This window comes from Asticcacaulis sp. YBE204 (genome assembly GCF_000495855.1).
In the GTDB taxonomy this organism is placed as follows: domain Bacteria; phylum Pseudomonadota; class Alphaproteobacteria; order Caulobacterales; family Caulobacteraceae; genus Asticcacaulis.
In genome coordinates, this window is the sequence record NZ_AWGF01000001.1 from 57,672 (window position 1) to 115,342 (window position 57,671).

Annotated in this window: 50 protein-coding genes and 1 tRNA gene (2 of these 51 cut by a window edge); 28 read left to right on the top strand and 23 right to left on the bottom strand. The window is 60.2% G+C overall.

Going from position 1 to position 57,671, the window contains the following annotated elements; all coding sequences use genetic code 11:
- The 4 genes from AEYBE204_RS21230 to rpoD all read left to right on the top strand — a co-directional run.
- Positions 1–257 carry the 3' end of a class I SAM-dependent methyltransferase gene (locus AEYBE204_RS21230; RefSeq protein ID WP_023460368.1) on the top strand. 523 nt of this gene lie to the left of the window's left edge, so only the last 257 of its 780 coding nucleotides appear in the window; the start codon falls outside the window, past its left edge; the stop codon is at positions 255–257.
- Positions 258–406: 149 nt separating this feature from the next.
- The gene (locus AEYBE204_RS21235; protein ID WP_023460369.1) at positions 407–1,180 is read left to right on the top strand and encodes a class I SAM-dependent methyltransferase; all 774 of its coding nucleotides are present in this window, start codon (positions 407–409) and stop codon (positions 1,178–1,180) included.
- 40 nt (positions 1,181–1,220) lie between these two features.
- A complete protein-coding gene (dnaG, locus tag AEYBE204_RS21240) occupies positions 1,221–3,104 on the top strand; it encodes a DNA primase (protein WP_023460370.1) in 1,884 nt (627 codons plus the stop codon).
- A gap of 103 nt (positions 3,105–3,207) precedes the next feature.
- Positions 3,208–5,292 carry an RNA polymerase sigma factor RpoD gene (gene rpoD, locus AEYBE204_RS21245; RefSeq protein ID WP_023460371.1) on the top strand — a complete coding sequence of 695 codons (2,085 nt, stop codon included), beginning with the start codon at positions 3,208–3,210 and terminating at the stop codon, positions 5,290–5,292.
- Positions 5,293–5,443: 151 nt separating this feature from the next.
- On the opposite strand, the gene AEYBE204_RS0119715 is transcribed toward rpoD, so the two are convergent.
- The 10 genes from AEYBE204_RS0119715 to AEYBE204_RS21285 all read right to left on the bottom strand — a co-directional run bounded on the left by AEYBE204_RS0119715 (position 5,444) and on the right by AEYBE204_RS21285 (position 19,194).
- Entirely contained in the window at positions 5,444–6,016 is a 573-nt protein-coding gene (locus AEYBE204_RS0119715; RefSeq protein WP_023460372.1) for an NUDIX domain-containing protein, read from the bottom strand.
- Positions 6,017–6,632: 616 nt separating this feature from the next.
- Positions 6,633–9,089 (bottom strand): DNA topoisomerase (ATP-hydrolyzing) subunit B, encoded by a 2,457-nt coding sequence (gene gyrB / locus AEYBE204_RS21250; protein ID WP_023460373.1) that lies wholly within the window; start codon positions 9,087–9,089, stop codon positions 6,633–6,635.
- A 2-nt stretch (positions 9,090–9,091) separates the two neighbouring features.
- On the bottom strand, positions 9,092–10,228 hold the full coding sequence (recF, locus tag AEYBE204_RS21255) for a DNA replication/repair protein RecF (RefSeq protein WP_023460374.1): 1,137 nt from the start codon (positions 10,226–10,228) through the stop codon (positions 9,092–9,094).
- Between the two features lie 317 nt (positions 10,229–10,545).
- Positions 10,546–11,076, bottom strand: coding sequence for a GIY-YIG nuclease family protein (locus AEYBE204_RS39790; RefSeq protein ID WP_081724551.1), 531 nt, complete (start codon positions 11,074–11,076; stop codon positions 10,546–10,548).
- 72 nt (positions 11,077–11,148) lie between these two features.
- Positions 11,149–12,270 (bottom strand): DNA polymerase III subunit beta, encoded by a 1,122-nt coding sequence (gene dnaN, locus AEYBE204_RS21260; protein WP_023460375.1) that lies wholly within the window; start codon positions 12,268–12,270, stop codon positions 11,149–11,151.
- A gap of 138 nt (positions 12,271–12,408) precedes the next feature.
- Positions 12,409–13,842, bottom strand: a complete 1,434-nt coding sequence (gene dnaA, locus AEYBE204_RS21265) for a chromosomal replication initiator protein DnaA (RefSeq protein WP_031229474.1) — start codon at positions 13,840–13,842, stop codon at positions 12,409–12,411.
- Between the two features lie 633 nt (positions 13,843–14,475).
- The gene (rpsT, locus tag AEYBE204_RS21270; RefSeq protein WP_023460377.1) at positions 14,476–14,751 is read right to left on the bottom strand and encodes a 30S ribosomal protein S20; all 276 of its coding nucleotides are present in this window, start codon (positions 14,749–14,751) and stop codon (positions 14,476–14,478) included.
- A gap of 193 nt (positions 14,752–14,944) precedes the next feature.
- Complete coding sequence (mutM, locus tag AEYBE204_RS21275) at positions 14,945–15,823, bottom strand: bifunctional DNA-formamidopyrimidine glycosylase/DNA-(apurinic or apyrimidinic site) lyase (protein ID WP_023460378.1); 879 nt, start codon at positions 15,821–15,823, stop codon at positions 14,945–14,947.
- A gap of 171 nt (positions 15,824–15,994) precedes the next feature.
- The gene (locus AEYBE204_RS21280; RefSeq protein ID WP_023460379.1) at positions 15,995–17,014 is read right to left on the bottom strand and encodes an aldo/keto reductase; all 1,020 of its coding nucleotides are present in this window, start codon (positions 17,012–17,014) and stop codon (positions 15,995–15,997) included.
- Positions 17,015–17,190: 176 nt separating this feature from the next.
- The gene (locus AEYBE204_RS21285; RefSeq protein ID WP_023460380.1) at positions 17,191–19,194 is read right to left on the bottom strand and encodes a transglycosylase domain-containing protein; all 2,004 of its coding nucleotides are present in this window, start codon (positions 19,192–19,194) and stop codon (positions 17,191–17,193) included.
- A gap of 250 nt (positions 19,195–19,444) precedes the next feature.
- Between AEYBE204_RS21285 and AEYBE204_RS21290 the strand changes: the two genes are divergently transcribed.
- The 3 genes from AEYBE204_RS21290 to AEYBE204_RS21300 all read left to right on the top strand — a co-directional run bounded on the left by AEYBE204_RS21290 (position 19,445) and on the right by AEYBE204_RS21300 (position 23,261).
- Positions 19,445–21,043: an ATP-dependent DNA helicase RecQ gene (locus AEYBE204_RS21290; protein WP_023460381.1), complete on the top strand. Its 1,599-nt coding sequence runs from the start codon at positions 19,445–19,447 to the stop codon at positions 21,041–21,043.
- A 117-nt stretch (positions 21,044–21,160) separates the two neighbouring features.
- On the top strand, positions 21,161–22,390 hold the full coding sequence (locus AEYBE204_RS21295) for a multidrug effflux MFS transporter (protein ID WP_023460382.1): 1,230 nt from the start codon (positions 21,161–21,163) through the stop codon (positions 22,388–22,390).
- Entirely contained in the window at positions 22,380–23,261 is an 882-nt protein-coding gene (locus AEYBE204_RS21300; RefSeq protein WP_023460383.1) for a DMT family transporter, read from the top strand. The genes AEYBE204_RS21295 and AEYBE204_RS21300 overlap by 11 nt, the downstream gene beginning before the upstream one ends.
- A gap of 2 nt (positions 23,262–23,263) precedes the next feature.
- On the opposite strand, the gene AEYBE204_RS21305 is transcribed toward AEYBE204_RS21300, so the two are convergent.
- The gene (locus tag AEYBE204_RS21305; RefSeq protein ID WP_023460384.1) at positions 23,264–23,926 is read right to left on the bottom strand and encodes a dienelactone hydrolase family protein; all 663 of its coding nucleotides are present in this window, start codon (positions 23,924–23,926) and stop codon (positions 23,264–23,266) included.
- Between the two features lie 159 nt (positions 23,927–24,085).
- On the opposite strand from AEYBE204_RS21305, the gene AEYBE204_RS21310 reads away from it, so the two are divergent.
- A complete protein-coding gene (locus AEYBE204_RS21310) occupies positions 24,086–25,114 on the top strand; it encodes an aldo/keto reductase (protein WP_023460385.1) in 1,029 nt (342 codons plus the stop codon).
- A gap of 223 nt (positions 25,115–25,337) precedes the next feature.
- Here the strand turns inward: AEYBE204_RS21310 and AEYBE204_RS21315 are convergent, their stop codons facing one another.
- Positions 25,338–28,208, bottom strand: coding sequence for a pitrilysin family protein (locus AEYBE204_RS21315; RefSeq protein WP_023460386.1), 2,871 nt, complete (start codon positions 28,206–28,208; stop codon positions 25,338–25,340).
- Between the two features lie 101 nt (positions 28,209–28,309).
- Here AEYBE204_RS21315 and AEYBE204_RS21320 point away from each other — a divergent pair, with 101 nt between their 5' ends.
- Positions 28,310–30,364 carry a TonB-dependent receptor gene (locus AEYBE204_RS21320; RefSeq protein ID WP_031229483.1) on the top strand — a complete coding sequence of 685 codons (2,055 nt, stop codon included), beginning with the start codon at positions 28,310–28,312 and terminating at the stop codon, positions 30,362–30,364.
- Here AEYBE204_RS21320 and AEYBE204_RS21325 read toward each other — a convergent pair.
- The 4 genes from AEYBE204_RS21325 to AEYBE204_RS21340 all read right to left on the bottom strand — a co-directional run bounded on the left by AEYBE204_RS21325 (position 30,361) and on the right by AEYBE204_RS21340 (position 32,422).
- On the bottom strand, positions 30,361–30,633 hold the full coding sequence (locus AEYBE204_RS21325) for a GNAT family N-acetyltransferase (protein WP_023460388.1): 273 nt from the start codon (positions 30,631–30,633) through the stop codon (positions 30,361–30,363). The genes AEYBE204_RS21320 and AEYBE204_RS21325 overlap by 4 nt on opposite strands.
- 97 nt (positions 30,634–30,730) lie before the next feature.
- Positions 30,731–31,363, bottom strand: coding sequence for a DUF4142 domain-containing protein (locus tag AEYBE204_RS21330; protein WP_081724552.1), 633 nt, complete (start codon positions 31,361–31,363; stop codon positions 30,731–30,733).
- A gap of 212 nt (positions 31,364–31,575) precedes the next feature.
- Positions 31,576–31,651: transfer RNA gene (locus tag AEYBE204_RS21335), tRNA-Ala, on the bottom strand.
- Positions 31,652–31,933: 282 nt separating this feature from the next.
- Entirely contained in the window at positions 31,934–32,422 is a 489-nt protein-coding gene (locus AEYBE204_RS21340) for a TIGR02300 family protein (RefSeq protein WP_023460390.1), read from the bottom strand.
- Between the two features lie 205 nt (positions 32,423–32,627).
- Between AEYBE204_RS21340 and AEYBE204_RS21345 the strand changes: the two genes are divergently transcribed.
- The 5 genes from AEYBE204_RS21345 to mscL all read left to right on the top strand — a co-directional run bounded on the left by AEYBE204_RS21345 (position 32,628) and on the right by mscL (position 36,717).
- Positions 32,628–33,059: a hypothetical protein gene (locus AEYBE204_RS21345; protein ID WP_023460391.1), complete on the top strand. Its 432-nt coding sequence runs from the start codon at positions 32,628–32,630 to the stop codon at positions 33,057–33,059.
- A gap of 38 nt (positions 33,060–33,097) precedes the next feature.
- Positions 33,098–33,742, top strand: a complete 645-nt coding sequence (gene cmk / locus AEYBE204_RS21350; protein ID WP_023460392.1) for a (d)CMP kinase — start codon at positions 33,098–33,100, stop codon at positions 33,740–33,742.
- Positions 33,743–33,940: 198 nt separating this feature from the next.
- The gene (gene rpsA, locus AEYBE204_RS21355) at positions 33,941–35,629 is read left to right on the top strand and encodes a 30S ribosomal protein S1 (RefSeq protein ID WP_023460393.1); all 1,689 of its coding nucleotides are present in this window, start codon (positions 33,941–33,943) and stop codon (positions 35,627–35,629) included.
- Positions 35,630–35,992: 363 nt separating this feature from the next.
- A complete protein-coding gene (locus AEYBE204_RS21360; protein WP_023460394.1) occupies positions 35,993–36,289 on the top strand; it encodes an integration host factor subunit beta in 297 nt (98 codons plus the stop codon).
- A gap of 23 nt (positions 36,290–36,312) precedes the next feature.
- Positions 36,313–36,717: a large-conductance mechanosensitive channel protein MscL gene (mscL, locus tag AEYBE204_RS21365; RefSeq protein ID WP_023460395.1), complete on the top strand. Its 405-nt coding sequence runs from the start codon at positions 36,313–36,315 to the stop codon at positions 36,715–36,717.
- Positions 36,718–36,845: 128 nt separating this feature from the next.
- Here the strand turns inward: mscL and AEYBE204_RS21370 are convergent, their stop codons facing one another.
- Positions 36,846–38,078 (bottom strand): argininosuccinate synthase, encoded by a 1,233-nt coding sequence (locus AEYBE204_RS21370; RefSeq protein ID WP_031229485.1) that lies wholly within the window; start codon positions 38,076–38,078, stop codon positions 36,846–36,848.
- Positions 38,079–38,219: 141 nt separating this feature from the next.
- The gene (locus AEYBE204_RS21375; protein WP_023460397.1) at positions 38,220–40,250 is read right to left on the bottom strand and encodes a potassium transporter Kup; all 2,031 of its coding nucleotides are present in this window, start codon (positions 40,248–40,250) and stop codon (positions 38,220–38,222) included.
- A 217-nt stretch (positions 40,251–40,467) separates the two neighbouring features.
- Between AEYBE204_RS21375 and AEYBE204_RS21380 the strand changes: the two genes are divergently transcribed.
- The 3 genes from AEYBE204_RS21380 to AEYBE204_RS40175 all read left to right on the top strand — a co-directional run bounded on the left by AEYBE204_RS21380 (position 40,468) and on the right by AEYBE204_RS40175 (position 42,340).
- On the top strand, positions 40,468–40,887 hold the full coding sequence (locus AEYBE204_RS21380) for an Rrf2 family transcriptional regulator (protein WP_023460398.1): 420 nt from the start codon (positions 40,468–40,470) through the stop codon (positions 40,885–40,887).
- Positions 40,884–41,681, top strand: coding sequence for an SDR family oxidoreductase (locus AEYBE204_RS21385; RefSeq protein WP_031229488.1), 798 nt, complete (start codon positions 40,884–40,886; stop codon positions 41,679–41,681). The genes AEYBE204_RS21380 and AEYBE204_RS21385 overlap by 4 nt, the downstream gene beginning before the upstream one ends.
- Positions 41,682–41,770: 89 nt before the next feature.
- Complete coding sequence (locus AEYBE204_RS40175; RefSeq protein ID WP_155908170.1) at positions 41,771–42,340, top strand: hypothetical protein; 570 nt, start codon at positions 41,771–41,773, stop codon at positions 42,338–42,340.
- 39 nt (positions 42,341–42,379) lie between these two features.
- On the opposite strand, the gene AEYBE204_RS21390 is transcribed toward AEYBE204_RS40175, so the two are convergent.
- Positions 42,380–43,096, bottom strand: a complete 717-nt coding sequence (locus AEYBE204_RS21390) for a MarC family protein (protein ID WP_023460400.1) — start codon at positions 43,094–43,096, stop codon at positions 42,380–42,382.
- Positions 43,097–43,184: 88 nt separating this feature from the next.
- Between AEYBE204_RS21390 and pyrF the strand changes: the two genes are divergently transcribed.
- Positions 43,185–43,865 carry an orotidine-5'-phosphate decarboxylase gene (pyrF, locus tag AEYBE204_RS21395; RefSeq protein ID WP_031229490.1) on the top strand — a complete coding sequence of 227 codons (681 nt, stop codon included), beginning with the start codon at positions 43,185–43,187 and terminating at the stop codon, positions 43,863–43,865.
- Between the two features lie 247 nt (positions 43,866–44,112).
- Here the strand turns inward: pyrF and AEYBE204_RS21400 are convergent, their stop codons facing one another.
- Complete coding sequence (locus tag AEYBE204_RS21400; protein WP_023460402.1) at positions 44,113–44,349, bottom strand: DUF1674 domain-containing protein; 237 nt, start codon at positions 44,347–44,349, stop codon at positions 44,113–44,115.
- A 96-nt stretch (positions 44,350–44,445) separates the two neighbouring features.
- On the opposite strand from AEYBE204_RS21400, the gene htpX reads away from it, so the two are divergent.
- The 4 genes from htpX to AEYBE204_RS21420 all read left to right on the top strand — a co-directional run bounded on the left by htpX (position 44,446) and on the right by AEYBE204_RS21420 (position 49,303).
- Positions 44,446–45,363: a zinc metalloprotease HtpX gene (htpX, locus tag AEYBE204_RS21405; protein WP_023460403.1), complete on the top strand. Its 918-nt coding sequence runs from the start codon at positions 44,446–44,448 to the stop codon at positions 45,361–45,363.
- 125 nt (positions 45,364–45,488) lie between these two features.
- Positions 45,489–46,895, top strand: coding sequence for an RsmB/NOP family class I SAM-dependent RNA methyltransferase (locus AEYBE204_RS21410; RefSeq protein ID WP_023460404.1), 1,407 nt, complete (start codon positions 45,489–45,491; stop codon positions 46,893–46,895).
- A 10-nt stretch (positions 46,896–46,905) separates the two neighbouring features.
- On the top strand, positions 46,906–47,565 hold the full coding sequence (gene rpe, locus AEYBE204_RS21415) for a ribulose-phosphate 3-epimerase (RefSeq protein WP_023460405.1): 660 nt from the start codon (positions 46,906–46,908) through the stop codon (positions 47,563–47,565).
- A 4-nt stretch (positions 47,566–47,569) separates the two neighbouring features.
- The gene (locus AEYBE204_RS21420) at positions 47,570–49,303 is read left to right on the top strand and encodes a heparinase II/III family protein (RefSeq protein WP_023460406.1); all 1,734 of its coding nucleotides are present in this window, start codon (positions 47,570–47,572) and stop codon (positions 49,301–49,303) included.
- A gap of 176 nt (positions 49,304–49,479) precedes the next feature.
- Here the strand turns inward: AEYBE204_RS21420 and AEYBE204_RS21425 are convergent, their stop codons facing one another.
- From AEYBE204_RS21425 to AEYBE204_RS21435, 3 genes are read right to left on the bottom strand one after another with little or no spacing between them, the layout of a single operon-like run.
- Positions 49,480–50,250 (bottom strand): metallophosphoesterase, encoded by a 771-nt coding sequence (locus AEYBE204_RS21425; RefSeq protein ID WP_023460407.1) that lies wholly within the window; start codon positions 50,248–50,250, stop codon positions 49,480–49,482.
- Positions 50,247–51,158 carry a diacylglycerol kinase family protein gene (locus AEYBE204_RS21430; protein ID WP_023460408.1) on the bottom strand — a complete coding sequence of 304 codons (912 nt, stop codon included), beginning with the start codon at positions 51,156–51,158 and terminating at the stop codon, positions 50,247–50,249. The genes AEYBE204_RS21425 and AEYBE204_RS21430 overlap by 4 nt, the downstream gene beginning before the upstream one ends.
- Before the next feature lie 52 nt (positions 51,159–51,210).
- On the bottom strand, positions 51,211–52,155 hold the full coding sequence (locus AEYBE204_RS21435; RefSeq protein WP_023460409.1) for a glucokinase: 945 nt from the start codon (positions 52,153–52,155) through the stop codon (positions 51,211–51,213).
- A gap of 222 nt (positions 52,156–52,377) precedes the next feature.
- Here AEYBE204_RS21435 and AEYBE204_RS21440 point away from each other — a divergent pair, with 222 nt between their 5' ends.
- From AEYBE204_RS21440 to AEYBE204_RS21465, 6 genes are all read left to right on the top strand, one after another.
- Positions 52,378–53,040, top strand: a complete 663-nt coding sequence (locus AEYBE204_RS21440; protein ID WP_023460410.1) for a phosphoribosylanthranilate isomerase — start codon at positions 52,378–52,380, stop codon at positions 53,038–53,040.
- A gap of 36 nt (positions 53,041–53,076) precedes the next feature.
- Positions 53,077–54,291: a tryptophan synthase subunit beta gene (gene trpB, locus AEYBE204_RS21445; protein ID WP_031229494.1), complete on the top strand. Its 1,215-nt coding sequence runs from the start codon at positions 53,077–53,079 to the stop codon at positions 54,289–54,291.
- Between the two features lie 3 nt (positions 54,292–54,294).
- Entirely contained in the window at positions 54,295–55,113 is an 819-nt protein-coding gene (gene trpA / locus AEYBE204_RS21450; RefSeq protein WP_023460412.1) for a tryptophan synthase subunit alpha, read from the top strand.
- 105 nt (positions 55,114–55,218) lie between these two features.
- Positions 55,219–56,154, top strand: a complete 936-nt coding sequence (locus tag AEYBE204_RS21455; protein WP_023460413.1) for an acetyl-CoA carboxylase carboxyltransferase subunit beta — start codon at positions 55,219–55,221, stop codon at positions 56,152–56,154.
- Positions 56,155–56,213: 59 nt separating this feature from the next.
- Complete coding sequence (locus AEYBE204_RS21460; protein WP_023460414.1) at positions 56,214–56,654, top strand: hypothetical protein; 441 nt, start codon at positions 56,214–56,216, stop codon at positions 56,652–56,654.
- Between the two features lie 146 nt (positions 56,655–56,800).
- A protein-coding gene (locus AEYBE204_RS21465) for a folylpolyglutamate synthase/dihydrofolate synthase family protein (protein WP_023460415.1) crosses the window boundary here: on the top strand, positions 56,801–57,671 show its 5' portion. 428 nt of this gene lie beyond the right edge of the window; only the first 871 of its 1,299 coding nucleotides appear in the window; its start codon is at positions 56,801–56,803; its stop codon lies beyond the right edge, outside the window.

Sequence of the window (57,671 nt, forward strand, 5' to 3'; positions counted from 1 at the left end):
CGTTCCACGCCGCGAATTTCGGCCAGACGCCCTCCAGCTTCCATGATCGCATACTGGCGGTCAAACGGGGCGTCCATCGTCTGCTGATGCGTCTTATGGGCCGTAAGGCGGCGACGGAGCCGGAAATGCAGATGAATATCTACGACCTGAACACTCTCTTCTTCATGCTGAAAACAGCCGGCGTCGGTGAAATTCACACCACCTTCGAGGATCACGGCGGTGAATGGAGCGCGTTCCTCTTTTTCCGCAAACCTTAAGGCCACTTTTATTCCTGCGGATGGGAAATATGTGCTGCTTGTGCGCTTACAAGAACGTCGTTTTATGATGTTTTTTAACCCTGATCTATCTCCGAAGACGAAGCCGATGATCCTGGCTGAATGCGGTGATGGGTTTGGGGGACATTTCAATGCTTTTATCGCGCAGCACAGATGCCGACTGGGAACAGTGGGGGCAACAAGACCCCTATTTCGCCGTTATTACCGATGACGCCCTGCGGCAGGATCGATTGACGCCTGAGGGGCTAAGTCAATTTTTCACCTCCGGCGAGCATCATATGCAGGATGTCTTCGCCCGCATCCGTCGTCATATCGACTCGGAATTTATGCCGAAGCGCGGACTGGATTTCGGCTGCGGCACCGGGCGACTGGTCCTGCCTATGTCGGCTCGGATGGATGATGTGACGGGGATGGACATTTCGTCAACCATGCTGGCGGAGACCCAGCGCAATGTCGAGGCACGTAGGCTGCGCAATGTGCGCTTCGCGAGATCCGACGATAACCTGTCGCAACTTGAAGGCAAATATGATTTTATCCATTCGTACATCGTTCTTCAGCACATCCCCGAAATACGGGGACGTGTCCTGTTCAAGCGCCTGATCGATCATATGGCATCGGGTGGCGTGGGGGCCTTGCATATTCTGTTCAACAATACGATTCACCCGGACCCCTTCGGCCAAACGTCGCCCAGTCTCATAGCGCGTATATGGATGCTCAAACGGCACATCCGTCGCCTTGTGCCGCGTCTTCTGGGACGAAAAGCAGATCCCGAAATGCAGATGAACAGCTATAATCTGAACTTCATTTTCGCCACCCTGCAAGCTGCGGGAATCCGTGAGATGCACACCAGCTTGCAGGACCACGGTAATGCACATAGCGCTGTCTTCTATTTCCGCAAGCCGTAAGGCCCCTTTCCTTCGCCGCCCAAGCGCGTATATGTAATCTGTGCGCTTCGATGACCGTTTTCTGGAAGAACTGAAATCCCGCTTGCGGCCGTCAGAGGTCATCGGCAAGGCGGTGAAGCTGCGCCGTAACGGCCGCGAATGGGTTGGCCTGTCGCCGTTTTCCAAGGAAAAAACGCCGTCCTTCTACGTCAATGACGAGAAAGGTTTTTTCCATGACTTTTCGTCGGGCAAGCACGGCGACATCATCTCGTTTTTGCAGGAAACCGAACGCCTGAGCTTCGTGGAAGCCATCGAAAAACTGGCTGCCGAAGCCGGCATGGCCCTGCCCGTCCAGACGCCGCAGGACGCTCAGGCGCAGATGAAGCGTCAGGGCCTGAGCGACTGGATGGACCTGGCCGCCAAATGGTTCGCCGCCCGCCTGCACGACAAGACGCCCGGCGCGCAGGCCGCGCGCGAATATCTCAAACGACGGGGCCTCAGCGATCAGGACGTCGCCGATTTCGGTCTGGGCTATGCGCCCAAGGACCACACGGCGCTGAAAGACGCGCTGGTGCAAAAAGGCGCCAAGGTCTCCGAGCTGGTCGAATGCGGGCTGCTGATCGAGGTGGAGGGGAAAGCCCCTTATGACCGTTTCCGCAACCGGCTGATGTTCCCCATCGAGGACGCGCGGTCGAAGATTGTTTCCTTCGGCGGGCGGGCGCTCGATCCGGACGAGAAGGCCAAATATCTCAATGGCCCGGAAACGCCGCTGTTCCACAAGGGATCGCTGCTGTTCGGTTTGTCCAAGGCGCTGAAAATCCTCGGTTCGGCGCAAACCGGCCCGGAGCTGGTCGTCGTCGAAGGCTATATGGACGTGCTGGCCTGTCAGCGGGCGCAGATCGCCGCCGTCGCGCCGTTGGGGACCGCCCTGACCGAGGAGCAGATCGAAATTCTGTGGCGGCGTCACCCGGAGCCGACGCTCTGTTTTGACGGTGACAAGGCCGGGATGCGCGCCGCCGACCGAGCGCTGGATCGCGCCTTGCCGAAACTCAAACCCGGCAAGTCGTTCAAGGTCTGTTTGATCACCGGCGGCAAAGACCCCGACGACGTGCTGCGCGAAAAAGGCCCGCTGGCCCTGCGCGAAGCTCTGACCATCACACAGCCCTTTGTGGAGGTTCTGTTCAAACGCGAACAGGATCTGGAGCCGCTCGATACGCCCGAACGCAAGGCGGGCCTCAAGAAACGCCTGCGTGCGCTGGCCGGGCAAATCGAGGACAAGGACCTCGCCGAGAGCTACCGTCAGGACCTGATGGATCGCTTCGACGCCCTATTCCGACGCGAACCGGCGCAGGGTTTTCAACGCGCGCCGTTCCAGCCTCGCGGCAGCTTCAAAAATGGTAAATATGTAGAGCCGCCGATCCAGATGACCCCCGAAGGCGGTCGCGCGGCGCAGGCCCTGTCAAAAGCGCTCGATCCGATGTCCGCCACCCTCGCGCAGGGCTTGCTCGACCATCCCGACTGGATGATGGATCAAGCCGAAGCGCTCGATGCCTACGGTCTGGGCGATCCGGCGCTGGAAAGACTGGCCAAAACGCTGGTGGGCTTAAGTTTTTCCACAAGCCCCCTTGACTCCGCCAGTGTGAACCGCCATCTGCAAAATCAAGGTTATGGCGCATTATTGAGCGAGATACAAAAGGCAGCCCTCAGAGCGGCATCGCCAATCCTCGCACAGGACATATCTCTCGCAGATGCCCATAGTCGCTGGCTCAAAGCGTTCAACGCGTTCGCGCGTTTGACGGCGTTGGATCGTGCATTAACGGCTGCGAAAAATGAGGCCTCGGCTTCTTTTGACGCAGAAATTTTTTCACGGACCAAGCTGGAACGCGACGCCTTGCGCAAAGCCTTGAAAAGCGGACAGATTTTTGAAGCGGATGCGGACGATTAATTAATCATTCGTTGAGCTTCTTCGTTAATATAAGCCATCTGCGGTAAAAATGCCGCACATGTTTAGAGTCTCACGCGGTGCGCACCGCTGGGCGGAGAAATAAATGAGCCAAGCTACGGACAAGCCTGAAGCCGACGCGTCCTCCGACGGTCCCCTTCTCGACCTTACCGACGCCGGGGTAAAGAAGTTCATCAAGCAGGCCAAGGCCCGCGGCTACGTCACGATGGACGAGCTGAACAAGGTCCTGCCGTCGGAGGAGTTTACCTCCGAGCAGATCGAAGACACGCTGGCCATGCTCACCGAAATGGGCGTGAACGTCGTCGATTCGGAAGAGGACGTCGCCGAAGGCGGTGAGGTCGCCGTGCGCGAAGAGGCCGGGGCCGTCATCGAGACGACCAAGACCTCGAACTACGACCGTACCGACGACCCCGTGCGCATGTATCTGCGCGAAATGGGCTCGGTCGAGCTGCTGTCGCGCGAAGGCGAAATCGCCATCGCCAAGCGGATCGAAGCCGGTCGTGACACCATGATCCGCGGTTTGTGCGAATCCGCCCTGACCTTTGAAGCCATCATGGTATGGCGCGAAGAACTGGGGTCGGGCCGCATCCTGCTGCGCGAAATCATCGACCTCGAAGGCACCTACGGCGGCGGCCCCGCCGAAGGCCCGCCTCCGGGCGCGCTTGGTGAAGAGGTCGACGAAGACGAAGGCGACGGCACGATTGCGCTGCGCGCTCCCGCGCCCGTCGTGAAAGCGCCGGAACCCGTCGCGCCGCCCAAGACCGAAATCGTCGAAGCCAAGCCCGTCGAGCCCAAGGCTCCTAAGGGTGATGGCGACGAAGACGACGACTACGTGCCGATGGACGAGGAAGAAAAGAAACCTCAGCCGGAAGAAGAAGACGAGGACGATTTCGACGACGGTGCCGGTCCGACCGTGTCGGCGATGGAATCCGAACTGCGCGAAGGCGTCATGGCCACGCTCGACGCCATTGCGGCGGAGTTCGAGACCTACCGCCGCACGCAGGAAAAGATGCTGACGGCGAAGCTGGAAGGCCTGCCGCTCGATCCCGCCGACCGCGCCGCCTATGACGAGGTGACGGCGACGATCACCCGCCACCTCAAGACGCTCAAGCTCAACAACCAGCGTATCGAAGCGCTGGTCGAACAGCTCTATACGATCAACAAGCGCCTGATGGGCCTTGAAGGCCGTCTGCTGCGTCTGGCCGACAGCTACGGCATCTCGCGTCAGGAATTCCTCCAGCACTACTATTCGCGCGAACTCGACCCGCAATGGGCCGACAAGGTCCGCGATCTGGGCGTGCGCTGGCAGAAGTTCGCCGATAACGAAGCCGGATCGATTGCCCGCATCCGGGGCGACATCATCGGTCTGGCCACCGACATGGGCGTGGCCGTCGACGACTACCGCCGCATCGTCCAGACGGTGCAGAAGGGCGAGCGCGAAGCCCGTCAGGCCAAGACCGAAATGGTCGAAGCCAACCTGCGTCTGGTTATCTCGATCGCCAAGAAGTACACCAATCGCGGCCTGCAATTCCTCGACCTCATTCAGGAAGGCAATATCGGCCTGATGAAGGCCGTCGATAAGTTCGAATATCGTCGCGGCTATAAGTTCTCGACCTATGCCACCTGGTGGATTCGTCAGGCGATCACGCGCTCGATCGCCGATCAGGCCCGCACCATCCGTATCCCGGTGCACATGATCGAGACGATCAACAAGATCGTGCGGACCTCGCGCCAGATGCTGCACGAAATCGGTCGCGAACCGACGCCGGAAGAACTGGCCGAAAAGCTCGCCATGCCGCTGGAAAAGGTGCGCAAGGTTCTGAAAATCGCCAAGGAGCCGATCTCGCTCGAAACCCCCATTGGCGACGAAGAGGATTCGCACCTCGGCGACTTCATCGAGGACAAAAACGCCGTCCTGCCGATCGACGCGGCGATCCAGTCGAACCTGCGTGAAACCACGACGCGGGTTCTGGCCTCGCTCACCCCACGTGAAGAACGCGTTCTGCGGATGCGCTTCGGCATCGGTATGAACACCGACCACACGCTGGAAGAAGTCGGTCAGCAGTTCTCGGTCACCCGTGAGCGTATCCGTCAGATCGAGGCCAAGGCGCTGCGCAAGCTGAAGCATCCGTCGCGGTCGCGTAAGCTGCGCTCGTTCCTCGACAGTTAAGGGGTTTGGGGCCTGCGGCCCCAAGTCTTCTAGTCAAAGAAAAAGCCCTGCTTTCTTTAAGCAGGGCTTTTTCTTTGATCAGGCTTCGTGGGGTCACGGACCCCACACCCCTTGACTGGGAACAGGACGGCTATGACCAATGCAAGTTCCTCTATTTCTTGAAGATATCAGGCTCAGGTTCGAGAGCATTCGGATTCGTTCGAAGCTCCTCCAGCCACTCCCTGACCTTACCGCCAGAAATGAAAATGCCTTTGTCAGCCTCAACTATCGCCTCTTTTATAGCGGCTCTATAAGCATGATCTTTTTCAACATACGCCAACCTTTGAGCTGCTATCGGCATAAGCTGAAGTTTCGACAAGGGTGCCAGCGGTAAGTCCGCGACATTGCTTGGATCGATCCAGCGGATTTGCTCGATTTCAGCCGCCGCAAAGACCGGTCTGTTTATCTCGACATAGAAGGCGTGGGAATGGACCTGATGCCCGGCCTCGTTCACCGCCTCGGCATGAAATTCGCCTAGATATTCAGCTTGTTCCTGCGTGATTTCCAGCCCAATTTCTTCGCGCAATTCGCGCTGCAAGGCGTCGAACGGCGTCTCTCCGGCATCGATCTTGCCACCCGCCTGCATGAAAAAGGCAGAGCCTCGTTTGCGTACAACAAGAGCCAGCCGCAGCTTTGGATCGACTATTAACGCGGTCGCAAGGACAATTATTGTACTGCTATTCATTAGATATCATCCAATACAGCAACGATTAGGAATGCAGATGCAGGATCCTGAGTCAATTTACTCAGTAGGGGATATTCTAAATTGTCGCCTGAACCCCATACCAGATGAACCAGGCATATACGCATTTTGGTGGATTGCGCCGAAAGCACAACTATTAAACAGCAATCGACATATTGTTTTAAAAGGGCCAAGCGGAAGACCCGTTGACGTAGAATATAGAGATTGGTGGCCAGAAGAATTAACGTACCCGTGCCTATATGTCGGCAAATCAACGAGTTTAAAGAAACGCTTCGGCTTGCACATAAAAAACGGGTCTGTTGGGCGATTGCACGGCAGACCTGAGAACAATATCAAATGCAAACCACTTACAACATCTTGTCAGTTGAGATTTGGAATTGAGCACATCTTTCCTAGAGAGCCCAACTCACTTAATCTCATAAAGAATTCTGTCGGCTTTTCTTGGGATACACACTTTCCCGATAATGCAATCGCAGAGCGCTTCTTTAGAGAAGATCTGCTCATTGGTAAGTGGCGGCCGTGGTTTAACATAGACTCCGAACGATAGCTTTCTCACCACGAAAAAGTACCCCGCTTGCGGGGCAACTTTTTCGTGAAATCAAGCATCCACCTCGGCGTTCAGCGCGTTGTCCTGAATGAACTCGCGGCGCGGTTCGACCAGATCGCCCATCAGCTTGACGAACAGATCGTCGGCCTCGTCGGTCATGTTGACGCGAACCTGCAACAGGGTGCGGGCGTCCTTGTCGAGCGTGGTTTCCCACAATTGCTCGGCATTCATTTCGCCCAGACCCTTATAGCGCTGGATGGTCATGCCCTTGCGACCGGCATCGAGCACCGCCGCCACGAGGTCGAGCGGCCCGCGGATGTCCGAAGCCTTTTCCTTGCGGCGGAAGACGGCAACCTCGGCGAACATGTCGCTCAGGCCTTCGACGCGCTCACCCAGGCGGCGGGCATCGAGCGAGTGCATCAGGCCGTCGTCGAGGACGATCTTTTCCGACACGCCACGGCGGACGCGGGTAAAGACGTAGCCGCCGTGGCTGGTCTCGCCGGCTTCGACCGACCACGGGCCGTCGCCGTCTTCGTTGAGGCGGTCGAGGCGCGTGGCGACATTGGCCAGAACCGCCGCGTCGGGCGCTTCGCCGAACAGGCCGCCGAGCGCCGCCTGTTCCAGCGCAAAGGCCGGGGCGCGCATGGCCAGACGATCGACCGTGGCCTTGAAGGTCTTGGCGGCGCGGACCTGCGCTTCGAGGTCGGGTCCGGCGATGCGTTCGCCATTGCGCAGTTCGAGGACGGCCTCGGTCGTGCCCTCCTCGATCAGGAAGGCGTCGAGTTCGTTATTATCTTTGAGGTAGCGCGACGACTTGCCCTTGGCGACCTTATACAGCGGTGGCTGGGCGATATAGAGGTAACCCTTCTCGATGATTTCCGGCATCTGACGATAGAAGAAGGTCAGGAGCAGGGTCCGGATGTGCGCACCGTCGACGTCGGCGTCGGTCATGATAATGATCTTGTGGTAGCGCAGCTTTTCGATATTGAACTCGTCGCGGCCGATCCCGGCGCCCAGCGCCATGATCAGGGTGCCGATCTGCTCGGATGACAGCATCTTGTCGAAACGCGCACGCTCGACGTTCAGCACCTTACCGCGCAGGGGCAGAATGGCCTGATTTTCGCGGTTACGACCTTGCTTGGCCGAACCACCGGCGGAGTCACCTTCGACGATGAAGACTTCGGACTTGGCCGGGTCGCGTTCCTGACAGTCGGCCAGCTTGCCCGGCAGGCTGGAGATATCGAGCGCCGACTTGCGGCGGGTCAGTTCGCGGGCCTTGCGCGCCGCTTCGCGGGCCGAGGCCGCTTCGATGATCTTGGTGACGATCTGCTTGGCTTCGACGGGGTTCTCCTCGAACCACTGCGACAGCTTGTCGTAAACGAGGCCTTCGACGGCGGGGCGCACTTCGGAAGAGACCAGCTTGTCCTTGGTCTGCGACGAGAACTTCGGGTCCGGCACCTTGACCGACAGGACGCAGGTCAGGCCTTCGCGGGCATCTTCGCCGGAAACCGAGACCTTCTCCTTCTTGGCGAGGCCGGATGATTCCATATAGGCCGTCATGACCCGTGTCAGCGCGCCGCGGAAGGCGGCCAGGTGGGTGCCGCCGTCGCGCTGAGGGATATTGTTGGTGAAGCACAGCATGGTCTCGTGGTACGAGTCGTTCCATTGCAGGGCCAGATCGATCTCGACCTTGTCACGGCCGCCGCGTACGTCGATCGGGGCCTTGATGATCGCCGTCTTCGACTTGTCGAGGTGCTTGACGAATTCGACGATACCGCCGTCATAGTGCAGAATGATGTCGTAAGGCTCGGCTTCGCGCAGGTCGGCGAAGCGGATATGAACGCCGGAATTGAGGAAGGCCAGTTCGCGCAGGCGGTGCTCCAGCGTCTTGCGGTCGAAGTCGATGAAGGTGAAGGTGCCGGTGTCGGGACCGGTCTTCAGCGACGGCAGGAAGGTGACGATGGTGCCGGTCAGCGGATTGCCGTTTTCACGGAGAGGCGCGTCACCGGTGATGACGGTCGAACTAACCGTCTCACCCAGTTCGAAGCGCGCCTCGTACTGCTTGCCGTTACGGAAAATCTTGAGTTCCACGTAATCCGACAGGGCGTTGACGACCGAAACGCCGACGCCGTGCAGACCGCCGGAGACCTTATAGGAGTTCTGGTCGAACTTACCCCCGGCGTGAAGCTGGGTCATGATGACCTCGGCGGCCGACACGCCTTCCTCGGCGTGGATATCGACCGGCATCCCGCGCCCGTCGTCGGACACCGAACACGACCCGTCGGCATTGAGGATCACCTCGACGCGGGTGGCGTGACCGGCCAAAGCTTCGTCGATGGCGTTATCGACGACTTCGTAGACCATGTGGTGCAGGCCCGACCCGTCGTCGGTGTCGCCGATATACATCCCCGGGCGCTTGCGCACCGCGTCCAGCCCCTTAAGGACCTTGATCGAATCCGCGCCGTAAGCGTTCGTTACGATTTCGGGATGTTCTTCGTTTTCGGCCATGCCTAGTTCCTAAATTCCGTCCATTGGCCTCCGTCGACACGAACGCCGAGCGCACGCCCGGACAGTCCGTCGAAGAGGTTTTCATCCGTGCCCGTAAACAGGGTTTGCAGGCCCAGATGATCGGTTTCGTCGAACAGCGCGCCCCGGCGAATCGGGTCGAGGTGCGCGGCGACTTCGTCAAGCAATACTACAGGATTCGGTGCGGTTTTGACACGCGAAAGTCGCGCGCCCTGCGCCAAAATCATGTTCAGAACAAGCGCTTTTTGCTCGCCCGTCGAACAATCCGCTGCCTGACGATCCTTGTCGCGGTGAAAGACGCTCAGGTCCGTGCGATGCGGCCCGAAAAGCGAGCGCCCGGCGGCCGAATCACGGGCTCTGGCGCGGGCAAAACCTTCGCGCAACCAGCCGTTCAGGGTGCGGTGATCGTAAACCGCCACGACGCCCGATTGCTCTTCGCCGGTCAGACCCAAATCGGCCTTGGGGAAGGCACCCTGATGGCTCTCTATCTCGGCCTGTAGCGCCTCCAGCGCCAGACGGCGGGCGACGATCATGCCGACCCCGGCATTGGCCAGCTGCTCCTCCAGCGCATCGAGCCACACGGCATCGGCAGGACCCTGAGTCAGTAGCCTCAAACGTTCGCGCAGGGCCTTCTCATAGGCCGCGACGGTCGAGGCATGGTGCGGGTCGGCGGCAAAGACCAGCCGGTCGAAAAAGCGCAGGCGCTCGGCGCGGGCCTCCAAGAAAATGCGGTCCTGCGCGGGGGTCAGCCAGACGAGCCTCAGATGGTCGAGCAAGCGCCCCGCGACGACGGTCTGCTGATCGATACGCACGGCGCGTTTGTCGAGGTTGCGCGGGTCGGAACCGGTGCCCAGCCGTACCTCTTCATCCTCGGTCTTGAGGATCGCCGACACGCCCCAGGCCCGGCCCTTGACTTCATGCGGCAACCGCCGCCCCAGATCGCCGACGGCGGCATTGCGCAGGCCGCGACCGGGATTGAGGACGCTGATCGCTTCGAGGAAGTTGGTCTTGCCCGCGCCATTCGCCCCGAACAGGTACAGCGACCGGCCTTGCAGATCGACATCGAGCCGCTCATAGCCGCGAAACTCGGTCAGGCTGAGGGTGTGCAGACGCGTTTTCATCGACTCGCCCTGAGTTCTGGGCTCGCTACAATGAAGGCTTGACCACGGAAAACACGGAAAGCACGGACGTCTTTGCGTGTCAGCACAGAGCCCGCAGGGCCTTTATACCGCTTGCTGGCCGCACGGATTATTTGCCGCTTCGCGCAGACGTCCGACCCAAAGGCATTTTCCGTGCTTTCCGTGTTTTCCGTGGTCAAAATCTTAAAAAGCCCGAAACGCGCTGGATCAGATGAGTTGACTTCGACCTACCATGCCCACCGACTCGCGCAAAGCCTGTTCGCACTTCGCTCTATAGCTCTACAATTTTGGTGGATATATTATCGTTCAGCATCGATATTGAACCAAGGACGCCACGATCCAATAAGCCGATCTTCCTCAAAAAAACGTTCTGCAATTGCATTAACCTTGAAACCGGAATTATACGAAAATCCGACATTACTTTTAATAATATCCAACGAAGATTCCAAATTAGGAAATATATGTTCTATTACAAATCGCAATTGGCATGTTGAATTATAAGATATTACCTTTCTAAAATTTTTATGCTTATCATGAAGCCTTCCATTTGGCTTGGTTTTTGGCATGATGTGTTGATTGAATCGTCTGTGTATATTTGTAGTTTTTCCAACATACAAACAAGGATAACTTAATTTTTTCGGCCACCAATCATGATATTCAACTTTTACCTCAATCCCACCCGGACCTTTGAGCCAAATTTCCCTATCCGCATGCAACAAAATTTCCCTAGGCCCAACCCACCAGTAAGCATAAATACCAGCATCCTGCGATAAGTTGTGCTTGGCACCTAGAATGTCGCGGACAAGCTGAATTGATTTTTTGTTGTGCACGTTATTACCCTAAAAAAACCCGCCGACATATGCCAGCGGGTTGAATTCAAAACGTAAAATCAGTGCTGATCGCTACACCCGCAGCGGCATCAGCACGTACTGGACGCCCTGATCGGCCGTGTCGAGTACAAGCGTCGGCGAGGCCGCGTCGTTCAGGCGCAGTTCAACCTGCTCACCGGCGATCTGACCCATGACATCAAGAATGTAGCGGGCGTTGAAGCCGATCTCCAGCGCGTCGGAATCGTACTCGATCTCGGCCTCCTCGACGGCCTGACCGGCTTCGATATTGCGCACGGTCAGGGTCAGACGACCCGGCTCGATCGACATCTTCACCGAACGGCTCTTTTCCGCCGAGATGGTCGAGACACGGTCCACGGCGCGGGCCAGAACGCCCGTGTCGACGATCATCGACTTGTCGTTGTTCTTGGGGATTACGCGGCCATAGTCCGGGAACGAGCCGTCGATGATCTTCGAGGTCAGAGACGCATTGCCCAGCGTAAAGCGGATCTTGGCGGGCGAGACGGTCATTTCGACATAACCCGCACCGTCGTCAAGCAGACGACGGGCCTGATCGATCGTCTTGCGCGGGATGATGACGCCCGCGCCGCCGACCGAACCCTCAGGGGCCGGCATTTCGGCGAGGGCCAGACGGTGACCGTCAGTTGCCACGGCGCGCAAGTAAGCGGAGCCGTCTTCGGTGATGGTGTGCAGGTAAAGGCCGTTCAGATAGTAGCGCGTCTCTTCGGTCGAGACGGCGAAACGTGTCTTGTCGATCAGGCGCTTCAGGTCTTCCTTGAGCAGCGAATAGGTGACGCCTTCGTGGTCGCCCGACATGACGGGGAAATCGCCGGCAGGCAGGACCGGCAGGGCGAAGCGCGAACGTCCGGCCTGCACCGTCAGACGCGGGTCTTCACCGGCCTGATAGCGCAGTTCGACATCGGCCCCGTCGGGCAGCTTGCGTACGATTTCATAGAGGGTGTGGGCGGGGGCGGTGATCTGGCCCGGCACCGAGACGATGGCCTCGGTGACATCGACGATTTCCATGTCGAGGTCGGTGGCCGAAAACGACACCTGCGACCCTTCGGCCGACAGCAGGACGTTCGACAAAATAGGGATGGTGTTCCGGCGTTCCACCACGTTCTGCACGTGGCTCAGGGCCTTCAAAAGCGCGCCACGTTCAATGATCAGCTGCATCTTAGCGTTCCAAATCGTAGATTGCCCGGAACCGTCTGTAGCGGTCCTGAGTGCAAAAGACCGGAGCTTTTGGGCTCCGGCGCTTCGCAAGACCTTAAAGGTTTCTTAAGCGGCGTCAACCGCTTGTTGAGGTCGAAATCAGCCGCGCAGTTTACGGGTGAGGGCCTCGACGTCCTTGGCGATCTGTTCGTCCGATTGCAGCAGTTCCTCGATCTTCTTGACGGCGTGCAGCACGGTCGTGTGGTCGCGACCGCCGAAGCGGCGACCGATGTCCGGATAGGAACGGGTGGTGTTCTGCTTGCACAACCACATAGCCACCTGACGCGGGCGGGCGACGCTGCGCGTGCGACGTTCCGACAAAAGATCCGCCTGCTTCAGGGCGAAGTGATCCGCCGTCAGCTTTTGAATCTCGTCGACCGTCACGCGGCGTTCCGCCGATACCTTCAGGTTGGGTTGCAGCAAGGCCATAGCTTCGTCCAAAGTCAAACTCCCCAGACGCGCACCGGCCGAAGCGGCCAGCGTGTTCACGGCCCCTTCCAGCTCACGGATGGAACCCGGTACGCGGTCTGCTAAAAATTGCAATACATCGTGGTGAGGCTTCTGGGCGGCGCCCAGTCGCATCGATAGCTGATCGAGCTTCCGCTCGACAATGCCCAGTCTCAGGCTTTGATCGGCGACGTCGAGGGCACAGACCAGTCCGGAAGACAGGTGCGACCTGAGACGCGCTTCGATTTCGTTGAGGTGCGACGGCGGGCGATCCGCCGTGAACACCACGCGCTTATTGGTTTCCAGAAGCGCGGTCAAGGTATGGAACAGCTCTTCCTGCGACGAGGTCTTGCCGCCGATGAAGTGGACATCGTCCACCAGCAGCAGGTCGGCCCCACGCAGTTCTTCTTTGAAAGCCGCCGTCGAACGGTCCTGGATCGCCTTGACGAAGGTCGAGGTGAACTTTTCCGCCGTCAGATAGACGATCTTCGCGTCCGGACGACGCGCCCGCGCCTCCCAGGCGATGGCGTTGAGCAGGTGCGTCTTTCCGTAGCCGTACGGGCCATGAAAAAACACCGGGTTGAAGTGCCCATCAGCCCAGCTCGCCACCTGGCGCGACATGGTATAGGCGAATTCGTTGCCGCGGCCCGGCACGAAGGTGTCGAAGGTCAGGCGCTCCTGAAGACCGGCCACGCGGGCGGCAGCGTCCTGAAAATTGACGACGGGGGCCGGTGCCGACGGCAGGACCGACGGCGCGGCGGTCGGAATGACGGATTCGGGGGCGACCTGAACGATCCTGGCCTGATCGTCGAATTCGACGCGCGACTTGAGGTCGAGGCTGCGCGATTCCGGGTCGATCTGCGACCACAGCTCGTTGGCGCGCTTCAGGGCATTGCGCGCGAACCAGTCGCGGGCATAGAGGGTCGGCGTTACCAGCACTGGGTCACCCATCGGCCCCTGACGCAGGGCGGACGGTGCGACATATGAATTATAAGGACCCTCACCGAGTTCGTGCCGGAGGGTGGACGCCACTTTAGACCATACCGTTTCAGGCAGGATCGGTGACCAGCTGTTTATGCCTGGCATGTTATAAAAGCCCCGATCATATTCCCCAACTCATACGCATGGACCGGACCGTTTCTCTCGTCTGGCTTAAGGGTTTCACGCCCCTGCACCGAAAGACCGGCCCTGTCCGGTTACTGGTATTTTGTCTGCGCCGGCCCGTCCTGAACAACGGTTTTTCCGGTCAATCTCAGGTCCTTTTTGGCCACCGTCCCAACCTCCATTTAGATCAGGAAAAACAAGCACTTCGGCAACAATCAAGGCTCTGGCGTCCGGACTTAACCGAGCGCCACCATTTCATCCGTGTTGGGATGGAAGGGTGAGGTGGGTTCACCTTAGCTTTCCCGGCGGTCAGGTCAACGAGGATATTTACTCACAGGAGCGAATCTTTTGGTTGACTCTGATAACCTCTTCCCCGGCAAGGAGAAATTTATTAACCGCCTTTCCTGCGTCTTTTTGACCGATTGGTAAAAAAAATTTGCGCAGAAAAAAGCGCTCCGACACGAAGGGCGGAGGCGTAAAAAGAGTGCAAAGCCGGGAAAAAACAAGGGGCCGGACACGATCGAACGATCCGGACCCCTTATCTTTTTAAGAAGAGACCTTGTTCCGCCGCCGGATAAATCTCAGGCGCGGCCAGACAGGCCTCCGGAAGCGGTATTAGGCCGCGGCCGTGTCGAGCTTCTTGAGCGCGGCAGCCAGACGCGACACCTTGCGCGCGCCGGTATTCTTGTGGACCACGCCCTTGGTGACGGCGCGCATCAGTTCCGACTGCGCCTCGACAAAGGCGGTCTTGGCGACGGCGGCGTCGCCGGCAGCCAGGGCTTCTTCGAACTTGCGGACGAAGGTACGGACGCGCGAACGGCGCGCCTTGTTGACTTCGGTACGGCGGGCGATCTTGCGGATCGCTTTCTTGGCGCCGGGATTGTTAGCCATTCATCACCTCGGTGAGATAAGTTAAGGGAGCCGCGGCGCCAGCCATCTGAGCGGGCCACGACGCGAATTTCAAGGGGGCGGGATATAACCGATGGGCAGGGGCAGGTCAACGCTTGTCAGCGAAGATTCATCCACAGTGCGGACTTTTTTCGCCTCTGCGTCTGTGGATGGCTCTGTATAGCCGGGATTCCCATCAAATCTGGCACACCGGGCAATAAAAAGTCGAACGGCCAGAATGGGTTTTGCGTTGGATAACCCCATCGCAGCCCTCGCGCAGGCAGGGCTGGCCCTTGCGGTCATAGACGCGGAAGTGGTGCTGAAAATAGCCCAGTTCCCCGCTGGCCGAGGCGAAATCGCTGATCGAGGAGCCGCCCGCCGCCACGGCCTCTTCCAGCACGGCCTTGATGGCCGCCGTGAGTTCGACAGCGTCGGCACGACGCAACGACGGCCCCGACCTGTCCGGCGACAGGCGCGCCCGCCACAGCGCTTCGCACACATATATATTGCCGAGCCCGGCGATCAGGGTCTGATCCATCAGGAGCGTCTTGAGGTTCGGTTTGCGCGCCGTCAGAGTCTCATGGAGCCAGTCGGCGTTGAGCGCGTCCGATAGGGGTTCAATACCTAGTCCCTTATACCAGCCCTGCGCATAGAGTTCGTCGGGCCTGAGCAGAAGCATAAAGCCGAACCGGCGCGGATCGTAAAAGTCGATAAGGCGGGTCGCACCGTCTTTTTCCGCCAATACCTGAACGTGCAGGTGCTTGGGATCGGGGCGCATAGCGTGATAATAGTTACCGTCGAGCGGCACGGTCTCGCCATCGAGATCGATGACCTGAAAGCGTCCGGTCATGCCGAGGTGTGTGACCCATACCTCCTGCGTATCGAGGTGAAACAGCAAGTACTTGGCGCGGCGCTCAAGTCGCAGCACCGTCGCGCCTTCGAGACGTTCGGCAAAGCGCTCCGGGAAGGCGTAGCGCAGGTTCGCACGATGCACCCTTGCCCCGGATAGACGCGCGCCGTCCAGCGCGGGCTCAAGGCCTCGACGGACGGTTTCGACTTCGGGCAGTTCGGGCATATAAACCTCACTCTATGGAGCGCGTTTATAGGGTGCTTTTAGCAACACGGAAAGCACGGAAAGCCGCTACGCGGCAGACACGGAAATGGAGTCGGTTAATCAAAACCCGGATAAATCCGTGCTTTCCTTCTTTCCGTGTTTTGCCGTGTTATAGACTTAAAGCTTAAGGGCTTACGCCGCGCGGATAACCGAGCGGCGCTGACGCAGGCGCGGATCGTCGCTCAGATCGGCGTGCCACAGCGACGGATCAAGCGCTATCTCATCCTCGATGGCGAAAGCCTGCCAGGCGAGATCGGGCTTGTCTCGGTCGGATGCCGCGATCACCGCGCGCAGTTCCGCCGCCGAGGTGACGCCGACGATGACCGACGACACGCCCTTGAGGTGCATAGCGTAACTCAGCGCCGCGTGCAGCGGATCGGTGCCGGTTTCCATCAGGTGGCGCTTGATGCGCGACAATTGCGGCCCCAGGGCCTGCAAATTCGATGGCAGAGCCTCGCGCGGCGTGAATAGCAGGCCTTGCAGGAAGACCGAGCGCACCTGAACCTCGACGCCCATGTTGGCCAGCGCTTCCAGCGCGCCTTCGCGCACCAGACGCTGATCGAGGATCGAAGCCGACACCTGAATGAGGTCGGGCTTGAAGCGTTTGGCCAGCGCGACCGGCTGGTCTTCATAACGCGCCGCGATACCGATGCGCGCGAACACGCCCTCGGCCTTCAGCTTTTCCATTCGCGCCCACAGGGCATCGCCGAGCGGCCCCATCAGGTCCGAGGCACAATCGACCATGCCGACGGCGGCGCGGGCCAGACCCATATGATCGACCGAGCGCTTCAGACGCGACTCGATCCAGTCGAGGCCTTTTTCGACGCGAACCGTGCGGATCTGCGGCTTGAAGGGTGACGGGAACGGCCAGCAACGGCCGAGAATGCGCTCGACGTCGCCTTCATAGGGCGCGACATCGATGGCTTTCAGACCGCATTGAGCGGCGTATTGCAGGATCTGGCGAACCTCATCCTCGGACACCCGACCGCGCGTATTGGAGATACCGTAATCGCAACCGAACTGCGCCGAACCCAGACCTAAAGACGCACGCGCCAAAACCGGCGTCGCCGCCGGGATTGAAGCCGTACCTGTCTCAAGAAGGGTGTCCAATGCCGTTTCCCGCAGGCCGGGAAGATTGTGGCCGACAGCCATAACCCTTACCCAAACCTTAATGATTCCAAGGCGCTAAAACGCCGTTAAGGACCCATTTGGCGGCAAACTGTTAAACAACCTCTGAAGATTTAAACCGTCCTGAGACAAATTTGCGAAATTCACAGATCATCCACAGGCAGATGGTTAATGAGGTATTACAACACCTTAACAGCAGTTTAACGTGACTGCTTCTGCGCTTCCTCGAACACGTCGTCGATGTTCTTAGGCGGCGCCTCTTCCTTCTTCGGCTCCGGTGTCGGCTCGACGATGATGTTCGGCGCTTCGGCGCTGGCCTCGGTATTGAGCAATTCATCGACCGCGCTCGATGCCGTTTCATTGAGACCGCCGCCGGGACCGGCGGGGATCGGGCTGACCTTGATCCGCGTCAGCGCCTTGCTCATGAACTCGCGCCAGATCGCCGCGGGCGTACCGCCGCCGGTGACCTTGGCCATCTGCGTATTGTTGTCGCGGCCGACCCAGACGGCGGTGACGAAGCCACCCGTATAGCCGACGAACCAGGCGTCGCGGTAATCGGAGGTCGTGCCGGTCTTGCCCGCGATATCGAACTGCGACAGGCGCACGCCGGAGCCCGTCCCGGAACGCACGACTTCGCGCATCATGGTGTTCATATAGTCGAGCGCCGGATTGTTGATGACCTGCACGCGGTTGTCGTTGGCACCCATCTTGGACTGATAGAGCACCTTGCCCGACGCGGTGCGGATACGGACGATGCCGTGGGCCTTGGCCTTATAACCGCCGTTTGAGAAGGGCACATAGGCCTGCGCCATTTCGATCGGCGCCACATCGGCGGTGCCGAGCGCCATGGCCGGATCGGTGTTGATCTTGGACTCGATCCCCAGACGCCGCGCCGTCGAGGCGACGTTGGAGCGTCCGACATCGTTGGCCAGACGCGCCGCCACCGTATTGACCGACTGCGCCAGCGCCGTGGTAAGAGTGATCTCGCCCAAATACTTCTTGGTATAGTTTTCAGGCTTCCAGTCGCCGATCGAATATTCCTCGTCGACCACGGTCGTGATCGGCGTATAGTTCCCGCTTTCCATCGCCGTCAGATAGACGAACGGCTTGAAGGCCGAGCCCGCCTGACGCTTGGCCTCGACCGCGCGGTTGAACTGGCTGTCCGAATAGGACACGCCACCGATCATGGCACGGATACGGCCCTCGCCGTCGACCGCCACCAGCGCCGCCTGTTCGACCTTTTTCTTGGCGTCGCGCGCCATCATCGCCTTGACCGCGCGCTCGGCGTCGGTCTGGATCGGCAGGTCGAGGGTGGTTTCGACGATCAGATCATCCGTTATCTTGCTGAGGTCGATCATGGTACCGAGTTCGCCATCCAGCCAATCGACGAAATACTGCGCGTGCTCGGTGGCCAAAGTCCGGGTCACCTTGATGCCGGTCTTGGCCACCTCGTCGCGCTGCGCGACCGTGATGACCTTGGCGTCGACCATTTCGTTTAGGACGATCTGGGTCCGCTTGCGCGCCCGCTCCTGATCCGACAGGGGCGAATAGCGCGACGGCCCCTTCATCATCCCGGCCAGCATGGCGGACTCGCCGATGGTCAGGTCCTTGGCAGGCTTGTTAAAATAGCGCTGCGCCGCCGCTTCGATTCCGTAAGCACCCGCGCCGAAATAGACGCGGTTGAGATAAAGCGCGAGGATTTCCTTCTTGGTGAACTTCACCTCCAGCCATACGGCAAGGATCAGTTCCTGAATCTTGCGTTTGATGTTCTGATCCGACGACAGGAAGAGATTGCGCGCCAACTGCTGCGTGATGGTCGAACCGCCCGCGAGATTAGATCCTTCCTTACGGAACGCGTTGCGCACCAGAGCGCGGCCCATGCCGATAGGGTCGAAGCCGAAATGGTGGTAGAAGCGGCGATCTTCGATGGCGATGAAGGCGGCAGGCACATAGTCGGGCAGATCGTCGATCTTGACCGGCGGCGCGAACTGCGAACCCCGCACAGCGATCAGGGCGCCAGAGCGATCCAGATAGGTGATCGACGGTGTACGATCCGTCTTATACAGCGACGAGGTGTCGGGCAGGTCGATGGCGAACACGGCGATGAAGCCCACCACGAAGATGAGCGCCCAGACACAGATGACCGTAGTCCAATAGATGAGAGCCTTCACGGGCGGACGCTTCATATTAAAGCTGAGAGCCATTCATTATCCCCATCGCGCCGGCTTTTACGCTTAGTTTCGCCGCCACTTCATGCAAACACTTGGTTAAGGATATATCAAAGCCCCGTCGCCGCACCCAGAGTTTTGTGCGTGAGTCTCGATTTTCCATGACCCGCGACTCAAAAGTGCCGCGTTTGTATAAGCATTGTCCGTCCCCATCGTGCGTTCTGACGGTTAATTTCGTCAAAATTATGCTTGAACCCTGCCCCCCGAAGCAGCCTATAGAGGCTAAATGCTCCTCGACCACCCCAACGACCCGAATGGTTACGCCGATCCCGGTGTGTCCGGCCCTGCTCTCAAGCGGATCGAGGCGGCGCGTGAGACGCTGCAAAAGGTCTTCGGCTACGACGATTTTCGTGGGCAACAGGCGCGTGTCATCGCCGCCATCCTCAACGGCGACAACGTCCTGACCATCCTTCCGACCGGTGGCGGCAAGAGCCTGTGCTATCAGATACCCGCCCTGATGCGACCCGGTTTCGGGCTGGTCATCTCCCCGCTGATCGCGCTGATGAGCGATCAGGTGCAGGCGCTGAAGGCGCGCGGCGTCCGCGCCGAGCGTCTCGACTCCTCGGTGTCGATGAACGAGCGGATGCAGTTGTGGGACGCCTGCCGCGACGGCGAGATCGACCTCCTCTACATGTCGCCCGAAGCCCTGAACCAGAGCTTTGTCCTCGATAAGCTGTCGCGTCTTCCCGTCAATCTGGTGGCCATCGACGAAGCGCACTGCGTCTCACAGTGGGGCCACGACTTCCGCCCGGAATACCGCGCTTTGGGTCAGCTCAAGGGCCTGTTCCGCGACGTGCCGACCCTGGCCCTGACCGCCACCGCCGACCTGCATACGCGTGGCGACATCAAGAAGGCGCTGCATATCGAGGACGCCGTCGAGATCATTGACAGCTTCGACCGCCCGAACCTGTCCTTGCGTCTGATGAAGCGCACCGGCAGCGCCCAGAAGATGATCCTCGACATGTTGCGGCGGCAGAAGAACGCGTCGGGCATCATCTATTCCGGCTCGCGCGACGGGGCCGAAAAGCTGGCGCGGCTCTTGTCGGCCGAAGGCTACAAGGCCGACGCCTATCACGCCGGGCTGGCACCGAAACTGCGTGAAGACCGGCTGAAGGATTTCCTCGCCGACCGCACCAAGATCATGGTCGCCACCATCGCGTTCGGTATGGGCATCAACAAGCCCGATGTGCGCTTCGTCATCCACGCCGATCCGCCCTCGTCGCTGGAGGCCTACTGGCAGGAGGTCGGGCGTGCGGGCCGCGACGGCAAACCGGCGTCAGGTGTGTGCCTGTACAGCTCGACCGATCTCGGCTGGTCGTTGCGGCGTCTGGGGATGCGTGAAGGCGAGACCGGCGCCGATCTGAGCATCCAGAAGCAGAAGGCGCTCGATTTCTTCCAGTTCGTCCACAATCCCGACTGCCGCCGCAAGGGCGTGCGCCGCTATTTCGGCGAAGCGGCGGGGGACGATTGCGGCACCTGCGACAACTGCCTGAGCCGCACACGCCCCGTCGATGCGCGCGAAGCGGCCTCGATCCTGACCTCGGCCCTGCACCGGCTCAACGGGCCGCGTGGACGCAAGAAACTGATCGAGCACGTGCTGGGCAAGAACTCGCAGGACTATGGCGCACGGCAGACGACCTTCGGCATTGCGGCTCAAAAGGGCTACAAGGCCGATTTCCTCGCCGACGTTCTCGACTATTGTCAGGCGCTCGGCCTGATCGCCGAGGAAATGTACGACGGCAAGATGCCGATCATCGCCCTGCACGACGGCGACAAGGTCAAGGCCATGTGGCGGGGCGAGATCGACATCAGCGTCCGACCCTGATGCTCAGTCGACCATAGTGGTTACATTTGTTGACCATCGCGTCACTGACAAAACTTGACCTTAAGGCGCGCTACCCACATCTAGCCTTTCATTCTTTGAAGCCTTTGTGTGTGTCCTATGTCTGCGCCCGATTCCGTGCCTAATCCGCCGAAAAATCCGTTTCTCGTCATCTTCACCTTAGGGGCCCTGTCGACGATCAGCCCGTTCGCGATCGATATGTATCTGCCCGCCTTCGGTCAGATCGCCAAGGATTACGGCACCACCACCGCCCATGTCGGCCTGTCGCTGTCGACCTATTTTGCGGGCATGGCGCTGGGGCCGTTGTTTTACGGCCCCCTGCTCGACCGCTTCGGACGCAAGCCGCCGCTGCTGTTCGGGCTCGGTTTGTTCGTCCTGACCTCGCTCGGCTGCATCGTCTCGCCCAATATCGAGACCCTGATCTGGCTCAGGCTGTTTCAGGCGTTGGGCGGTTGCGTCGCCTCGGTGGCCGCGATGGCGCTGGTCCGCGATCTATTCCCCCCAAAAGACACCGCCAAGATCATATCGCTGATCATCCTGACCATCGGCGTCTCACCGCTTCTGGCCCCCACCATCGGCGGGGTCGTCGCCGCGACGCTCGGCTGGCACTGGGTGTTTGCGTTCCTCGCCGCGATCGTCGCCCTGATCCTGACTCTGGCCATGCTGTTACTGCCTGCCGGCAAGCCCGCCGATACCTCCGTCTCGTTGGCCCCGTGGCCGATCATCAAAACCTTTGCCGGGATCTACCGCAACCGGACCTTCGTCACCTATCTGTTTGCGGGCGGTTTCAGCTTCTGTACCCTGTTCATCTATGTGTCGGGCTCGCCGGTTATCTTCATGGATATCTTCCACCTGAAGCCTGAAACCTACGGCCTGATTTTCGCGCTGCTCAGCGTCGGTTTCATCGGATCGAGTCAGGTCAATGTCATCGTCAACCGCTACTTCCCGTCGAAACAGATCCTGCGCGTCGCCCTGACGGTTCAGTGCATCATCGCCACGCTTTTCGTCATCGGTGCGTGGCTGAACGTCTTCAACGTCTACGGCACCGTAGCGATGATCTTCCTGCTTCTGTCGTGCATCGGCTTCATCGGTCCGAACTCCTCGGCCACGGCCCTGTCGAGCCTGACGCGCGACATCGGTTCGGGCTCCGCCCTGATGAGCTTTACCCAGATCGGGCTGGCCACCGTCGTGTCGGCGGTCGTATCGAACCTGCACGCCACGACCATGACCCCGATTGTCGCGGTCATGGCGGTGTGCGCGCTGATCGGGCTGGCCATTCTGATTTTGGGTAATCCAAAATCCGCAGCCGCCACAACCGATGCCGCGTAATCCGTCCGCGCCTGTCGTTTCGGTCCTGAGCCTGCTGGTCGCTATGGCTTCGGTGCAGATCGGCGCGGCCTTTGCCAAACACCTGTTCAGCGATGTCGGTCCTATGGCGACCGTCGCCCTCCGGCAGGGCTTTGCGGCAATCATCCTCTTGGCTGTGTTCAGGCCGTGGCGCGCCGGCCTGTGGCCGACCGGACGACGCTGGCGAACGCTGGCCCTCTACGGTATCGTGCTCGGGGTGATGAACCTCGTCTTTTATGCATCGATCGCGCGGATTCCGCTCGGCATCGCCGTAGCCATCGAGTTCATCGGCCCCCTCGCCGTGGCGTTGATGGGCTCACGGCACAAACTCGATTTCGTTTGGATTGTACTGGCCGTTGCCGGTCTGTGGGTACTTCTGCCACAGGGCGATGCGGCGCATCTCGATCCGCTGGGGGTCATCTTCGCTCTGATCGCCGGAGCCTGCTGGGGCGCCTATATTCTGCTCGGTCAAAAGGTCGGCTCTCAGATGCCCGGTGGCGTCGCCGTCAGCCTCGGTATCGCCGTTTCGTGCATCCTGACCGTACCGGTCGGCCTCAGTACCGCAACCCCGGCCCTGTTTACGTGGCCCGTCCTGCTGATGGGACTGGGGGTCGCGTTGTTGTCCGGCGCGATACCGTTCACCATCGAGATGTTCGCGCTCAAGGCCATCCCGACCAAGACCTTCGGCATCCTGATGAGCCTTGAGCCCGCGGTTGCCGCCCTCTCAGGCCTCGTCCTGCTGCATGAATTCCTGACGGGGCGTCAATGGCTGGCCATCGCGCTGATCATCGCGGCGTCGGCGGGCGCAACTGTTACGGCACGCAAGGCTGTAACCGTAAAAGATACGGCTTAAAATCAGAGATTATCGCCGAGGAAATCGATCATCCGTTCCCAGGCCAGTTCCGCCGCCCCGGCGTCGTAAACCTCAGGCCGCGTCTTGTTGAAGAAGGCGTGGTCGGCGTCGTAGCTGTACAGTTCCGGATGACGGCCCGCGCTCCGCATATCGGACTCGATCTTGGCCACGACTTCCGGCGTGACCCAGTCGTCCTTCTTGCCGAAATGCCCCTGAAACGGGATGATGATATTGGCGGGGCTGGCGAATTCCTTGGGCGGTACGCCGTAGAAACAGACCGCCGCCGAAAACCCTTCCAGCCGCGCGGCCGACGCAATCGTCAAAGCCCCGCCCATGCAGAAGCCCATGACGGCAACCGTCTGATTGATGCCTTTCAGATAGGCCAGAGCCGCCGCGATATCTTCGTGGACCGCGCCCGGAAAATCGAGCCCATTCATCAGGTGACTGGCCTCATCGGCGTCTTTCGTCACGCGGCCATGAAACAGGTCGGGTGCAAGCGCATTAAAACCATCGGCGTCGAAGCGATCGACGATGGATTTGATATGGTCGTTGAGGCCCCACCATTCCTGAAGCACGATGACGCTGGGGCGCGCCGGGTCGATCCCGGACAGATAGGCGGACAGAGAACCCCCATCGGGGCGGGTGATGTCGATCATCTGGCCCATAGTCTAATCCTCGGATATTTTTTGATTTTATGCGGTGCAGTAATCCCCACCATAAAATCATTCCGCCCCCGCTGTAAACCCGCTTGATAGGGCCTATATGGATTAGGATTATCTAAAAGGTTGCACCGCAACAGATTTGCCTCCTACGGAGTTATTTCCATGCAATACAGACAGTTGGGCCGGTCGGGCCTCAAGGTGCCGGTTCTGAGCTTCGGCACGGGCACCTTCGGCGGCAAGGGCGACATGTTTTCCAAATGGGGCGCGACCGATGTGGCCGAGGCCACGCGGCTGGTCGATGTCTGCCTTGAGCACGGCGTCAACTTCTTCGACACCGCCGATGTCTATTCGCGCGGCGTCTCCGAGGAAATCCTCGGTGCGGCGATCAAGGGCCGACGCAACGATGTTTTAGTCTCGACTAAGACGACCTTCACCATGGGCAGTGGCCCGAACGACAAAGGCTCGTCGCGCTATCACATCCTGCGTTCGGTCGAGGACAGTCTGAAACGCCTCGCCACCGACCATATCGACGTCTATTTCATGCACGGTTTCGACGCCCTGACGCCGGTCGAAGAGGTTCTGTCCACCCTCGACACCCTGATCACCTCGGGCAAGGTCCGCTATATCGGTGCGTCGAATTTTTCCGGCTGGCACCTGATGAAGTCGCTGGCGGTGTCCGAGCGGCTGGGCCTCAATCGCTACGTCGCCTATCAGGGCTATTATTCGCTGATCGGGCGCGAATACGAATGGGAGCTGATGCCCCTGGCGCTCGATCAGGGCGTCGGCACTATGGTCTGGTCGCCGCTCGGCTGGGGTCGCCTGACCGGCAAGATTCGCCGCGATCAACCCGCCGCCGAAGGCCGCATTGCTCAGGGCGGCGAAGGCGGCGGTCCGCCGGTCGATACTGAGCGCCTGTATGCGGTTGTCGATGTGCTGGCCGAACTGGCCGAAGAGACCGGCAAGACGATCCCGCAGGTGGCGCTCAACTGGCTGCTGCAACGTCCGGGGATCAGCAATATCGTCGTCGGCGCCCGCAACGAGGCGCAACTGATCGCCAATCTCGGCGCGGTCGGTTGGGATTTGTCCGCCGAACAGGTCGCGCGTCTGGATGCGGTGAGCCGTACCCAGCCGATCTATCCCTACTGGCATCAGATGGGCTTCGACCGGAATCCCAAACCGACGCAGTGGTGATACCATTCTCATACCTCCCCAACTTGTTGGGGAAGGGGACCGCACGAAGGCCAAAGGCCTGAGATGTGGTGGTGGGGGTTCTTGCTTTCTTACATCAGTGATCGTTGAGGCTCAGTAAGATACCCTACCACCCCTTTGCTTCGCAAAGCGGTCCCATCGCTTGGCGAAAGCTATACTTTCGTCTGCACTATACCCCGGCATAGCCAGGGAGGTATAAGACAGATCAATCCTTTCGGCACACCGGCACCAGCGGCTCGGTCTGTCCGTCTTTCTCCGGCAAGATGCTGAACCGCTGCATCCGCTCCGGCGTCAGATATTTGCGCGCCGTGGCCTGCAATTCCGCCGGGGTGATGGCGTCATATTGTTTCGCCACCCCGACCTCGTAATCCCAGCGTGGTGAGCCATACAGCCCCGGCAGGACGCGCAGCCATTCCTGATGCGTTTTGTAATTGTCATTGAGCCGCTCCGTCATGGGAATGCGCACCTTTTGCAGCTCATCGAAACCGACGGGACGCTCTCGCAGGTCGCGCGCTGTTTCCATCAGGATACGGATGAACAGTTCGTCCTTGTCCGGATTGATCTCGGCCTGCGCCGAAATATAGCCGTAGCCTCTGAACATCATCGAGCCGTAACTGCCCGCCGAAGCCCCGTAACTGGCCCCTTGCCGTTCGCGCACCTCTTCGTTCAGGCGGTCGCTGAGAATGGCCGAGAGCAACTCGATCCGCCGGGTTTCACGCACGTCGCTCAGGGCATCGGTCGTCGGAAACACCGCATAGGCCACGGCCTGATCGGCACGGCCTTCGTGGAACAGGCGATAGCTGTGCGCCGTCACGGGCAAGGTCAGACGCTCGCCCCGGGCGGCCAGCACCGGTGCCGCCGGCACCTTCGGCAAGGTGGCAAAGGTCCGCTCCATCCACGACAGGGCGGCGGTTTCGCTGAGGTCACCGACGATGGTCACCTCGATCGGCACATTGGTGACCGTGCGGCGAACCACGCCGATCACGTCGGCGGGTTTAAGGTCGCGCACCTCGTCGGCGGCGGGCAGGTCGTAGCGATGATCGCCGCAATTGAGTGTCGGCAACAGATAGTAGCCGAGCATATCGTCCGGCGTCGACCTCAGACCCTTCACCATATAGGTCAGGTTGCCGCGCGTGTTCTCGAAGGCTTCGACGCGGTCGCCCGGATCGGTCAGCCACGCCATCATCAACTGCATCTGATAGGGAAAACCCGCCTTGTCGGTGTCGCCGGTCAGGTAGGCGGCATCCTCGTCCAGATCGTAACCCAGCCCATAGGCCTTGCCCCCCAGAGCCCGGCCGATCCCGTCGGCGCTCAGCTTGCCCAATCCCCACGGCAAGGGGTCGTAAACCCACGCCCGATACAACGGATCGGGGCCGTCGGGCGAAAACAGTCTTGTCCCGCCCTCGAAACGCACGGTGACCAGCACGCGGTTCTTTTCCAGCCCCGACGGCTTGAAATTGAGCGTCACGCCGTTGGGATAGGTATAGCGCGTAAAACCAAGCGTCTTGACCACAGTCCTCGTCACGTGACGCACGGGCTTGCCGAAATCCGCATAGGGCCAGACGGTGGCCTGAACGTCGGTCACCGCCTCGACGCGTTCACCATTGGCCGCCGCGTAGGTCGCGGTCAGCGCCGCCTCGTCGAGGCTGTCGCGCTCCGGCCCCTGACGGCTGATCAAAGGCCCGTCACCGCCGAACAGATAGGCGATCTGCGCATTGACCCCGGCCACCGTGAACGCCGGTTTCAGCTCGTTCCACAAGGCAATGAACTGCTCCGGCGACATATAGACGTCGTCGTGGTCGACATAGTCGAGCAGCCCCGACGCCAGATCGACATTGTTCGGCGTCTTGCGGCTTAGCAGATCGCGCTGATTGGCGGCTTCGAAGCGCACCAGCGCCTCGGCCAGTTCGGATTCGGTGACGCCGTGAGTACGGAATTGATTGATGCGGCGCACGACCTCGGTCAGGGCTTCGCGCGACTGACCGAATTTCGGCACCACCGACACCATCGTCTGGTTGGCGGTCAGACGTTCATTGTCATAGCCCATCTGCGCCCCCAGATACGGCGATCCGGCCAGACGCCCACCTTCCGACAGGCGGTGATTGAAGATATCCACCGCCAGCGCTTTCAGAAGCCCCACCCGCCGTGTAGCCTTCGCATCGGGCGCGTCGATCCACGGCCGGAACCAGCTCAGCGATATCTGTTCCGGCAGGCCTTTTTCCGCGTGGACGAAGGCGCGCAGGCCCTTAGTCTGATAGGCCCCCAGCTTCGGTGGCAGGGGGGCAGCGCCGACCGGCTGCCAGTCGTTGAACACGGTGGCGATCTTCTTTTCCATGGTGTCGAAGCTGAACTTTCCTACCACAATCAGGGTCGCCCGTTCGGGACGGTAGTAGGCTTGATAAAAGGTCAGCAAATCGTCGCGCGACGCCTTGGCGATGACCTCCGCCTTGCCGATGGGCCAGCGATCGGCATAGGTCAAACCGGCAAAAGCGGCGCGGTCCCAGGCCTGAGACGCTCGGCTGTCGGGCGTGGCGCGCTCGCGTTCTTCCGCCGCGATCACGCCGCGTTCGCGATCGATGGCCGCCGGATCGAAGGTCAGGTTCGAGGCCGTCTCGCGGAAGATGAACAGACCGGTCTGTACCAGCTTGTCGCTCCACCCCGGCAGGTCGAGGACATATTCCGTCGTCTCGAAATGCGTAAAGGCATTGGCGTCGGTCCCGTAATCAAACCCATTCTGCGCCAGAAGTCGCACCAGCTCCCCCTCTCCCAGCCCTTTTGAGCCCTTGAAGGCCATGTGCTCGACGAAATGCGCCAGCCCTTCCTGCCCGTCGCGTTCGTCGATCGAACCGCCGCGAATCCGAAAGCGCATGGAAATCCCCTGCGCCGGGGCACTCGACCGGTAGAGGACATAGGTCATGCCATTGGCCAGACGCCCGAACCGCGCATCCGGATCGGGTTTGAGGTCGCTCTGTTCGTGCGGCCAGATGACCTGCCCGAAATCACGAGCTGATACGGCGTCGGCTACCGGCACCGTCAGCAGCACCACCGCCGCGATCGCCCTTATCAACTGGCGCACGCCGCCTCCTCTTTACGAAATTTCATATTGAAGGCTAATCAAGCGGCGGAGGAAAGACAAGGGGACGTTGAACCTGTAATCTGCCCGTCCAAGGAGCCTGCATGACGCGATTTCGCATGGATATAGCCGCGCTTTACGTTGTCGGAGGGCTGACGGCGGGAGCCGCTTCGTCGCATGAGATCAGCGAGGTCATCGTCCGCGGGCGGCTGGAGCCCTATCGCGGCGATGCGGCTTTTTCCGCCATAACCGTGCAAAAGGCCGATATCGATGCTGCGGCGTCGCTCGATGAGGCACTGAAAACCGCCACGCAGGCCTCGCTGTTTCGCCGCTCGTCCAGCCTGACCGCCAATCCGACCGTGCAGGGCCTGTCGCTGCGGGCCATCGGGCCGTCCGGTGCCGGACGCGCGCTGGTCACCTTCAACGGCGTACCGCAAAACGATCCGTTTGGCGGCTGGGTCATCTGGGCCGCCCTGCCGTCCGACGCCATCGACCGTGCCCGCGTGGTGCGCGGGGCGGGTGGCGGCGCCTATGGGGCGGGTGCCCTGACCGGCGTGGTCGATCTCGGCCTCGCACCGCCCATAGATACCTTTTCCGGACAGATCGATATCGGCGAGAGCGGCAATCACGGCATCAGCCTGACGGCGGGGTACGGCGGCGCGATGCTTTACTACACGCAGGCCACCCGCTATGGCGACGCGGCGGTGCGCGACCCCCAGCGCGGGGCCGCCGATCAGGGCGTCTATGGCGAAGACCGGTCTCTTCTGGCCACCTGGGAGCGGCCTTTGGTGGCGGATAATCCATCTCTGGGCAATCTGACGTTTGTCGCCGGACACTATGAGAGCCGGCGCGATACGGGCCTCGACGGCGCAACCGCCCTGTCGAGCGGCAACCAGTTCGCCGTGTCCCTCACGCGCCGACCCGAAGCGTCGCGCAAAGGCTTCCGCCTTCAGGCCTGGTATCGCGACTCCGACCTCGCCAACCGTTCGGTTTCGGTGCTGACCGGACGCACCGGCACGGCGCTGGCCAACGATCAGATCGGCACGCCGGCGAAAGGCTATGGCGTCAACGCCGCCTTGCGTCATCAGGATGACGACCGCGAATGGGAAATCGGCGTCGATGCCCGCCTCAATCGCGGCGAGGCCCGCGAATATTTCCGTTACGTGTCGGGGGCCGCGACGCGTTACCGCGTAGCGGGCGGCGAGACGCGGCTGATCGGAGCCTATGCGCAAGGTATGCAAGGTTTCGGGCCGTGGAGTCTGACCGGCGCGCTACGCGTCGACCGCTGGCAGGCGACCGACGCCTTCCGACAGGAACGCGACCTGCCCACCGGTCAGACCGTCCTCGACCTGCGGCCCGATAAGGCGGAAAAAACCGTCGTGTCGGCGCGGCTGGGCCTGACACGGCGGGTCAACGCGCAAAACCAGTGGCGGATCGCGGCCTATAACGGCTTCCGCCCGCCGTCTCTGAACGAGCTTTACCGGCCTTTCCGCGTCGGCAACGATGTCACCGAAGCCAATAGCGCCCTGAAACCGGAAACCCTGAAAGGCATCGAGACGGGCTGGCGCTACAACGACGATTCCTACGGGATCGACGTCGGGCTGTTCTATAATGTCCTCAGCGACCCGATCAGCAATATTACCATCGGTTTCGGTCCCGGCACCTTCCCCACGGCGGGTTTTATCCCGGCCGGTGGCGTCCTGCGTCAAAGACAAAATGCCGGTGAAATTCAGGCGACCGGTCTGGAGGTTTCCGCCGGTTGGATCGCCACCCTCAACCTGACCCTGAAGGCGTCGGCCACCCTGACCGATGCCCGGATGACCGGGGGCGATCCGACGCTGGAGGGCAAACGCCCGGCTCAGGCTACCGACTATATGGCGACCTTCGGCGCCACCTATCAATTCACGGGGGCCAACGATCTCAGTCTCGACTGGGTGTTTACCGGCGAAAGCTTCGAGGACGATCTGAACCGGCAACGCCTGCGTCCCGCCAGCAAGCTGCGGGTACGGTTCGATAAACTGGTAACGGACCATTGGTCGGTGATCGTAACGCTGGATAATGCGCTCGATGCCGATATTCCCATCCAGCGCACTGCGGACAATATTATCAGCTACGACAACCGCCGCAGTCTGTGGCTGACGCTGAAATATATACCCTAAGCCAGCAATTCACGCCCGACCGGCGAGCGTTGCAACCACGCCGCCGCATAGCCGCAGATCGGACGGATCTTCTGCCCGTGCGCCTTGATAATCTCGACAAGCCCGCGCATCAACTCGCCGGCGGCACCCGATCCGCGCAGTTCCGGCGGCGCGTAAACATAGTCGATAAAGACGACCTCGCCCTGCACATGATAGTCGGCATAGGCGACGAACCCTTCGCGGTTCAGTTCGAAGCGGTCGTTTTCCTTGTTGTCGGTGACTTCAGTCATCACACATCTCCCTTTTTCTCCATGTAGGACGATGTGTATAAAAAAACAGGCGGTATTCGTAAAAAGCGAATACCGACTGTTCTAAAACCCGGATGGGCTATTTCGCCGCTTCGACCGCGCTGATCGCCTGTTCGGACGAATTGAGGGTCGGCAGCGACTGGGTGGCGAAGGTCTTCACCGCGGCGTCGGTCCCGGTGGCGGCATAGGCCTCGAACAGCTCCACCGCTTCGCTACGGTTGTGGGTGCTGACTTCCAGATAGCGGGCATCGAATTCGGCCCCCTTGGTCACGTCCAGTTCCGCAAGCGTGCGGCGTTGCTCATCGGTCCACACCTGCTGGAAGTTCATATCCGATTCCGACGACTGAACCGCGGAAATCATACCTTCACGCACCTTGGTGTGGGCATCGAGGCTTTGCTGCGCCAACACCTTTATCTTAGGGTCGATCGCCTTGTCGAGCGCCATCTGGCTCAGCGCGATTTCGAACTCGTTGGCCTGATAGGCTTTTTCGACAAAGGCCTTGGGGCTCAGACCGGCAGCGTCGGTGGCGACCTCGGTGGCATCCGGCGCACTGGCGACCGGCGTTTCGGCGGGGGTTTCGGTGGGCGGCGCCGTCGGCGGCGTTTGTTCGGGGGGCAGTTTCTGCGCGGGAACGGTAGCTTCCTGCGCCAGGGCCGCCCCACTCATAAGGGCCATCAGGCTTAGGCTACAGGCGATTGTCTTGAGAGACATGGTCAATACTCGGTATGACGGTCGCGAACGACCCTGTGACCTTTAATGTGACTCCACGCTGATAAGTATGCGCCTCCGAAGCCAAGGTGCAAATATAAGAATGTTGTATATTTGCAACAGTGGCTTTTTTCGGGCGATTTTGCGGCAATACCGATCCGGGTCCAGTCTTCTGACCATTAAAAAAGGCCCACCCTCAGGTGAGCCTTTTTTAATGGTGGAGCATAGCGGAGTCGAACCGCTGACCTCTTGCATGCCATGCAAGCGCTCTACCAGCTGAGCTAATGCCCCATCTTAAGGATGGTCCCGACACCGTTGCCGCCGTCGAGGTCGCGACTTCTAGGGCAAGGCATTTTGACTTGCAAGCCCTTTTTGTGAAGTTTTTGGAGTTTTTCACAGCCCCGTGAACGGAACATCGAGGTGACTATAAAAAAAGCCACGAAGACAACGCTTCGCGGCTTTTTTTACTTTTAGTCCCTCACCGGGCGGTGGCTACGCCACCTTGGCCGCCGCCTCAATGGCGGCCTAAACGGAATGATCCTGATAAAAAATCATTCCGCCCTAAATACCCGATCAGATATCGTCTTCGTTGCCTTCACCCGGCAAACCGTCGATTTCTTCATCGAAAGCATCGTCGTCCTCGTCTTCGAGGAACGGCACGTCGTCGGCGTCGTCATCGACCAGATCGGCGTCTTCGATATCCATATCGACGGCGTCAGGGCTGCCGCCCACGCGCGCCGGGTCGGCCGGATCGAGGTCTTCGTCTTCGTCGATCAGGACCGGATCGTCGGCCACGACTTCGTCGATTTCCGGCGCGGTGATTTCAGGCTCGTCTTCGTCCTCGTCGTCACCGGCCTTGTCCTTGACCTGATCTTCCATCTCGTCCTGATCGTACTCGTCCTTCTCGATCGGACGGGCGCGGGTGCGGCGCGTGCGCAGCGCCTCTTCAGGGTCGAACTCGTTGGCGCATTTCGGGCAGTGCGCCGGACGCTTGTTCAGGTCGTAGAACTTTGCCGTGCAGTTGGGGCAAATCTGTTTGGTGCCTAAGGCGGGATCAGCCACGGATCGTCCTCATCTAAAAATAACTCTGTGGTTGGCTCCCTTGCCACCAGATTGCCCGCCTGTCAAAACCCCTTTGACGAATAGGGATGAAATTTTCACCTCAGCCGCGCCGAGTGACGGTCCGTTCACCCCGTAAACGCCCTGTGGATACTTGACTCATACAGCGTTCGTGCAATCTTGATGGAAGACGAGGGGTCAAAACATCATGTCCAGCCACACCGCCGCCTTAACGACGCTTCTTGCGACCTCCGTCCTGATTTCGCTGGCCGGGACCGCCGACGCCGCACCGTCCGTATCCTTCGAATCCGGGGGCAAAACCACCGTCATGGTGAGCTGCGACGCTGGCGAACTGCCGTTGGTCATGGCCGGAAAAACGACCGAGACCGCCAATGGCAAGGTCTTCGTCCATCCCAACGGAGTGCGCATGTGCCGCCCCGAAACACCACAGCGCCTTCGCGCCGCCGTACCCGATAACGGTCAGATGACCGCCGACTGCCCCAGCGGTAGCACCCCGGTCGCCGTGAAGATGAAAAACGGCGGCGCCCATTATTACGCCCCGTCGATCTCCGTGAAAGGCGTTCTGCGCGCCCGTTACGAGGTCGAAAAGGGCTATGTTGCGGCGTGCTTGCCGCAATAGGGCTTGCCGTCAGGCAATCCCACATTATAACGCGTAGCATGACCCAGACACCGCTTATCATCGCCTTCGATGGACCCGCCGCCTCCGGCAAGGGGACGCTGGCGACCGTTATCGCCAGAGACCACGGCCTGCCCGTCCTCGACACCGGTCTGATCTATCGCGCCGTCGGCGTTTTGCGTCAGCGTCAGGGCCTGACACTGCACGACGTCGACGCGCTCGCCGATCTGGCGCTCAAACTCGATCTTTCCGTTCTGGACGACCCAGCCCTGCGCGGACGCGAGGCCGGTGAATGGGCCTCTCAGGTCGCCGCCATCCCTCAGGTGCGCGCCGCGCTCAAGCAGTTTCAGGTCGATTTTGCCCATCAGCCGTCTGGCGCCGTCCTTGACGGACGCGATATCGGCACGGTTATCGCGCCGCACGCCCCGGTGAAGATCTTCGTCACCGCGGCCCCCGAAGTGCGCGCGAAGCGCCGCTGGTTGCAACTGGTCAAGGACACGCCGGACCTGACGTTCGAGGCCATTCTCGACGACATCCGTCTGCGCGACGAGCGCGATTCGTCGCGATCCTCGGCCCCGCTTGAAATGGCCAAAGATGCGGTCTTGCTTGATACCACCGATTTAGGTATAGAGGCGGCCATCGAGCTTGCGCGAAATATCGTGAAAGACCGCCGTGACGCTTTCTGAGCGTTAAATCTAACCGGCGCGCTTTACAGATCAGGGATCACGGTCTTCGCTTCACAGTCTGTACTGGCAGGACTCTGACTTTCAAAACCCATCCCCCAAAGTCGCCTGTTACTGGCCGAAGTTTGCTTTGCGTCTGTCCCTGTCCGGACGCCGCCCTTCACACCGCCCGTTGCACGCGCCAACCGAAACTGAGAATTTATGAGCGATTTTAACCCTTCGCGTGACGATTTCGCCGCGCTTCTCGACGAATCCCTGCACGGCCGCGAAATGCTCGAGGGCCAGGTGGTTCACGGCCTCGTCGTCGGCATCGAAAAGGATTTCGCGATCGTCGACGTCGGCCTGAAGACCGAAGGCCGCATCAGCCTGAAGGAATTCGGCTCGGAAGCCGCCAATATCAAGACCGGCGACACCGTCGAAGTGTACCTTGAGCGCGTCGAAAACGCCATGGGCGAAGCGGTCATCAGCCGTGAAAAGGCCCGCCGCGAAGAAGCCTGGACCCGCCTTGAAGTCATCTTCAACAAAGGCGAGCCGGTCATGGGCACCATCGTCGGCCGCGTCAAGGGCGGCTTCACCGTCGATATGGACGGCGCTTCGGGCTTCCTGCCGGGTTCGCAGGTCGATATCCGTCCGGTCCGCGACATCGCACCGCTCATGGGCAAGGAACAACCCTTCGCCATCCTCAAGATGGACCGTCCGCGCGGCAATATCGTCGTGTCGCGTCGCGCCATCCTCGAAGAAGCCCGTGCCGAACAGCGCACCGAGCTGGTTGGTCAGCTGGCCGAAGGCGAAATCCGTGACGGCGTCGTCAAGAACATCACCGACTACGGTGCGTTCGTCGACCTCGGCGGCATCGACGGCCTGCTGCACGTCACCGACATGTCGTGGAAGCGCGTCTCGCATCCGTCGCAAGTCCTCAACGTCGGCGACAGCGTTCGCGTCCAGATCATCAAGATCAACCCGGACACGCAGCGCATCTCGCTCGGCATGAAGCAACTGCAATCGGATCCGTGGGACGGCGTCGAAGCCAAGTACCCGGTCGGCGGCAAGTTCTCGGGCCGCATCACCAATATCACTGACTACGGCGCGTTCGTCGAGCTGGAGTCGGGCGTTGAAGGCCTCGTCCACGTTTCGGAAATGTCGTGGACCAAGAAAAACGTCCATCCGGGCAAGATCGTTTCGACTTCGCAGGAAGTCGATGTGGTCGTCCTTGAAGTGGATGCCGGCAAGCGCCGCGTCTCGCTCGGCCTGAAGCAAGCCCAGAACAACCCCTGGGACGACTTCCTCGCCAAGCACCCGATCGGTTCGACCATCGAAGGCGAAGTCAAGAACGCCACCGAGTTCGGTCTGTTCGTCGGCTTCGAAAACGAAATCGACGGCATGGTCCACCTGTCGGACCTCGACTGGAACGTCGCGGGCGAAGAAGCCATCGCCAAGTACAAGAAGGGCGACATCGTCAAGACCAAGGTTCTCGACGTCGACGTCGAGAAGGAACGCATCTCGCTGGGCATCAAGCAGCTCGGCGGCGATCCGATGACCGGCGACACCTTCAAGAAGGGTCAGACCGTCACCGTGACTGTGACCGAAGTGACTTCGGGCGGTATCGAAGTGAAGTTCGGTGAAGACGACGCCCCGATGAGCGCCTTCGTGCGCAAGTCGGACCTGTCGCGCGACCGTAACGAGCAGCGCGTCGAGCGTTTCGCCGTCGGCGACCGTATCGATGCCCAGATCACCAATGTCGACAAGGCCGCCCGCAAGGTGTCCGTCTCGATCAAGGCTCTGGAAATGGCCTCGGAAAAGGAAGCCATCGAGCAGTACGGCTCGCAGGACTCCGGCGCTTCGCTGGGTGACATCCTGGGCGCCGCCCTGCGTGGTCAGACCAAGGAGTAGCAAGGTCGAGACCCTGCACCCTTAACGGGGAGCCGGTGTCTCGGTTTTGATATGAAATGAAGCTCCCGTGTGGACGGCTTTTCGCAAAGCCTGAAACACGGGGGCTTTTTTTGTGCCCCGCAACAGACACCGGTGACGGCTCGGGAGCCATCTGAAACAATTTACCGCACAGGCCGTGTTAATTTTTTCAACAACACCTTGATCCGACATTCATTTTCGATCATGCTCAGTTTTTGAAACGCATCCTTGGGTGCGAATTGTGGTTCGGTGCGTTGCCGCGCATCTTTTGTTTTTGTTTTGGCCGCAACTATTTGCGGCGGCGCATTTTCATATTGTCGAACCTTGCTGTGTTCGGGGGATAAGATGTTAAAATCGGAACTTATTGAGCGACTGGCGTCCGAATATCCGCACATGACCCAAAAAGACGTCGAACGGGTGGTCAATCTAATCCTCGAATCGATGATCGAGACGCTGGAAAAAGGCGGTCGGGTCGAGCTGCGTGGCTTTGGTGCCCTGTCGGTGCGCTCGCGTCCGGCCCGCGCGGGACGCAACCCGCGCACCGGCGAAGCGGTCTCCGTCCCCGCCAAGCACGTGCCGTTCTTCAAGAGCGGCAAGGAACTTCGTGAGCGCCTGAACCTCAGCGGCGACGACAACGATTAACCTTTACGGCAGGAGCGCTCCTGATGAGCATCGTATCCGAATTCAAGACCTTCCTCATGCGCGGCAATGTCATCGACCTGGCGGTCGGTGTCGTCATCGGCGGCGCGTTCGGCAAGATCGTCACCTCGCTGGTCGACAATATCATCATGCCGCCGATCGGCGTCCTGACCGGTGGGGTCGATTTCTCCGACCTCAAATGGGTGCTGGTCCCCGCCAATCCGGCGACCGAAACCGCCGAAGCCGCCATCTCCTACGGTCTGTTCATCAACACCCTGATCCAGTTCGTGATCATCGGCGCGGCGATCTTTCTGGTCGTCAAGGCCATCAACAAGCTAATGCCCCCGCCGCCGCCCGCCCCTGCGGCAGACCCCGGCCCGTCCGAAAAGGACCTGCTGGCCGGCATTCTGGAAGAGCTGAAAAAGAAATAATTACGGGGTTTGGGGCCAAAGACGCTTCTTGGGGCCCCAAGTCTTTTTAACACTAAAAAAACCCTGCTCAACTGAGCAGGGTTTTTTTAGTGTTAAAAGGTTCGTGGGGTCAGGGACCCCACACCCCATTACTTTGCGTCGCGGGCGTCACGCTTAGCGGCGACACGCAGGCGCAGGGCGTTGAGCTTGATGAAGCCCGCCGCGTCGCGGTGATCATAGGCGACCTTGCCTTCTTCGAAGGTGACGAGGTCCTGATCGTACAGCGAATAGGGGCTTTCGCGCCCGATGATCGTGGTGTTGCCCTTGTACAGCTTCACCGTCACGCGGCCGGTAACCTTGGCCTGCGAATAGTCGATGGCGGCTTGCAGCATTTCGCGCTCGGGCGAGAACCAGAAGCCGTTATAGACCAGCGATGCGTATTTCGGCATCAGTTCGTCCTTCAGGTGCATGGCGCCGCGGTCCAGCGTGATCGACTCGATGCCGCGGTGCGCCGCCAGCAGGATCGTACCGCCGGGGGTCTCATAGACGCCGCGCGACTTCATGCCAACGAAGCGGTTTTCGACGAGGTCCAGACGACCGACGCCGTTGTCGTGGCCCAACTGGTTCAGCTTGGTGAGCAGGGCGGCGGGCGACAGGGCCTCGCCATTGATGGCGACCGGATCGCCCTTTTCGAAGTCGATGGTGAAGACGGTGGGGGTGTCCGGCGCGGCTTCGGGCGATATAGTGCGCTGATAGACGAATTCCGGGGCTTCGACCGCCGGGTCTTCCAGCACCTTGCCTTCGGACGACGAGTGCAGCAGGTTGGCGTCGACCGAGAACGGCGCGTCGCCGCGCTTGTCCTTGGCGATAGGAATCTGGTGCTGTTCGGCGAAGGCGAGCAGGGATTCGCGCGAGGCGAATTCCCACTCACGCCACGGGGCGATGACGCGGATGTCGGGCTCAAGGCCGTAATAGCCGAGCTCGAAACGGACCTGATCATTGCCCTTGCCGGTCGCGCCATGGCAGACGGCGTCGGCGCCGACCTTGCGGGCGATCTCGATCTGCTTCTTGGCGATCAGCGGGCGGGCGATCGAGGTACCGAGCAGGTACTGGCCTTCATAGACCGTGTTGGCGCGGAACATCGGGAAGACGTAGTCGCGCACGAACTCTTCGCGGACGTCTTCGATATAGATGTTTTCCGGCTTGATGCCGAGCAGTTCGGCCTTCTTGCGCGCCGGTTCCAGCTCTTCACCCTGACCGAGGTCGGCGGTGAAGGTAACGACTTCGGCGCCGTATTCGGTTTGCAGCCACTTCAGGATGATCGAGGTGTCCAGACCGCCCGAATAGGCGAGGACGACTTTCTTGACGGGCTTTTCAGCCAAGTTCTTGGGGGGCGAAGACATGAGGCAAACCACTCCGGTTGGGGGGCGAAAACTATTGTCCGCGCGTTTAAGACCAGAGGGGCCGCGATGCAAGGGATAATGCGAAAAGCCCCTCCCCTGAGATCAGGGAAGGGGCTTCATTTATACAGATACCTGCGTTCCAAGTTCAACGACCCGACCCGGCGGGATATGGAAGAACTCGGTCGGGTTGGTCGCGTTGCGCATCAGGAAGATGTACAGCCGGTCCTGCCACAGCGGCATACCCGAATTGGCCGAAGCGACCACCGAACGACGACCGAGGAAGAACGAGGTCGCCATGATGTCGAACTTCAGACCCTGCTTGCGACAGATGCCCAGCGCCTTGGGCAGGTTCGGGCTTTCCATGAAGCCGTAGCTGACCGTCAGCTTCTTGAAGTCGTCATTGAGCGACTCGATGGTGATGCGCTCGGACTCGTTGACGCGTGGCACACTCTTGGTCTGGACGGTCAGTATGATGTTTTTCTCGTGCAGCACCTTGTTGTGTTTGAGATTGTGCATCAGGGCGACCGGGGCGACGTCGGGGTCCGAGGTCAGGAAGATCGCCGTACCCGACACGCGGTGCGGCGGGCGGCTCTTGAGCATGTCGGCAAGGTCGGTCAGCGAGACGCTGTCGCGGCGGGACTTATCCAGCAGGATATGCGAGCCGCGCACCCAGGTCGCCATGACGGTGAACAGACAGGCTCCGATCAGCACCGGCAGCCAGCCGCCGGAGAAGAAGCGCAGCATGTTGGCGCTGAGGAAAGCAAGATCGAGGATAGCGAACGGAATGATGAAGGCCAGAACGCGCGGCCAGCCCCATTTCCACATCTGACGCATGACGATGGCCGCCATCAGGGTCGTGACAACCATGGTGCCGGTCACCGCAAGGCCGTAGGCGTGGGCCAGGGCCGACGAGGTCTGGAAGGTGACCATGACGACCATAACGCCGACCAGCAGCATTGAATTGAGCTGCGGCACGAAGATCTGGCCTTCCTGCGTTTCCGAGGTCCGCTTGACGTTGAGGCGCGGCAGAAGGCCGAGCTGGATGGCCTGTTGCGTCAGCGAAAACGCACCGGTGATGACGGCCTGAGACGCCACGACGGTGGCCAGACCGGCCAGCAGGACCAGCGGCAGACGCAGGGCCAAAGGCGCCATCTCAAAGAACCAGTTCAGTTCCTCGAACGGTGCGCCCGAGGCCTGAGACGCCGACAGGACGTTGAGCGCCAGTGCGCCTTGGCCGAGATAGTTCAGCGCCAGACACGGCAGGACGAAGAACAGCCACGCGGCCTGAATCGGCCAACGCCCGAAGTGGCCCATGTCGGCGGTCAGGGCTTCGGCCCCCGTCACCGTCAGGAACACCGCGCCCAATACGATGAATCCGGCCAGACCGTGCTCCATCAGGAACTCGACCGCGTACCACGGATTGATGGCGATCAGGATTTCCGGCCGACCGACGAATTGCATGACGCCCAGGATAGCCATGACGGTGAACCAGACGAGACAGACCGGTCCGAACAGCAGGCCGACCTTGGCCGTGCCCTTGCTCTGGAAGCTGAACAGACCGATCAGCATGATCCCGGCGATCAGCAACACCATCTCGGTCGAGATACGGCCTTCGAGGGCCGGAATGGTGCGCAGGCCTTCGACGGCGGACAGGACCGACATGGCCGGCGTGATCACCGCATCGCCGTAAAACAGCGCCGCGCCGATGATGCCCAGCGTAAAGACGATGGCCGTGCGCTTGCCGATAGCGCGCTGCGCCAAAGCCATGAGCGACAGGACCCCGCCTTCGCCCTTGTTGTCGGCGCGCATGATGAAGCCGACATATTTGATCGTCACGACGAGGATCATCGCCCACAGGGCCAGCGACACGACCCCGAGGATTTCCGAGCGCGTCACCCCGTCATGGGCGGCGGCGGCCAGCGCTTCCTTGAAGGCATACAGCGGCGAGGTGCCGATATCGCCAAACACGACCCCCACCGACCCGATGGCCAGCGCCCAGAAACCGGCATGGTGCCCGTTGCTGTGGGGCTGCCCGTTCGACTCGTGATGTGTGGGTTTGTGTGCGGCGCTTTTGTCCGCTTCGCCGGTCGTGCCGGTGGTATCCGAAGCCGCAGAAGGGGCGCTGGTTTCGGAAGGGGGAACCCCGATCATGTAAACTCTCCTGAGGCCCCGCAAAATGCGCGGTCCTCGCTTGAACGGCGGGCTCCTTACGCCCATTTCATGAAGGTTTCAATCCACAATACTGCACAGGCGAAATCCTGTGCGTGCGACTGCGTGCATCAAACGCTGCTAACAACCGGATTCCTCGCAGCTAATAGCCGGATTCCTCTAGGAATAAGCCATAAATTATCGTAACAAGTGTACAACCATGTCCGACAGTCAAAGATTTCCCGTTGCCGCGCACACCCTCGCCTATCTGGCGCACAAAGGGGCCTATTCGCGCGAACAGGCGGTGTCCTCGTCGGTGCTGGCGGCGTCGATCCCGACCAATCCGGTCGTCATCCGCCGCATGACCACGCAACTGGCCAAGGCCGGGCTGGTCAATACCTGCTCCGGCGTAGCGGGCGGTACGTGGCTGCTAAAAAACGCCGGTGAGATCAAGCTCGACGAAGTGCTGCACGCCGTGCACGGCTGTGCGCATCTGGGTAGCGCCCCGCCGGGGGCCGATGGCTGCCCCGTCGGTCAGGCCATCCCCAAGGCCGTGTCGGGCGCGATGAAGGAGGCCAATTCCGCCGCCACCGCCGCCCTGTCGAAAATCACCGTCGCCGATTTGATCAGGAACATCTGATGCGCCGCCTTGTTCTCATCACTGGGGCGACCTCGGGCATTGGGCTGGCCTTTGCTCGCGTCTATGCTTCGCACGGCTGGGACGTGGTGGTGACCGGCCGTCGTCAGGAGCGGCTGGAAAAGCTGGTCGAAGAAATCCGTCTGCGCTTCGGCGTCGAGGCGCACTTCATCGCCGCCGATCTGGCCGAAGAGGGCACGCCGCAAAAGCTGGTCGATTTCGTGACATCTCTGGGACGCAAGGTCGATGGGCTGGTCAACAACGCCGGTTACGGCCTGCCGGAAGGCTTTGTCGGTAATGATTTTGCCGCGCACGAAGCCTTCATGCGGGTGTTGATGCAGGCACCGACCGAACTGGCGCATCTGGTCCTGCCCGGGATGATCGAGCAGAAATTCGGGCGCATCATCAATGTGGCGTCTCTGGCCTCGTACCTGCCCGCGTCGCCGGGGGATACGCTCTATGCTCCGGCCAAGGCCTATCTGACGCGCTTTTCGCAAGGCCTGCACCTTGAGGCGCGCGATCACAATGTCCACGTTTCGGCTTTGTGTCCCGGTTATACCTATTCGGAATTCCACGATGTGACGGGCTCGCGCCGCATCATCAGCCAGAACACGCCGGAATGGATGTGGATGGGCGCCGACGAGGTGGCCCGCGAAGGCTATCAGGCGGCGGAGGCCAATCGCGCCATCTGTGTGCCGGGCGCGCCGAACAAGTTTCTCTCCGCTTTATTGAAAATTCTGCCGGACGACTGGTCGCTGGAACTGATTTCGAACCAGTTACGGCGTATGATGCGGTGACCGTTATAAATTAAATATGTATAGATAATCCTATGCACTTTATAGTGATCGTAGTTTGCATCATAATTTGGCTGTTTATACAGGCCGAAATGATGGATCGTGGAATTCAACCACGGTCCCGCGGTTCTCTTCGATATCAACGTAAAAAGGCTCGTAAATTAGGGTTGCCTGTAGATTTAGTTGATGTGAGGCCTAAATATAATAATTATGTTATTATGCCTCCAAGAGAAGGCATAAGTCACACATACAATTTAAAAATCTCTCTATATATTATTGCGATAGCAATTTTTTACATACCGATATCCTTATTATTAACATTATATATTATTAAATTGTGTAATATCGATAAAAATTTAACTATTTTTATAATTATAATTTGTTTGGCATTTGCGTTTTTTTCACTTCACGTTCTTCGCAAAAAGCTTATCGCTGACGAAAAACAAGAATCTATATTCGCTACGAATATAACAGAACCTTCGAATGCCAAAAAACCGGCATCACAAAAGCCGGAGGCTTCATTAGAAAATAACAAAGAGCCAAAGCTATCACCTGGAGAAATAAATAGAATTCGTGTCGCTAACATTTTGGCGTCAAATAAGGCTCTAACTAACCAATCATCTGATGATAGTACGCCAACCATAGCCGACTTGGATAATTAGTAAGACCCTTCTCCACGTGATAGGGGTATGATATGGCATTTACTCCCCGCTATACGGATGTGCCGCTGCAGGCACGATGATGTCGTGCGTGATAACGCTGACGGCGGAAATGATGATCTGGATCGCCAGCGCGCACAGGATCAGGCCCAGCACGCGGATGACCACCACCATGCCGACGCGGCCCAGCAGCTTCGAAATCGAGCCTGAGAAGAAGAAGGCCAGCATGGTCGCCACGGCGGCTGACACAATCGCACCTAGGCCTACCGCCATGCCGGTCAGTCCGTATTTCTGCGCCTCGCCCGCCTGAATGATGACGGTCGAGATCGCGCCCGGCCCGATCAGTAGCGGAATCGCGAACGGCACGACGAATTTCTCGAACGACTTCTTGGCGCGGTCGCGGCCCCGCAATGGCATCCCATGCGCGTCGAGGGTTTCCTCGGTGAGGGATTCGGTTTCCTCGAACATCGACAGGAAATCGCCGCGCGTCATATCGAGCCCCAACAGGAACAGCAATATCCCGCCGGCGATCCTGAACGCGTCCATCGAAATGCCGAAGAACTGCAACAGGCCGAGGCCGGTGAAGAAGAAAAAGCTGAGGAACAGGGCGGCGAAGGCCGAGATATAGACGATCAGCCAGCGGCGCGACGAATCCGATTGCGTCCGCGTCGCGGCGGCGAAGATCGGCACATTGCCGATGGGATCGAGCAGCGCGAACAGCGTAATGAAAAAGTTGACGTAAAGCTCAACCAGGCCCATGACGCTCCCCTGAATGCCAGCGCAAGGGATTTGTGTACCAAACCTGCGCATCTGGTTACAGAAAAAACTTTCGGAGCCTCTCATGTCCTTGCCCGCAGATCCCCGCATTATCGTCGCCCTCGATGAGCCCGATCTGGAATCGGCGCGGGCTTTGGTCGCGCGGCTGGGCGATCACGTCAGCTTCTACAAGATCGGCCTGACCCTGCTCGGCAAGGGCGGTTATGCGCTGGTCGAGGAACTGGGCGCGCAGGGTAAGGCGGTGTTTCAGGACTGGAAACTGCACGATATCGGCGCGCAGGTCGAAGGCGCGGCACAGGCCATATCCTCAGGCGTCTGCGACATGCTGACGGTCCATGCCGAACCTCAGGTCATGGCGGCGGCGGTCAAGGGGCGGGTGGGCAACACCAAGCTTTTAGGCGTGACGGTGATGACCAGCCTGACCCAGGCACATCTCGATGAAATGGGCTACGGCATGGCGCTGGAAGACCTCGTCAAGCGCCGCGTCGATCAGGCGGTCGAAGCGGGGATGGACGGCGTGGTGGCCAGCCCGCACGAAGCGGCGATGATCCGCGCCCGCGTGCCGTCTGAGTTCCTGATCGTGACGCCGGGGGTGCGCCCAGGCTGGGCCGACGCCAACGATCAGCAGCGCATCGCGACGCCTGCCGATGCGATCCGCAATGGAGCGTCGCATATGGTCATCGGTCGCCCGATCACCCGTGCCGCCGATCCGGTCGAAGCGGTGCAGAAGATATTGGCGGAGTTGGTATAGTGCTTACGCGCTATTGGTTCACGTTCGAGCCGACAGAAGAGCTGTCAATATTAAATCTTGGTTGTGGCGTTACGGCCTATACGGAAGCGGACGCCTTAAGTATCATCAGCCAAATCGTTTTTCCTGTTTTCGGTGCACGAAGAGTAAAAACGGTTGTCCCTGATATAGACGTCAGAACCTTGGATGAGTATCACGTACGCCCCAATATGAATGCGCCCGATGTAAAGGGTGTCTGGTTTCCCAAGCTTTAAAAATCTACCGCGATGCCCTTGCGTTCCCAGTCGCCGTAGCGCGTGGGTTCAGGGCCGCTGGGGCCACCTTCCTCGATGGCTTTCAGGCGTTCGACTTCGGCCTGAGCGCGACGTTGTTCGGCCTCGGCGAGGGCGCGCTGGGCGGCAGGCGTCAGAATCTTCGCAGGCACCTCGATTTTTTCTTCCGATTCAAACGATTGCGGGACGGATTCGTCGTGATTTTCGGATGACATCTTTGTAATCGCCTTAAATTCAACGCGGATATTCCTATATCTAGGCGCATGGGTTGATCTTCACAACCCGCAACTTTTTATGGAGCTTACACCCCGATGAACCCGTTCAAGACCTTTATGCTACTGGCAGGGATGACCGCGCTGTTCGGCGTGATCGGTCTGGCTATCGGCGGGCCTGCGGGTATGCTGATCGCGCTGGGCCTTGCCTTGGCCATGAACGCCTTCGCCTACTGGAATTCCGACAAGATGGTTCTGAAGGCCTATCAGGCCGAGCCCGTCGATCCGCGTCAGGCCACCGGCCTGATCCGCAACTACTACGACGATATCGCCGAGATGAGCCAGCGCGCGGGCCTGCCCATGCCGGCGGTTTACATCATCCATAACGATCAGCCGAACGCCTTCGCTACAGGGCGTAACCCGCAAAACGCCGCCGTGGCCGCGACGACAGGCCTTCTGCGCGCGCTGGACCGGGCGGAAATTCGTGGCGTTATGGCGCACGAACTGGCTCACGTGAAGAACCGCGACACCCTGACCATGACGGTCACCGCGACGATCGCCGGTGCGATATCGTCTCTGGCCAACTTCGCCATGTTCTTTGGGGCGGGCAACAGCGATGACGAGGATGGCATCAACCCGATCGCCGCGATCCTGATGGCGATTTTGGCACCCATAGCGGCCATGCTGGTTCAGATGGCCATTTCGCGGACGCGCGAATACGAGGCCGACAAGCTGGGTGGCGAAATCTGCGGCGATCCGGAAAGTCTGGCCCGCGCCTTGCGCAAGATCGAGACCTTCGCGCACGGCATCCCCAACCACGAAGCCGAGCGCAATCCGGCCTCGGCGCATATGTTCATCATCAACCCGCTGTCGGGCCGCCGGATGGATAACCTGTTCTCGACCCATCCGGCTACGGACAATCGCGTTCGGGCGCTGATGGATCTGGCCGTGCGCATGGGCGGGCGCGGCAAGAGCGCGTCGGGTGGCTTTACGAGCGTGCCGACAACGCCGAACTAAGCTGAGCGAAACAGTTGGGGTGAGGGACTTTTGCTGCTATAGGGCCCCCTCACCCTAACCCTCTCCCCAAAAAACAAGTGAAGAATGGGGGGCGAGGGGATTTTCACAGCATCTTAGAGTAAGATATGTCCCTCCCGCCCAAAAAGCCGACCTTCAAAAAACCTGCGTTCAAAAAAGCCCCGTTCAAAAAGCCGCCTACCGGTGACCGGCCCATCAAGGCCCCGAAACCTGCGCCGGATGAGTCGATGGACAACGATATCGGCCTCAATGCCCGTCTGGGCGCGCTGAAGCTGATCGAGGCGGCACTCGACCACCGCGGCGGCTTCGACGAAGCGGGGTCCACCGCGGAATTCCTCCAACTGTCGGACAGCGAGCGCGCCTTTGCCCGCGCTTTGGCGCTGCTGGTGCTGCGCCGTCTGGGGCACCTCGACCACATCATCCATAACAAGACCCAGAAGATGCCGCCCGAAGCCGTCCGCGCCCTGTTGCGCATCGGCATGGCGCAGATATTCTTCATGCAGGTGCCTGACTTCGCCGCCGTTTCGACCACCGTCAAGATCGCTGAACGCGACAACAAGACCCGTCCGTTCAAGGGCCTGATCAACGCCATCCTGCGCGGCCTGATCCGCGAAGGCGGCCTGCGCGACGTTAATCCGAAGAAGCTGATGCCCGACTGGCTGTGGCAGCGCTGGCTGCAAACCTATGGCGAGGATAATGTCGCTGCCATGGCCAATGTCCTGACCGAGGAACCGGCGACCGACCTCAGCTTCCGTAATAGCGCCGACCGCGACCGTCTACTGGAGAAGCTGGAAGGCGAGGCTATTGGCGAACTGAATATGCGTTCAGGCCTGCGCGGCGATCTGCGCCACTGGGCCGAATATGAAGACGGCCTGTGGTGGGTGCAGGATATCGCCGCCGCCACGCCGGTCAATCTGCTCGGCGACCTGACCGGCAAGACCGCGCTCGATGTCTGCGCGGCACCGGGCGGCAAGACGCTGCAACTGGTGGCGAAGGGCGCGTCGGTGGTGGCCATCGACCGCTCGAAAAACCGCCTCAAGCGCGTCGAGGAAAACCTCAAACGTCTCGGCATGACCGCCGAAATCCACAATGCCGACGCGGCCTCGTTCGATGATCCGCGGACCTTCGACGTGGTGCTGGTCGATGCGCCCTGTTCGGCGACCGGCACCTATCGCCGTCAGCCGGACGTGCTGTGGGGGTCGAAACCCGCCGATGTCGCCAAGCTGGCCGACGTGCAGCACCGGCTGTTGGATGCTTTGGCCGATCGGGTCGCCCCGGACGGTGACCTTGTCTACTGTACCTGTTCGCTGGAGCGCGAGGAGGGTGAAACGCAGATTCTCGCCTTCCTGCGCCGGAACAAGGCCTTTACGCTGGTCAAACATACTCCCGATCAGCACCCGGATATTCCCGCCGCCTCAATTGCGCCCGAAGGCTGGTTGAGATTGCTGCCGCATCAGCGTAAGGGAGGTCAGGACGGGTTCTTCATCGCCCACCTCAAGCGCAATCCAGTTTAAAGTTACGCCCATGACGACGCCCCTGATCTGTCCCTCCATCCTCGCCTCGGATTTCTCGAAACTGGGCGAAGAGGTCCGCGCCATCGATGAAGCGGGGGCCGACTGGATCCACATCGACGTCATGGACGGCCACTTCGTGCCGAACGTCACCATCGGGCCGGACGTCGTGAAATCCTTGCGTCCGCATACGCAGAAGACCTTCGACGTTCATCTGATGGTGGCGCCGGTCGATCCGTTCCTCGAAGCCTTCCGCCATGCCGGGGCCGACATCATGAGTGTGCATCCGGAATCGGGACCGCACCTGCACCGGACCCTTCGTCAGATTCGTCACCTCGGGGCCAAGGCAGGGGTCGTACTCAATCCGGCGACGCCGCTGGAGGGGCTGGAATGGATCATGGACGATCTCGACCTGATCCTGATCATGAGCGTCAATCCGGGCTTCGGCGGGCAGAGCTTCATCGACACGCAACTGCGTAAGATCGAGACCGTGCGTCAAAAGCTCGACGCGCTGGGCCACCCGGCGATCCTTCAGGTCGATGGCGGGGTCAATCTGCAAAACGCCGCGGCGTGTGTGTCTGCCGGGGCAACGGCGCTGGTTGCCGGGACCGCCGTCTTCAAGGGCGGGCCGTCGGCCTATGCGTCCAATATCCAGACCCTGAAAGGCCTGTAACTAAATGCAGGCCTACGAGCAGCCCATCGCCATTGCCGGTCAGGTCGTGCCGCGTGCGCCGTGGTGGCGGGTGGTGCGGGCCTGGGCGCGGCGTCAGATCGCCGCCGAGGTCTACGGGATGCCGGGCTACGGCCTGACGCTCAAGGGGCCGTCGATCGAAGGCTTCATCGCCGCCCCGCACGAAATCCGCCCGGCGGTCGCCACGACCGGCAAGGCGATGATGGCGGGCCGCTATACGCTCGGTGGCGCGCGGATGAGCATTCAGGGCTCCGGCGACCCATGGAATCGCCCGTCGCCGACGCGGTCGTTCGCCATCGAATTGCACCGTTTCTGCTGGCTGCGCCACCTGCTGACCCAGGGCGAGGACGGCGTCAAGGAAGGCCTGCGCCTGTTCCTCCTGTGGGAAAAAACCTTCCGCACCTGGACGCCGTTCGTCTGGTCGCAGGAAGTCATGGCGCGCCGCCTGATCAATCTGAGTATTTTTGCCCGCCGTCTGGCCGCCTATGCGTCCGAGGACGAGGCGCAGATTCTGGCGCGCTCGATGGCCGAACAGACGCGGCAATTGTGGCGTCTGCCGCGGCATCTGGCGTGGTACACGCAAAAGGCTACGGCGCTGGTGCTGGTCGGCTGCGTGTTGTCGGGTCACGTCGGCGACCGGATGCGCAAGAAGGGTTTGCGTATCCTGCCCAAGGCGCTGAAACGCGCCATCATGGCCGACGGCTCGCACGCCTCGCGCAGTCCGCAGGCCGGGCTGGAACTGCTCTATGACCTGCTGCTGATCGAAGACGCGCTCAATCAGCGCGGTCTGGCCATCCCGGAATATCTCGAAGTCGCCATCGAGCGCCTGAGCCGTTTCGTGCGCACCCTGTCGCATCCCGACGGCTCGCTGTGCGCCTTTCAGGGCGGCGAGTCGGTGGACGGCGACTCCGTGGCCCCGGCGCTGCTGCACGAGGACAAGCGGCCACTGGCCCTGTCGAACCTGCCGCTGTCGCTGGAACACGGGCGTTATCACCGGATGCTGGGGCGCTCGCTTAGTGTGTTCGTAGATGCGGGTGAGCCGAAGCCCGGTGTGCTGGGTTACGGGGCTTGCGACCACCCGATGAATTTCGAGGTCTCCGGCGGACGCGACAAGCTGTTCGTCACCCCCGGCTGGTCGTCGTCGCAGTCCGATCAGCACGGCTTCCGCGTGGTGTCGGCGTCCAACAGCCTGACCATCGGCGAAGGCGTCATCCTCAGCCCGATAACCGGCAAGTTCGGCGAACTGCTGCACTTCACGCTGGAAGGTCTGCGCTATCGCATCCGCTCGCGCCGCATCGAATCCGACGATTCCGGCTCGCTGCTGGAGATGGAACACGAAGGCTGGCGGCCGCAGTTCGGCCTCAAGCACGAGCGTCGCCTCTATGTCGATCCGGGCCGCGACGAACTGCGCGGCGAGGAAAAACTGATCCCCGTCGAGCCGAAAAAAGAGCTGGCGGCGTCCGCGCCCTATGCGCTGCGGTTCCTGCTGCATCCGGAGGTTCAGGCGTCTCTGGCGCGCGACAAGCGCTCGATCCTGCTGCGCGGTCCCGGCGGGCGCGGCTGGTGGCTCAGGCACGACGCGAAGGAGGTGGTCATCGAAGAGTCGGCGGTGTTCGACAAGGGCCTGCCGAAGAAGTCGACGACCCTGTGCCTGCGCGGGATTTGTCGTCTGGATACGCCCACACGCATCCGCTGGAAGCTGTCCCCGGCGGAGGGGTAGCCCGGTCACGGACCCTGCACCCGTAACGAGGAGCCTGACGGGCTGAATTCAAATCATACTCCCCCGATTTACGGGCCGTATTGGACGAAGTGGAAGCGACGAGTCAGAGGAAGCTCGCATAAGAGTCATGAGCCCTCACTACCACACCTCAGCGCTTTAAGCGCCTTATGCGGCCCTCATTTCGTATGGCTGACGACGGAAAATAGTTCGAACCGCTCCTTGCCCATCTGCCACATCTCGATGCGCACGGACTTTTCCTCGAACGTCAGCATATTGAACCCCTGCGGCTGCTTGCGGATGCGCGTCGACATGGCGGTCGAGGCACAGACGAACAGGGTAGTATGGCCCCCGGTCAGGCGCGTCTCGACATAGGCGTGGTGCTGGTGTCCGGCCAGAACGATATCGATCTTCGTTTCATCTATGGTTTTCAGCAGCTTGTCGGCATTGAACACCGTGATGTCGAGGGGAAAGTCCTTCGGATTGAGGAGAGGATGATGCACGGTCAGCAACCGCCAGGGCGCGGTCGAGGTGGCAAAGGTCTCGGTGAGATCGTGGCATTGTGCGGCGCTGATCGAACCATAGGCCCAGTTCGTCGCCGGCAGGATCATGCGCGCGCTGTTGATGCCCTTGATATCGACCAGATCGCTGCGCAGGACCGGGTTCATGTCTTCGCGCAGGTACTTTTTGTATCGTCGCCACGGGGCGATGAAACGCATGATATCCATGCCGGGCAGGTCGTGATTGCCGGGGATCATGAACACCGGCATGGGCAGAAGATTGAAAAAGTCGCGCGCCTCGACGAATTCCACGGTCAAGGCGTGCTGGGTTATGTCGCCGCTGACCAGCACCAGATCGGGTTTGGCCTCCAACAGTTGCGCCAGCAGGGTTTCGGTGATGCGACGGTCATGGGCGCCGAAATGCAGGTCCGAAATGTGGGCGATCTTCATATATGCGCCCCCTTCGGCACCAGCAGGTGAACGTGACGAGCTTTCAGCGTGAATTCAAGTGGCGTCGGCATCTTGACGACTTCGCCGTCGATGGAGACCAGCTGTTTCTTGTGACCACTCCATAGCTTGATCTTCTTGGCAAATATTTCCTTGAGATCGGGGTCTTTCAGCCAGTGCCCGAACAGCAGGCTGGTCACGAAACGCAGATGCGAGGCGCGGGTCTTGGTTGTGGAAATATAGGCGGCCAGTTCGCCGCCCTGCAAACTGACGCGCTTGAAATTGTTCTGGGTCAGCAGTGTTGAATCGGCAAAACGGTTGATCGAGACGACCACCGCCGGGGAACGGAACTTGGTCATCTTGCCGTCGATATCGAGCACGATGCGCTCGCTCTTGCGCTTTTCGAAATTGTCGATGACGAAGAAAAACAACTGCGGAATCAACAGCATGATATTGGTACCGCGGTTCTTTTCGCGATAGACCGAGGCCTGAGGCATGGTGCCGATCGAGGCGCAGCACAGGAACATATGGCCGTTGACGAAACCGGCGTCCATCGCCGTTTCCTCGAACTCGCCCGCATAGGCGGTAAGGGCCTCAGACAGGGTGTTGATCGACAGGTCCTTGGCCAGCAGGTTCATCGTCCCGAACGGCAGGACACCGAAGGCTTTTTGGGTGTGTTTGGACAGATATTCCGCGCTCGACAGCAGCGTGCCGTCGCCCCCGCCGACCAGCAGGGGCGCCTCGTCCTCGCTGAAGCGCTTGAGATTGGCCTCCATGTCGTCGGGTTCGCTGAAACACAGCTCCTTAAGCGCGATGCCGGACGATTCGACGGCGCTTTCTATGGCCGGTTGTCCCAGATTCAGGACGGTCCCGGCCTTGCCGTTGATGAGGATATTGAATGCGTTGCCCATGCCTCCGATGTGCCGGGCAAGGTGCAAAGATTCAATGTGTGGGTACTAGAGTTTACCTGAACAGGGTCGTCAAACCGATCAGTTCCAGATCGGCGGTGCGCGTCAGATAGACGGGAATGTCCTGCATATAGGCCGTCAGTCGTCCCTTGTCGGTAAAGCGCGCCTCGAAGGCTTTCCAGTCGATCAGTTCGCCGATCAACTCAAGCAATTCGCCCGACAGATAGACCCCACTGCGCGCCCCCAGCATCAGGGCCGTGTCGGACGCCATAGCCGCCAGCCATCCCTGACACAGGCTGATCGCCTCCGTGGCCCGCGCGTCGCCGATATGGGCCAGGGCCACCACCTCGGCGACATTGACGCGGCGCGTGTCGCCCTCGTCGATCCGGCCAAGGCACTCATAGACTTCGGCCAGCCCGTTGATCGACGCCACGCGTTCGCGCGACACGTGGCCGTAGCGGGCCTCAAGAAGCGCGAAAACACTGGCCTCGCGGGGGCTGATGGTCGCCAGATCGGCGTGCCCACCTTCGCAGGGCAGGATGGTGGGATTGCCCAGATCGTCCTGCACGATGCCCGCGACCCCCAGACCGCGGCCCGAACCGATCAGCGCCTTGGTCAGGCCGTCTTCGCCGTCGCCGCCGCAGACCTTGATCACCTCGCTGTCGAACAGGCGCTCGACCGCCATGGCCCGCGACACGCAGTCATTGACGATGTGCAGACGCTGGATATTGAGCAGTTCGCGCAGATCCTTGCGCTCCATGCGGTAGCCGTGGTTCGGCATGGAAAAGCCACCCTCGACCTCCCAGCCGCAGGCCGACACCGCCGCCCCCAACAGGTCGGGGTTGTCGTGCGCGTCGAGAAAATCGACGACCGAACCGTTGAATTCTTCGATGGATTTACAGGGGTAAAGGGTCGATACCTCTGGCCGCTCCCCCGGATGTGCCAGAGCTAGTTTCATATAGGCGCTATTCGACAAGTCGCTCAAAAGAACGGATGCCATAGGTGTTTCCCTCTGTAAGGCCCCGCCGGTTTCCGGTCTGGGGGTACGCTGCGGACAGGGCTCGAAGCATTTTCCATAAGATAGAAAATGCGTTTAAGGCTTAGGTGCGGGCCTGGCCTGGTTACTGAGTCCCATATGATTTATGGGATTAATGGAGGATGGCTTTTAATGGTTGATTTTTCTTAAATTTCATCGCATCTGACCGGAAAATCAAGGCAACCCATGACGATCAAGACAAAAATCTGCGGTATAAGGGATGATGATACCGCGCGTCAGGCTATAGATGATAGCGCTGACATGTTGGGGTTTATTTCTTTCCCCAGGTCGCCGCGTCATCTCAACATTGATCAGATGGCGCAGTTGATTGCAAATGCGACCACCTATGCTTTACACAAGGGCCGCGACGTCAAATGCGTCAGCGTGCTGGTTGACCCCGACGATACCTTGCTTGAGGCTATCGTCACCCGCGCCAGACCGCATCTGATCCAGCTTCACGGGCACGAAACGCTTGAGCGCGTCCGCCATATCCGCGACCGCTTCAAGACCCCGCTCATCAAGGCGATTAGCGTCGAATCGCGTGCCGATGTGCTCAATGCCGCGCTTTATGAGAGTGTGGTCGATCATCTGCTGTTCGACGCCAAACCGCCGAAGGATGCGGCCCTGCCCGGCGGTGTGGGGGCGCGTTTCGACTGGACGCTGATGGAGGGGTATCCGGCGAAAGCGCCGTGGCTTCTGGCCGGTGGTCTGACCCCGTGGAACGTGGCCGAGGCCGTTTCGCAATCGAAAGCGCCGATGGTGGATGTTTCCTCTGGCGTCGAGCGCGCGCCCGGACTAAAAGACCCGTCCCTGATCTCTCAGTTCCTCAAGGCCGTAAAGGCAATTTAATAAAAGGTCTAAGCTGTGTCCACTGAAACGCCGGTTCTGTCGAACCGCTATAATCTGCCCGACGACAAGGGCCGTTTCGGGGATTTCGGCGGGCTATATGTCCCCGAAACCCTCATGCCGCTCGTTCTGGAGCTGGGTGAGGCGTGGGACGTCGCCAAAAACGACGACGCCTTCTGGGCCGAGTACCATTCGCTGCTGAAACACTTCGTCGGTCGTCCCTCGCCGCTCTATTTCGCCGAGCGCCTGACCGACTATTACGGCGGCGCGAAAATCTATTTCAAGCGCGAGGAACTGAACCACACCGGCGCGCACAAGATCAATAACTGTATCGGTCAGATCCTGCTGGCCAAGCGCATGGGACGTACACGGATTATCGCCGAAACCGGTGCCGGTCAGCACGGCGTGGCCTCGGCCACCGTCTGCGCCAAGTTCGATCTGCCGTGTACGGTCTATATGGGCGCGCTGGACGTCGAGCGGCAAAAGCCGAACGTTTTCCGCATGAACCTGCTCGGCACCACCGTCGTGCCGGTCACCAACGGCAACGGCACGCTGAAAGACGCGATGAACGAAGCCCTGCGCGACTGGGTCACCAACGTCCACGACACCTATTACATGATCGGCACCGCCGCCGGGATGCATCCCTATCCAGAGATGGTGCGCGACTTCCAGACCGTCATCGGCAAGGAAACCAAGCAGCAGATTCTCGAACTGGAAGGCCGCCTGCCCGACGCTGTCATCGCCTGCGTTGGCGGTGGCTCGAACGCTATCGGTCTGTTCCATCCCTTCATCGACGATGAGAGCGTGAAAATTGTCGGTGTCGAAGCCGCCGGTCACGGACTCGACGTCTATAACGGCCACGCCGCGTCGCTGAACGGCGGGCGTCCGGGCGTCCTGCACGGCAACCGCACCTACCTGCTTCAGGACGACGACGGACAGATCCTCGAAGGTCATTCGATTTCGGCGGGCCTCGACTATCCGGGCATCGGGCCGGAGCACGCCCACCTGTTCGCCACGGGCCGCGCCAAATACGTCTATACGACCGATAAGGAAGCGCTCGACGCCTTCCAGCTCACGTCGAAGCTTGAGGGCATCATCCCGGCGCTCGAATCCTCGCACGCCATTGCCCGCGTCGGTGAACTGGCCCAAGAGGTCGGCAAGGGCGGCATCGTCGTGCTGAACCTGTCGGGTCGCGGCGACAAGGACATCTTCACCGTGGCCAGCGCCATCGGTCAGACCATGAGTGGAATGTAAGACATGACGGTTGCGCGTATCGATGCCCGCTTCGCCAAGCTGAAAGCGGAAAACAAGGCGGCCTTCGTCTCCTACATCATGGCCGGTGATCCGGACCTTGAAACCTCATTCAACGTCCTGAAAGGCCTCGCCGAGGCCGGGTCGGACATCATCGAGCTGGGCTTTCCCTTCTCCGATCCGATGGCGGAAGGCCCGATCATCCAGTTGGCCGCCGAACGCTCGCTCAAGGCCGGAACGAAGATCGCTCAGGTCTTCGCACTTGCGTCACGTTTTCGTGAAATCGACGCCGACACGCCGCTGATCCTGATGGGTTATATGAACCCGGTCGAGAATATGGGCTATCCTGCCTTCGCCAGGGCCTGTGCCGACCACGGTATCGACGGCGTCATCGTCGTCGACTGCCCGCCGGAAGAGGCCGAAGGCCTGACCGACGCGCTTGATGCCGCCGATGTCGCCCTGATCCGCCTGATCACCCCGACCAGCGATGAAAAGCGCCTGAAAACCTTGGTGAAACGCACCAAGGGCTTCGTCTATTACGTCTCGGTCGCTGGCGTCACGGGCGTCAAGGAAGCCGACGCGCAAGGGATAGCCGGGGCCGTCAAACGCGTTCAGGAGGCCGCTCAACTGCCCGTCGTGGTCGGTTTCGGCATCAAGACGCCGGAACGCGCGTCTGAGGTCGCCCGCATCGCCGACGGGGCGGTGGTGGGCTCCGTTCTGGTGGACGCACTCGCGAAATCTTTACCGGGAAATTCCCCCATCGAGGCGAAAGTGCTGGAAACCGCCGGCATTTTGGCTCAGGCTGTTCATAACGCCAGAAACTAAGCGTGGCTCCGACCGTCGGCGGTAAAGGTCTCGTTAACCCTTTATTTGCCGACGCAGGTCAGAACAACACATAGCTTTTTAAGCGTACCGGAGTTACGACTGTACATGGCCATCGCCGACAAATTAGCCAAGAGTAGACGCACCTTGCCGAATACCGTCCGCCCCACGGATCGTCGCGACAGCGGCGGCTGGCTCGCCAAGATCGCCCCCGGCGTGTCCAAACTGGTGTCCAAACGCGAAACCCCCGAAAATCTCTGGGTCAAGGACCCCGACACCGGCGAGATGATCTACCGCCCGGACCTCGAAGCCGCCCTGTGGGTGACGCCGGCCGGACGCCACATGCGCATCAATGCGCAAACCCGCCTCAGCTACACCTTCGACGACGGCGAATACGAGGCCCTCGATACGCCCGCCGTACCCGAAGACCCGTTGCACTTCTCCGACGGCAAGCCCTATGCCGACCGCCTCAAGGCCGCGCGCGCAGCCTCCGGCGCCAAAGACACTATGCAGATCGGCTACGGTCGCGTCGCCGACGTGCCCTGCGTCGTGCTGGTGCAGGACTTCACCTTCATGGGCGGATCGCTGGGCATGGCCGCGGGTGAAGCCTTCATCGCCGCCTGTCGCTACGCCGTCGAGCGCAAAGTGCCGATGGTCGCCATCACGGCGTCCGGCGGCGCGCGCATGCAGGAGGGCACCCTGTCCCTTATGCAGCTGGCGCGCACGACGCTGGCCATTCAGGAACTGAAACAGGCGCAACTGCCCTATATCGTGGTCCTCACCGACCCGACGACCGGCGGCGTCTCGGCCTCCTACGCCATGCTCGGCGACATCCATCTGGCCGAACCCGGTGCCCTGATCTGCTTTGCCGGTCCGCGCGTCATCGAGACCACCATTCGCGAGAAGCTCCCCGAAGGCTTCCAGCGTGCGGAATACCTCGTCGACAAGGGCATGGTCGATCGCGTCGTCTCGCGTTCGGAACTACCCGACGTGCTGGGCGCGCTGATGTCGATGCTGATGGACGGCAAGCGCCGGGCGGCATAGGACGTGGGGTCACAGACCCCATACCCCATGGCTAAGGGCAGGTGACTGAGGGGGAACCTGTGAAACGAAACATATACTGGCCACTAATAAAGTCAGTATGGGCCTGCATTCTGGCCGCAATGGTCGTTGTGATCGTGCTGCCGACCTTCGTCGCGATTAGGAATCATATCCTTTACGGCACACTCGATAATCCGAATGACGATGAAATCTGGATTTTTGTTTTGTTTGGTTCCGTCCTTTATTTCGCGATAATACTATTCAGTCTTCTGGTTATAGGCTTACCCGTACAGGCGGTGATGCAATCGCAGGGGCTGAACCGGTATTGGCACTTCGCCCTACCATCTACTCTGTTGGGATTTGCGGTGGGTTCAGTTACCGCAATCGGCGATCTGTTAAGCACCTCACTTCTGGATGCCGTTTTAGGGTTTTGTATCGGATCGGTGTTCTGGCTGGTACGTCGCCCGGACAAGGACGCATCGAAAGCCCTCCCTTTGACTTAAAACAGGTGCTAAAGCCGGTTATCCCCTCTCCCTGAGGGAGAGGGTGGCCCGACAGGGCCGGGTGAGGGGGAAATGTCCACCGCGCTCGCTGAACCTGTTCCCCCTCACCCCAACCCTCTCCCTCAAGGGAGAGGGGGAAGTAGCTAATGACCGACCGCCTGTTACCCTTCGATGCCCCGCTGGAACGCCTCAAGGCGCTTCACCCCAAGAAAATCGACCTGACGCTGGAGCGTATGCTCCGGGTCTGCGAAGCTCTGGGCCGTCCGCAGGACCGCTTGCCGCCGGTGGTCCACGTCGCGGGCACCAACGGCAAGGGTTCGACCCTTGCCCTGCTGCGCGCCATGGCCGAGGCGCAGGGTTTGCGCGTCCACGTCTATACCTCGCCGCATCTGGTGCGCTTCGCTGAGCGCATCCGGCTGGCAGGCACTCTGATCACGGACGATTATCTCGCCGACGTGCTGGATCGTGTCGAAAAGGCCAATGATGGCGCGCCCCTGACTTTTTTCGAAGCCACCACCGCCGCGGCGTTTCTGGCGTTGTCAGAGGTCGAGGCCGATCTGCTGCTGCTGGAAACCGGGCTCGGTGGCATACTGGATGCGACCAATATCGTCCGGGAACCGAAGATTTCGATCATCACGCCGATCGACTACGACCATCAGGCCTTTCTCGGCAACGACCTGACGACCATCGCGAAACAAAAGGCCGGGATTATCAAACCCGGTTTCCCGGTTATCAGCGCCCGTCAGCAAGACGAGGCCGAAACCGTCATCGAGCGCGCCGCGCTAAAGGGTCGCTGCACGCTCTATACCGCTGGTCAGGGCTTCAATGCCTATGAGGAAAATGGTCGACTGGTCTTTCAGGACGAAGATGCGCTACTCGATCTCAGTCTGCCCAAATTGTCAGGCGCGCATCAGATCGACAACGCGGCTTTAAGCATTAAGGCGGCGCGCCTACTGGGATTTTCGCCTGATGCCATCGACCGAGGCTTGCAAACCGCCGTCTGGCCCGCCCGGATGC

Bases quoted from the DNA above. Each gene is read 5' to 3' on its own strand.
- dnaN (WP_023460375.1), bottom strand. From the start codon at position 12,270: ATGCAGCTGATCATTGAACGTGGCGCGCTTTTGAAGGCCCTGAGCCAC.
- AEYBE204_RS21310 (WP_023460385.1), top strand. From the start codon at position 24,086: ATGCAATACAGACAGTTGGGCCGGTCGGGCCTCAAGGTGCCGGTTCTG.
- AEYBE204_RS21420 (WP_023460406.1), top strand. From the start codon at position 47,570: ATGCAGGCCTACGAGCAGCCCATCGCCATTGCCGGTCAGGTCGTGCCG.
- AEYBE204_RS21295 (WP_023460382.1), top strand. From the start codon at position 21,161: ATGTCTGCGCCCGATTCCGTGCCTAATCCGCCGAAAAATCCGTTTCTC.
- AEYBE204_RS21455 (WP_023460413.1), top strand. From the start codon at position 55,219: ATGGCCATCGCCGACAAATTAGCCAAGAGTAGACGCACCTTGCCGAAT.
- rpe (WP_023460405.1), top strand. From the start codon at position 46,906: ATGACGACGCCCCTGATCTGTCCCTCCATCCTCGCCTCGGATTTCTCG.
- AEYBE204_RS21430 (WP_023460408.1), bottom strand. From the start codon at position 51,158: ATGGGCAACGCATTCAATATCCTCATCAACGGCAAGGCCGGGACCGTC.
- AEYBE204_RS21285 (WP_023460380.1), bottom strand. From the start codon at position 19,194: ATGGCTCTCAGCTTTAATATGAAGCGTCCGCCCGTGAAGGCTCTCATC.
- AEYBE204_RS21390 (WP_023460400.1), bottom strand. From the start codon at position 43,096: ATGGGCCTGGTTGAGCTTTACGTCAACTTTTTCATTACGCTGTTCGCG.
- AEYBE204_RS21440 (WP_023460410.1), top strand. From the start codon at position 52,378: ATGACGATCAAGACAAAAATCTGCGGTATAAGGGATGATGATACCGCG.
- AEYBE204_RS21305 (WP_023460384.1), bottom strand. From the start codon at position 23,926: ATGGGCCAGATGATCGACATCACCCGCCCCGATGGGGGTTCTCTGTCC.
- AEYBE204_RS21290 (WP_023460381.1), top strand. From the start codon at position 19,445: ATGCTCCTCGACCACCCCAACGACCCGAATGGTTACGCCGATCCCGGT.
- AEYBE204_RS21330 (WP_081724552.1), bottom strand. From the start codon at position 31,363: ATGTCTCTCAAGACAATCGCCTGTAGCCTAAGCCTGATGGCCCTTATG.
- AEYBE204_RS21375 (WP_023460397.1), bottom strand. From the start codon at position 40,250: ATGATCGGGGTTCCCCCTTCCGAAACCAGCGCCCCTTCTGCGGCTTCG.
- AEYBE204_RS21425 (WP_023460407.1), bottom strand. From the start codon at position 50,250: ATGAAGATCGCCCACATTTCGGACCTGCATTTCGGCGCCCATGACCGT.
- mutM (WP_023460378.1), bottom strand. From the start codon at position 15,823: ATGCCCGAACTGCCCGAAGTCGAAACCGTCCGTCGAGGCCTTGAGCCC.
- gyrB (WP_023460373.1), bottom strand. From the start codon at position 9,089: ATGGCCGAAAACGAAGAACATCCCGAAATCGTAACGAACGCTTACGGC.
- AEYBE204_RS21320 (WP_031229483.1), top strand. From the start codon at position 28,310: ATGACGCGATTTCGCATGGATATAGCCGCGCTTTACGTTGTCGGAGGG.
- rpsT (WP_023460377.1), bottom strand. From the start codon at position 14,751: ATGGCTAACAATCCCGGCGCCAAGAAAGCGATCCGCAAGATCGCCCGC.
- mscL (WP_023460395.1), top strand. From the start codon at position 36,313: ATGAGCATCGTATCCGAATTCAAGACCTTCCTCATGCGCGGCAATGTC.
- AEYBE204_RS21235 (WP_023460369.1), top strand. From the start codon at position 407: ATGCTTTTATCGCGCAGCACAGATGCCGACTGGGAACAGTGGGGGCAA.
- AEYBE204_RS21435 (WP_023460409.1), bottom strand. From the start codon at position 52,155: ATGGCATCCGTTCTTTTGAGCGACTTGTCGAATAGCGCCTATATGAAA.
- AEYBE204_RS40175 (WP_155908170.1), top strand. From the start codon at position 41,771: ATGATGGATCGTGGAATTCAACCACGGTCCCGCGGTTCTCTTCGATAT.
- rpoD (WP_023460371.1), top strand. From the start codon at position 3,208: ATGAGCCAAGCTACGGACAAGCCTGAAGCCGACGCGTCCTCCGACGGT.
- AEYBE204_RS21345 (WP_023460391.1), top strand. From the start codon at position 32,628: ATGTCCAGCCACACCGCCGCCTTAACGACGCTTCTTGCGACCTCCGTC.
- AEYBE204_RS21325 (WP_023460388.1), bottom strand. From the start codon at position 30,633: ATGACTGAAGTCACCGACAACAAGGAAAACGACCGCTTCGAACTGAAC.
- htpX (WP_023460403.1), top strand. From the start codon at position 44,446: ATGAACCCGTTCAAGACCTTTATGCTACTGGCAGGGATGACCGCGCTG.
- AEYBE204_RS21400 (WP_023460402.1), bottom strand. From the start codon at position 44,349: ATGTCATCCGAAAATCACGACGAATCCGTCCCGCAATCGTTTGAATCG.
- AEYBE204_RS21280 (WP_023460379.1), bottom strand. From the start codon at position 17,014: ATGGCTGTCGGCCACAATCTTCCCGGCCTGCGGGAAACGGCATTGGAC.
- rpsA (WP_023460393.1), top strand. From the start codon at position 33,941: ATGAGCGATTTTAACCCTTCGCGTGACGATTTCGCCGCGCTTCTCGAC.
- recF (WP_023460374.1), bottom strand. From the start codon at position 10,228: ATGAAAACGCGTCTGCACACCCTCAGCCTGACCGAGTTTCGCGGCTAT.
- trpA (WP_023460412.1), top strand. From the start codon at position 54,295: ATGACGGTTGCGCGTATCGATGCCCGCTTCGCCAAGCTGAAAGCGGAA.
- cmk (WP_023460392.1), top strand. From the start codon at position 33,098: ATGACCCAGACACCGCTTATCATCGCCTTCGATGGACCCGCCGCCTCC.
- AEYBE204_RS21410 (WP_023460404.1), top strand. From the start codon at position 45,489: ATGTCCCTCCCGCCCAAAAAGCCGACCTTCAAAAAACCTGCGTTCAAA.
- AEYBE204_RS21360 (WP_023460394.1), top strand. From the start codon at position 35,993: ATGTTAAAATCGGAACTTATTGAGCGACTGGCGTCCGAATATCCGCAC.
- dnaA (WP_031229474.1), bottom strand. From the start codon at position 13,842: ATGCCAGGCATAAACAGCTGGTCACCGATCCTGCCTGAAACGGTATGG.
- AEYBE204_RS21380 (WP_023460398.1), top strand. From the start codon at position 40,468: ATGTCCGACAGTCAAAGATTTCCCGTTGCCGCGCACACCCTCGCCTAT.
- AEYBE204_RS0119715 (WP_023460372.1), bottom strand. From the start codon at position 6,016: ATGAATAGCAGTACAATAATTGTCCTTGCGACCGCGTTAATAGTCGAT.
- AEYBE204_RS21300 (WP_023460383.1), top strand. From the start codon at position 22,380: ATGCCGCGTAATCCGTCCGCGCCTGTCGTTTCGGTCCTGAGCCTGCTG.